The 57,671-nt window shown below is 67.7% G+C and carries 38 protein-coding genes and 1 pseudogene (2 of these 39 only partly in view); 27 read left to right on the top strand and 12 right to left on the bottom strand.

The genetic code is table 11. The features are described from left to right. Nucleotides 1-1,198: the 3' portion of a TonB-dependent receptor gene (locus tag IEX50_RS14885; RefSeq protein WP_157177136.1), read on the top strand. 1,154 nt of this gene lie to the left of the window's left edge; only the last 1,198 of its 2,352 coding nucleotides appear in the window; its start codon lies beyond the left edge, outside the window; the stop codon is at nucleotides 1,196-1,198. A 44-nt stretch (nucleotides 1,199-1,242) separates the two neighbouring features. On the opposite strand, the gene glpK is transcribed toward IEX50_RS14885, so the two are convergent. Beyond that, complete coding sequence (glpK, locus tag IEX50_RS14880; RefSeq protein WP_157176972.1) at nucleotides 1,243-2,736, bottom strand: glycerol kinase GlpK; 1,494 nt, start codon at nucleotides 2,734-2,736, stop codon at nucleotides 1,243-1,245. A 123-nt stretch (nucleotides 2,737-2,859) separates the two neighbouring features. Here glpK and IEX50_RS14875 point away from each other — a divergent pair, with 123 nt between their 5' ends. Both IEX50_RS14875 and IEX50_RS14870 read left to right on the top strand, forming a co-directional pair. Next, on the top strand, nucleotides 2,860-4,377 hold the full coding sequence (locus IEX50_RS14875) for a glycerol-3-phosphate dehydrogenase (protein ID WP_157177137.1): 1,518 nt from the start codon (nucleotides 2,860-2,862) through the stop codon (nucleotides 4,375-4,377). Next, nucleotides 4,374-5,153, top strand: coding sequence for a DeoR/GlpR family DNA-binding transcription regulator (locus IEX50_RS14870; RefSeq protein ID WP_157176973.1), 780 nt, complete (start codon nucleotides 4,374-4,376; stop codon nucleotides 5,151-5,153). Before IEX50_RS14875 ends, IEX50_RS14870 begins: the two co-directional genes overlap by 4 nt. Before the next feature lie 222 nt (nucleotides 5,154-5,375). On the opposite strand, the gene IEX50_RS14865 is transcribed toward IEX50_RS14870, so the two are convergent. Both IEX50_RS14865 and IEX50_RS14860 read right to left on the bottom strand, forming a co-directional pair. Beyond that, nucleotides 5,376-7,865, bottom strand: a complete 2,490-nt coding sequence (locus tag IEX50_RS14865) for a glycoside hydrolase family 9 protein (RefSeq protein WP_229674086.1) — start codon at nucleotides 7,863-7,865, stop codon at nucleotides 5,376-5,378. A gap of 220 nt (nucleotides 7,866-8,085) precedes the next feature. Then, the gene (locus IEX50_RS14860) at nucleotides 8,086-9,339 is read right to left on the bottom strand and encodes an alkaline phosphatase (RefSeq protein ID WP_229674085.1); all 1,254 of its coding nucleotides are present in this window, start codon (nucleotides 9,337-9,339) and stop codon (nucleotides 8,086-8,088) included. Between the two features lie 105 nt (nucleotides 9,340-9,444). Between IEX50_RS14860 and IEX50_RS14855 the strand changes: the two genes are divergently transcribed. The 5 genes and pseudogenes from IEX50_RS14855 (at nucleotide 9,445) to IEX50_RS14840 (ending at nucleotide 13,605) form a co-directional block, all read left to right on the top strand. Beyond that, nucleotides 9,445-10,785: a carboxylesterase/lipase family protein gene (locus IEX50_RS14855; RefSeq protein ID WP_229674084.1), complete on the top strand. Its 1,341-nt coding sequence runs from the start codon at nucleotides 9,445-9,447 to the stop codon at nucleotides 10,783-10,785. Further along, complete coding sequence (locus tag IEX50_RS17550; protein ID WP_229674096.1) at nucleotides 10,703-10,972, top strand: carboxylesterase family protein; 270 nt, start codon at nucleotides 10,703-10,705, stop codon at nucleotides 10,970-10,972. Before IEX50_RS14855 ends, IEX50_RS17550 begins: the two co-directional genes overlap by 83 nt. Before the next feature lie 203 nt (nucleotides 10,973-11,175). Then, nucleotides 11,176-12,156, top strand: coding sequence for an aldo/keto reductase (locus IEX50_RS14850; protein ID WP_157177139.1), 981 nt, complete (start codon nucleotides 11,176-11,178; stop codon nucleotides 12,154-12,156). Continuing rightward, nucleotides 12,153-12,779 (top strand): class I SAM-dependent methyltransferase, encoded by a 627-nt coding sequence (locus IEX50_RS14845; protein WP_157176975.1) that lies wholly within the window; start codon nucleotides 12,153-12,155, stop codon nucleotides 12,777-12,779. Before IEX50_RS14850 ends, IEX50_RS14845 begins: the two co-directional genes overlap by 4 nt. Then, nucleotides 12,776-13,605 (top strand): annotated as a pseudogene (locus IEX50_RS14840) (aldo/keto reductase). The gene IEX50_RS14845 and the pseudogene IEX50_RS14840 overlap by 4 nt, the downstream one beginning before the upstream one ends. A gap of 4 nt (nucleotides 13,606-13,609) precedes the next feature. Here the strand turns inward: IEX50_RS14840 and IEX50_RS14835 are convergent. Then, the gene (locus tag IEX50_RS14835; RefSeq protein ID WP_157176976.1) at nucleotides 13,610-15,214 is read right to left on the bottom strand and encodes a M28 family peptidase; all 1,605 of its coding nucleotides are present in this window, start codon (nucleotides 15,212-15,214) and stop codon (nucleotides 13,610-13,612) included. A 145-nt stretch (nucleotides 15,215-15,359) separates the two neighbouring features. On the opposite strand from IEX50_RS14835, the gene IEX50_RS14830 reads away from it, so the two are divergent. The 5 genes from IEX50_RS14830 (at nucleotide 15,360) to IEX50_RS14810 (ending at nucleotide 22,673) form a co-directional block, all read left to right on the top strand. Then, a complete protein-coding gene (locus IEX50_RS14830) occupies nucleotides 15,360-17,165 on the top strand; it encodes a DUF885 domain-containing protein (RefSeq protein WP_157176977.1) in 1,806 nt (601 codons plus the stop codon). An 8-nt stretch (nucleotides 17,166-17,173) separates the two neighbouring features. Further along, entirely contained in the window at nucleotides 17,174-17,842 is a 669-nt protein-coding gene (locus tag IEX50_RS14825) for a pentapeptide repeat-containing protein (protein WP_157176978.1), read from the top strand. 11 nt (nucleotides 17,843-17,853) lie between these two features. Beyond that, nucleotides 17,854-19,032, top strand: a complete 1,179-nt coding sequence (locus IEX50_RS14820) for a TetR family transcriptional regulator (protein WP_157176979.1) — start codon at nucleotides 17,854-17,856, stop codon at nucleotides 19,030-19,032. A 108-nt stretch (nucleotides 19,033-19,140) separates the two neighbouring features. Beyond that, the gene (locus tag IEX50_RS14815; RefSeq protein WP_229674095.1) at nucleotides 19,141-21,438 is read left to right on the top strand and encodes a TonB-dependent receptor; all 2,298 of its coding nucleotides are present in this window, start codon (nucleotides 19,141-19,143) and stop codon (nucleotides 21,436-21,438) included. Nucleotides 21,439-21,461: 23 nt separating this feature from the next. After that, on the top strand, nucleotides 21,462-22,673 hold the full coding sequence (locus tag IEX50_RS14810; protein WP_157176981.1) for a Ca2+-dependent phosphoinositide-specific phospholipase C: 1,212 nt from the start codon (nucleotides 21,462-21,464) through the stop codon (nucleotides 22,671-22,673). A 43-nt stretch (nucleotides 22,674-22,716) separates the two neighbouring features. Here IEX50_RS14810 and IEX50_RS14805 read toward each other — a convergent pair whose 3' ends face one another. Beyond that, nucleotides 22,717-24,801 (bottom strand): TonB-dependent siderophore receptor, encoded by a 2,085-nt coding sequence (locus IEX50_RS14805; RefSeq protein ID WP_229674082.1) that lies wholly within the window; start codon nucleotides 24,799-24,801, stop codon nucleotides 22,717-22,719. 57 nt (nucleotides 24,802-24,858) lie between these two features. Between IEX50_RS14805 and IEX50_RS14800 the strand changes: the two genes are divergently transcribed. The 6 genes from IEX50_RS14800 (at nucleotide 24,859) to IEX50_RS14775 (ending at nucleotide 34,033) form a co-directional block, all read left to right on the top strand. After that, the gene (locus IEX50_RS14800) at nucleotides 24,859-26,043 is read left to right on the top strand and encodes an acetyltransferase domain-containing protein (RefSeq protein WP_229674080.1); all 1,185 of its coding nucleotides are present in this window, start codon (nucleotides 24,859-24,861) and stop codon (nucleotides 26,041-26,043) included. A 128-nt stretch (nucleotides 26,044-26,171) separates the two neighbouring features. Beyond that, a complete protein-coding gene (locus IEX50_RS14795) occupies nucleotides 26,172-28,763 on the top strand; it encodes a TonB-dependent receptor (protein ID WP_157176982.1) in 2,592 nt (863 codons plus the stop codon). Then, the gene (locus IEX50_RS14790; RefSeq protein ID WP_157176983.1) at nucleotides 28,763-29,548 is read left to right on the top strand and encodes a hypothetical protein; all 786 of its coding nucleotides are present in this window, start codon (nucleotides 28,763-28,765) and stop codon (nucleotides 29,546-29,548) included. Before IEX50_RS14795 ends, IEX50_RS14790 begins: the two co-directional genes overlap by 1 nt. 191 nt (nucleotides 29,549-29,739) lie before the next feature. Then, nucleotides 29,740-32,223, top strand: coding sequence for a TonB-dependent receptor (locus tag IEX50_RS14785; protein ID WP_198350678.1), 2,484 nt, complete (start codon nucleotides 29,740-29,742; stop codon nucleotides 32,221-32,223). 14 nt (nucleotides 32,224-32,237) lie between these two features. Next, complete coding sequence (locus IEX50_RS14780) at nucleotides 32,238-33,302, top strand: phosphatidylinositol-specific phospholipase C1-like protein (RefSeq protein ID WP_198350679.1); 1,065 nt, start codon at nucleotides 32,238-32,240, stop codon at nucleotides 33,300-33,302. Beyond that, nucleotides 33,302-34,033, top strand: a complete 732-nt coding sequence (locus IEX50_RS14775) for an acid phosphatase (protein ID WP_157176986.1) — start codon at nucleotides 33,302-33,304, stop codon at nucleotides 34,031-34,033. Before IEX50_RS14780 ends, IEX50_RS14775 begins: the two co-directional genes overlap by 1 nt. Nucleotides 34,034-34,108: 75 nt before the next feature. On the opposite strand, the gene IEX50_RS14770 is transcribed toward IEX50_RS14775, so the two are convergent. Continuing rightward, on the bottom strand, nucleotides 34,109-34,753 hold the full coding sequence (locus IEX50_RS14770; protein WP_157176987.1) for a TetR/AcrR family transcriptional regulator: 645 nt from the start codon (nucleotides 34,751-34,753) through the stop codon (nucleotides 34,109-34,111). Between the two features lie 128 nt (nucleotides 34,754-34,881). Here IEX50_RS14770 and IEX50_RS14765 point away from each other — a divergent pair, with 128 nt between their 5' ends. From IEX50_RS14765 to IEX50_RS14740, 7 genes are all read left to right on the top strand, one after another. After that, complete coding sequence (locus IEX50_RS14765) at nucleotides 34,882-35,799, top strand: shikimate dehydrogenase (RefSeq protein ID WP_157176988.1); 918 nt, start codon at nucleotides 34,882-34,884, stop codon at nucleotides 35,797-35,799. Then, complete coding sequence (locus IEX50_RS14760; RefSeq protein WP_157176989.1) at nucleotides 35,796-37,091, top strand: MFS transporter; 1,296 nt, start codon at nucleotides 35,796-35,798, stop codon at nucleotides 37,089-37,091. Before IEX50_RS14765 ends, IEX50_RS14760 begins: the two co-directional genes overlap by 4 nt. Nucleotides 37,092-37,149: 58 nt before the next feature. Next, nucleotides 37,150-40,143, top strand: coding sequence for a TonB-dependent receptor plug domain-containing protein (locus IEX50_RS14755; RefSeq protein ID WP_157176990.1), 2,994 nt, complete (start codon nucleotides 37,150-37,152; stop codon nucleotides 40,141-40,143). 189 nt (nucleotides 40,144-40,332) lie between these two features. Beyond that, entirely contained in the window at nucleotides 40,333-42,696 is a 2,364-nt protein-coding gene (locus tag IEX50_RS14750) for an FdhF/YdeP family oxidoreductase (protein WP_157176991.1), read from the top strand. A gap of 4 nt (nucleotides 42,697-42,700) precedes the next feature. After that, on the top strand, nucleotides 42,701-43,480 hold the full coding sequence (locus tag IEX50_RS14745; RefSeq protein ID WP_157176992.1) for a formate/nitrite transporter family protein: 780 nt from the start codon (nucleotides 42,701-42,703) through the stop codon (nucleotides 43,478-43,480). Nucleotides 43,481-43,545: 65 nt separating this feature from the next. Beyond that, nucleotides 43,546-43,668 (top strand): hypothetical protein, encoded by a 123-nt coding sequence (locus tag IEX50_RS17695; RefSeq protein ID WP_268237805.1) that lies wholly within the window; start codon nucleotides 43,546-43,548, stop codon nucleotides 43,666-43,668. Further along, nucleotides 43,668-44,834 carry an MFS transporter gene (locus IEX50_RS14740; protein ID WP_229674078.1) on the top strand — a complete coding sequence of 389 codons (1,167 nt, stop codon included), beginning with the start codon at nucleotides 43,668-43,670 and terminating at the stop codon, nucleotides 44,832-44,834. Before IEX50_RS17695 ends, IEX50_RS14740 begins: the two co-directional genes overlap by 1 nt. Nucleotides 44,835-44,965: 131 nt before the next feature. Here the strand turns inward: IEX50_RS14740 and IEX50_RS14735 are convergent, their stop codons facing one another. The 6 genes from IEX50_RS14735 to IEX50_RS14710 form a co-directional block, all read right to left on the bottom strand. Then, nucleotides 44,966-45,457: a DUF4126 domain-containing protein gene (locus IEX50_RS14735; RefSeq protein ID WP_157176993.1), complete on the bottom strand. Its 492-nt coding sequence runs from the start codon at nucleotides 45,455-45,457 to the stop codon at nucleotides 44,966-44,968. Between the two features lie 162 nt (nucleotides 45,458-45,619). After that, nucleotides 45,620-47,143 carry a family 8 glycosyl hydrolase gene (locus IEX50_RS14730; protein WP_221237647.1) on the bottom strand — a complete coding sequence of 508 codons (1,524 nt, stop codon included), beginning with the start codon at nucleotides 47,141-47,143 and terminating at the stop codon, nucleotides 45,620-45,622. Nucleotides 47,144-47,251: 108 nt separating this feature from the next. Beyond that, nucleotides 47,252-50,296, bottom strand: coding sequence for a discoidin domain-containing protein (locus IEX50_RS14725; protein WP_229674076.1), 3,045 nt, complete (start codon nucleotides 50,294-50,296; stop codon nucleotides 47,252-47,254). Further along, nucleotides 50,293-51,687: a glucoamylase family protein gene (locus IEX50_RS14720; RefSeq protein ID WP_157176994.1), complete on the bottom strand. Its 1,395-nt coding sequence runs from the start codon at nucleotides 51,685-51,687 to the stop codon at nucleotides 50,293-50,295. The genes IEX50_RS14725 and IEX50_RS14720 overlap by 4 nt, the downstream gene beginning before the upstream one ends. Nucleotides 51,688-51,740: 53 nt before the next feature. Then, complete coding sequence (locus IEX50_RS14715; RefSeq protein ID WP_157176995.1) at nucleotides 51,741-54,716, bottom strand: TonB-dependent receptor; 2,976 nt, start codon at nucleotides 54,714-54,716, stop codon at nucleotides 51,741-51,743. After that, entirely contained in the window at nucleotides 54,713-55,747 is a 1,035-nt protein-coding gene (locus IEX50_RS14710; RefSeq protein ID WP_157176996.1) for a LacI family DNA-binding transcriptional regulator, read from the bottom strand. The genes IEX50_RS14715 and IEX50_RS14710 overlap by 4 nt, the downstream gene beginning before the upstream one ends. Nucleotides 55,748-55,890: 143 nt before the next feature. Here IEX50_RS14710 and IEX50_RS14705 point away from each other — a divergent pair, with 143 nt between their 5' ends. After that, nucleotides 55,891-57,671, top strand: partial view of a glycoside hydrolase family 3 N-terminal domain-containing protein gene (locus tag IEX50_RS14705; protein WP_157176997.1) — the 5' portion only. Its footprint extends 508 nt past the window's final position; the window shows 1,781 of its 2,289 coding nt (coding positions 1-1,781); the start codon lies at nucleotides 55,891-55,893; the stop codon falls past the right edge of the window.

Genomic DNA, 57,671 nt, shown 5'->3' with positions numbered 1-57,671 from the left:
TTTCCAGCGCGTGCCGTTCTCGACCGAGGAGGGCACGTATCTGGCCTGTTCGGTAAACCCACTTTTCGCCGGCGTGCGCAACATCCTGAACGCGGCGGGTATTCCGACCGGCACTGGTTGTGTGACCGCGGCGGGGACGATCCCTGCGACGCGGGCGACGTCGGTCCTGACCGGCGGGGCGCTGACCACCGCCCCTTACTCCTCGACGTTCCAGAACAGCGGGCGGAACGACACCTATTCCGCGTTCGGCGACGTGACCTATATTCCGACGCCCGCGCTGGAGCTGACCGCCGGTGCGCGCGTGCTGATCGAGAAGCGCCGCAGCGGTTATTCTAGCGTGGCGCCGAACTCGACGATCGCGCGGGCCAGTCTGCTGGGGACGAGCAACACGAACGGCGTGACGTACCGCGCGGAGGATTCGTTCGCGGCGGTGCTGCCGCGGTTCAACATCCTCTACCGCCTGACCGACAGCGTGAACGCCTATGCCACGGTCGCCAAGGGGCGCCGTTCGCCGGTGGTGCAGCTCGATGCGGTCACGGTCGGGACGACTGTGAGCCCACGGCTTCAGCCGGTCGGGGAGGAGACGGTCTGGAATTACGAAGCCGGCGTGAAGGGGTCGGTCGGCCCGGTCACGGCATCGGCAGCGGTGTACCTGCAAAAGTATGACGACTTCCAGGTTTCGGTGACGAACGCCGGCGTCACGACGACGCAGAGCGCGGGCACCGCGCAGAATCTGGGGTTCGAGGCCGACGCGACGGTGCGGCTGGCGTCGTTCCTGACCGTGTTCGGGAACTTCGGCTATATCGATGGCGGGATCGACAAGGATACGCGGTTCGGCGCGTTCTCGGGCGACCGGTTCCGGCTGCAGCCGAAATATGAGGCGGCCGGTGGCGTGACGATGCGCGTGCCTGCGGGGTCGCTGACGCTGTTCGCGACGCCGTCGGTGACTTACCAGAGCAAGGTGTTCTTCGAACTGCCGAATAACGAGGCGATTTCGACGGACCAGTATACGCTGGTGAACGTGCGGGCGGGTATCGAGGGGCCGGGCGCACGCTGGACGCTCAGCGGGTTCGCGCGGAACCTGACCGACAAGAAGTATCTGATCGATGCGGGCAATACGGGCGGTGGCCTCGGCGTGCCGACCTATATTGCGGGCGAACCGCGCTTCTACGGCATGGAAGTCGGCGTGAAGTTCTAGTCGTTCCACCCCTCCCGCCGCCGATCGGGGTGGCGGGGAGGGGGTCAGAGGGGCGTGCTGAGCGTGCGTTTTACGGCGTCGTGCCACCCCGCAGCGAGCGGAGCGCGGACCGTATCGGACATCGACGGTTCGAAACAACGGTCCTGCGACCAGAGTTGCGACAGCTGGTCGAGCCCCGACCAGACGCCGGTCGCGAGGCCCGCATGGAAGGCCGCGCCGCGTGCCGTGGTCTCCAGATCGGCCGGTCGTTCCACGGGCGTGTCGATCATGTCCGCCAGGAAGCGACAGAGCCAGTCGTTGGCCGCCATCCCGCCGTCGACGCGCAGCATGGCCGGGCGGCCGCCGCCGTCCGCGGCCATAGCATCGATCAGGTCCATCGTCTGGAACGCGACCGCCTCCAGCGCGGCGCGGGCGAGGTGGCCGGCCCCGGCGCCGAGCGTCAGGCCGTAGATCGCGCCGCGCGCGTCGGCGTCCCAATGCGGCGCGCCGAGGCCGGCGAAGGCCGGGACCATGTAGACGCCGTGATTGTCCGGCACGCGGGTGGCGAGATCGTCCGTCTGGCTGGCGTGGGTGATGACGCCGATCCCGTCACGCAGCCATTTGACCGCCGCGCCGGCGACGAAGATCGACCCTTCCAGCGCGTAGACGATCCGGCCGTCGATCCGGTAGGCCGGGGTGGTGAGCAGCCGGTGTTCGGACGCTACGGCCTTCTCCCCCGTGTTGAGCAGCATGAAGCAGCCGGTGCCGTAGGTCGATTTGGCGGTACCGGGCGCGAAGCAGGCCTGGCCGAACAGCGCCGCCTGCTGATCGCCCGCAATGCCCGCGACCGGGATCGCGGCGCCGAACAGGTCGGGCGTGGTCGTGCCGTAGAGATGCGCGTTGTCGTGGACCGCGGGCAGCATCGACGCCGGCACGCGGAGCAGGCGGCACAGTTCGGCGTCCCAGGCCTGCTCATGGATATCGTAGAGCATCGTGCGCGAGGCGTTGGTGACGTCGGTCGCGTGGACTTGGCCGCCGGTCAGCCGCCAGAGCAGGAAGCTGTCGATCGTCCCAAACGCCAGTTCGCCGCGCTCGGCCCGCGCGCGGGCACCGGCGACATTGTCGAGGATCCAGGCGATCTTGGTTGCGGAAAAATAGGGGTCGATGACGAGGCCGGTGCGGGCGCGGACGAGGTCCTCCGCGCCGTCCGCGCGCAGTTCCTGGCAACGCGCGGCACCGCGGCGGTCCTGCCAGACGATCGCGCGGTGGATCGGCACGCCGGTCGCGCGGTCCCACACCACCGCGGTTTCACGCTGGTTGGTGATGCCGATCGCCGCGACGTCGGCCGCGGCGATCCCGCTGCGCGCGAGCGCGTCGCGCGCAGTGGCGACCGCATCGCGCCAGATGTCCTCCGGGTCATGTTCGACCCAGCCGGGTTCGGGATAATGCTGCTGAAATTCGGCCTGCGCGATCGCGATGCGGCGGGCGGCACCGTCGAACACGATGCTGCGCGTCGATGTGGTGCCCTGATCGATGACCAGGATGTGCGTCTTGGCCATGGGTTCCTCTCCGCCTTCTGCTTTCGGACGAAGGTTCGACCGGTTTCGAATGAACGTCAACTGTTTCGTTCGCTGCGCGTTGGTGCTACGAGCCGAGGCAATTAAATGACAGGACTGAGCGCGATGGACCAGTGGCCGAGCGGACCCGTGGACCTGCTGATCGTCGGCGGGGGTATCAACGGCACGGGAATCGCGCGCGATGCGGCGGGGCGCGGGTTGTCGGTGCTGCTGGTCGAGCAGGACGATCTGGCGAGCCATACGTCGTCGGCATCGACCAAGCTGATCCATGGCGGGCTGCGCTACCTGGAATATTACGAGTTCCGGCTGGTGCGCGAGGCGCTGATCGAACGCGAGCGATTGTGGGGCATGGCGCCGCATATCATCTGGCCGCTGCGGTTTGTCCTGCCGCAGAACCAGTCGCCGCGGCCGGCGTGGATCGTGCGGCTCGGGCTGTTCCTGTACGATCATCTGGGCGGGCGGGAGAAGTTGCCGGGGACCGAGACGGTGAAGCTGGCAAGCTCGCCGTTCGGGGCGGGGCTGTCGCCGCGTGGCGGCAAGGCGTTCGTCTATTCGGATTGCTGGGTGGAGGACAGTCGGCTGGTCGCGCTCAACGCGCTGGATGCGGCGGAGCGGGGCGCGACGATCCGGACGCGGGCGCGGCTGACGGGGGCGCAAAGGTCGGCGACCGGCTGGACCGCGGACGTCACCGATGCGGACGGGCTGACGCGGCAGATCGAAGCGCGCGTGCTGGTGAATGCGGCGGGGCCATGGGTGGCCGACGTGCTCGGCCGGACGAGCGGCTGCCGCAACGACCGCGGCGTGCGGTTGGTGAAGGGAAGCCATATCGTGGTGCCGCAGCTTTACGACGGCGACCATGCGTTCATGCTTCAGAACGACGACCGGCGGATCGTGTTCGCGATCCCGTATGAGGGGAAGTTCACGCTGGTCGGCACGACGGACGAGGCGTGGGGCGAGGCGCCCGGCAAGGCAGAGATCGGTGCGGGCGAGACGAAGTATCTGCTCGATACGATTGCGCGTTATTTCGCGCGGCCGGTGACGGAGGCGGACATCGCGTGGAGCTATTCCGGGATCCGGCCGCTTTACGACGACAAGTCGGCGAACGCGTCGGCGGTGACGCGCGACTATGTGCTGGACGTCGATGCGGGCGAGGATCGCGCGCCGATGCTGAGCATCTTCGGCGGCAAGATCACGACGTACCGCAAGTTGGCCGAGCATGCAATGCGGGAGCTGGCGCCGTTCCTGCAGAATGCCGGGCAGGCCTGGACCGCGGGGGCGGCATTGCCTGGCGGGGACATGCCGGATGCGGATTTCGAGCGGTTCCTGGGCGGGGTGGAGGTGCGGTATCCGGCCATCCCGTTGGCCCTGCTGCGGCGGCTGGCGCGGGCGTACGGAACGCGGGTGAGTGCGATCCTGGGGGAGGCACGCAGCGTCGCGGACCTCGGCGACGATCTGGGCGGTGGGCTGCACGTGGCGGAGGTCGACTACCTCGTCGCGAACGAATGGGCGCGGACGGTGGAGGATATTCTCTGGCGGCGGAGCAAGCTGGGACTGCATGTGCCGACCGGGACGGCGGAGCGGCTGGACGCGTATTTGGGCCAGCGGTCCGCCGTCGCGGCATGATCGAGACGGGGGCCGTGGAGGTCGTGGCGCGTCACGCGCGGATCGTCGCGATCACGGAAGGGGCGGGCAGCGTTTCGGTGGAGGCGCTCGCCACGACTTTGGGTGTCACGCCGCAGACGATCCGCAAGGACCTGACGCAGCTCGAGCGGCGTGCGCTGATCACCCGCGTCCATGGCGGTGCGATGGCGATGTCGGGCACGAACACGCTGGCCTATGCTGAGCGGCGCGAGATCGCGGCGGCCGCGAAGTCGGCGATCGGGGCGGCCGCCGCCGCGCTGGTCGGGGACGGGGGGAGCCTGTTCATCAACATCGGGACGACGACGGAGGCGATCGCGCGGCACCTCGTCGATCGACGCCGGCTGATGGTGATCACCAACAACCTGAACGTCGTGGACATCCTAGCGGATCGGCCGGGGATCGAGGTGATCGCCGCAGGCGGGCGCGTGCGGCCAAGCGACCGGGCGGTGGTGGGGGCGATCGCGATGGATTTCATCCGCGGGTTCAAGGTCGACATCGCACTGATCGGTGCGTCGGCGATCGCGGCGGACGGCGACTTTCTCGATTTCGACGTAGACGAGGTGCATGTGTCGCGCACGATCATACAGAATGCGCGCAAGGTGATCCTGGCGGTGGACTCGTCGAAGTTCGACCGGCCGGCGCCGGTGCGGATCGGCAGCCTTGAGGAGATCGACTGGCTGGTGACGGACCGGTTGCCGGATGCGTTGCGCGGGGTGTGTCGCGAGGCGGGCGTTCAGGTAGTCGAGACTGGGGGATGATCATTAAGCGTTAGGGGTGAGGGGCTGTTGGCTTCTCGGCTGCGCTCGAAGGGTTTCCGACTGCGGTCGGGACGGGCGGTTTGGGGGGCGGGGGCTCGTATCGAAGGGCGCGCCTTTTGCTTTGATACGAGCCCTCGATACGCGCCGAGGGCACTACTCGGCCTCTACTCAGCACGAACGAGGGAGGGTGGATCCGGTTTCGGTTCCACCCTCCCCGCCGCCTTACGGCGTCTCCGCCGTGACGGCCATCGCGGCGCGGGCGGCGAGGATGTAGGCGGAGGTGGTGCTGACCGTGTATTCGTTTTCGAACCACAGGAACGGCCAGTCGGTCTTCAGTTCGGGGAAGTCCGGTTTGACGATCAGCACGCCGGGCACCATGCCGCCCGGAATGAAGCTGTAGTCCGCGCGGTTGTGGCCGTAGCCGATCAGTTTCGACTGGGTGCCGACCGTAGACACGAGCGACAGGTTGTTGGCGGGGTGGCGCCCGAGGACATAGTCGATCGCGTTGAGCGTATGGTCCGTGCCGACGATCACCGGGAACGCCTTGTGCAGTAGGTACATCGTCGTGCCGAAGCTGGCGACCTGGTTCGATCCCGCCCATGCGCCGTCGCTGATCGGAACGCCGAACGGGTTCTTCGTCATGTCCTGATCGACCTTGGCTATCATCGCGCGGACCAGCGGTTCGAGCTGCGCGCGGTAGCCTGCATCCATGAAAGGGATCGCGCGGACCGCGGGACCGCCGAGCCACTGGAAGTTTTGCTGGATCACCGGCATCAGCTGGCGGAGGCGATCGGCGTAGAGCTTGTCGCCCTTGGTGGTGATCAACAGTTCGATCGTGGCCGACACGTTGGCCGCGTCGGGCGAGCGGCGCGAGGAGGAGTCGTCGCGACCGTCGCCGGCCTGCGCGGTGCCGCGCTGCTGCTTGGTCCAGAGCGCCTTGGCGGCGGCGAGTGCCTCGGCCGCCATCGTCGGGTCGCTTGCCTGGAGCGCACGGCTGGACCCCGCGAGCGCGCCCGCGACGATCAGGTTGTTGGCCGGCAGGTCGGTGGTGAATGCCCAGCGATCGTCCTGCGCGCCGGACGTGGCGAGCTTCTTCTCGGTTGCTTTCAGGCGTGGGTCGTACGTGAGGTTGTCGGTCTGCGACCCGCCGTCGCCGAGATGGGCATATTGGCGGAGTGCCGGATCGACGATGCCGACGATGGCGTGGCCGAACACCTTGTATTGCGCGAGCAGCTGAAGCGTGCCGTGGCGGATCTGCTGGACGGCATCCTCGACGCCGTCTGGTTTGCGGATCTCGACCGCGCGGGCGGCTTCGTCGACGCTGGTTTCGTCCCAGTCGAGTCCGAACAATTCGCGCGCCCAGACGAGATCGCGCACGACCGAGGCGTTTTCCGGGGTCTGGATGTCGTAGTCGCCCGCGTCCTGGAACCCGCCGACCGCGAGGCCGGGGATGTGCTGGCCCGCCTTGAACGGGGAGTCGAGACTAGCGCCCATCTTGTAGCCGTCGAAGTGGGTGATGTTCGGCGGGGCCTGACGCGCGTCGTCGAGGTGGGAGGGGGCGGACCAGACGCGATGTTGTTCGCGGATGCCGACATGGTCCATCTGCCCGGCAATGAACGTGTCGAGTGAGGTCTGCCAGATGCGGCCATAGGCGTCGGGCGAAATGCGGAACGGGTTGGTCGTCGCACCCGCGTAGGAGATGGCGTAGACGCCGGGTTCACGCACGGACGAGAAGTCGAACGCGGCATAGTCGTAGCGCGTCCAGCGGCCGCGTGACTGGGTCTTGGCGCGGAACACGGGCTGCTTCCGGCCGTCGGCGGTCAGCTTGACCAGTTCCGCTTCGCCCGGACCCTTGAAGTTCGGGTCGAGTTCGATCAGCGCGATCTTGCGGCGGCCGGGGGTATAGCCGGCCTGGTTGAACGAGACGACCGGCGGGCGGACCCAGTTCTTCACGACATTCGGGCGAACATGCCAGACGATCGCGTTCTCCTTCGCACCCGCCGGGATCAGCGAGCGGACGACGAACCAGCCATTCTGCGCGCGGTTGCGCGCGTCGTAGAGCGACAGCGGCGCGTTGTCGGAGGTGATCGTGACGCGGGTGACGGGGTCCTCGGGCGCGAGCGTCAGCGATTTGCCGTTCGACGCGAGCGGCAGCGGATCGCCGGACCCGTCCTTGGCCATCGGGCCGGTGGGGTGGCGCGGGAACAGGCCGGGGGCCGTGTCCATCAGATAGCTCTTGCCGAAATAAGCGGTCGGCAGGAAATCGAGGTTGAAGCCCGCCTTGCCGGCGAGGGCGGCGGGCAGCGGCTGGTCGAGATCGACCGCGATGCGGAAGCCTTCACCCTCCGCGGTCACCTTGACGACATAGTTGAGATTGACGTCCTTGTAGGCGGAACGGACGACGATCTGGTTGGGCTCGGTCCCGCGCGTGCGGCTGACGAAGGCGGGGACGGGGGCCCATTGTTCCGGGGTCCGGTCGAGCCGGACCGCACCGTCGGTGGCGATCCGATCGCCGTGCAGGACGATCTGGATGCCGGCGTTCTTTTCATCGAAGAAGATCGGGCTGAACGGGTTCTGGTCGAGGATGACGGTGAGGCCCTGCGTCTCGAGCGTTTCGGCCGGGGTGACGGTCAGCGGACCGGCGTGGACGATGCCGGTGCCGGCCATCAGGCCGACGGACGCGAGCAAACCACTCAAGAGCCTCTTCGACACACGCATCTCCCCTGTTCACGACGCCGATATGGTTCCGGCGTTTGTCGATGCCGACCCGCCGTCGAGCCGGTCCGGAGCGCGCCCGGAGGGTGCGTGTTAGATCGGCTGACGCGTGGTAGCGGTCGCAAATCTGTACCAACCTCCGTGGGTTGGCAACCGGTAACCGCCTGCACATGATCAAGTTCATCCGGGAGCGCTAACGCCCGCCCGGCGTTTCGGGTCAGGCGTCCGGCTTGAAGCCGAGCGCGGTCATCATGATGCCGAACAGGCGGGTGTTGGGCATGAAGCCGTGGACCGCCTCGGCGCCGGGACCTGAGGCGGCGACGATCACCTCCTCGCCGGTGTGGCCGTCCTGTACGCTGATGACCTTGTTGGTCGCGTCGGTGACGCCGGGCCTGGCGGCCTCGGCGGCATATTGCGCGGCGAGTGGCTTGCCGCGTTCGCCGCCGCCCATGCGCAGGGCAAAGCTGTGGTCCGCGGTGAACAGGATCAGCGTATCGTCGCCGGCGACCGCTTTGATCCGGCGGATCATGTCGTCCATTTCGATGACGTGGCGCAGGCCGGCCTTCGAATCGTCGGTGTGCATGTCCCATTCCACCATCAGGAAATAGCCCTTGGGGTTGCGGGCCAGCTGCTTCACCGTCGCCTCGACCGCGGGGAGCGGCGCGAAGTCCGTGTCGCGCAGGATGGCGGCGCGGCCGGGCTCCGCCAGGAGCGCGGGGTCGTCGCCGAACCGGTAGCCGGCCTTGGCGAACGCCTGTGGCGCGGTCGTGCCGCGGGCGGCGAAAGATGCGGTGGCGTCGGCCATCCCCTTGCCGACCAGGATATCGACGCCGTCGCCGAACCGCGGGGCGAGCATCTGGCGGAAGATCTCGTCCTTGTCCTTGCGCGCGCCGACATGGGCGTAACAGGCCGCGGGGGTGGCATCCCAGATCTTCATGTTGGTGACGACGCCGGTCGAGCGGCCCTGCTGCTCGGCATATTCGAGGAGCGTCTTGACGGGGGTGACGCCGTCGCCGGACGCCGCGGGGATGGCGGAGACCATCGCGCTGTTCGTCTTGTGACCGGTCATGATCGCGGTCATCCCTGCGCCGGAGTCCGTCACCCAGCGGTTGAGCGACGAGGTGTCGGAGAGTGCGACGTGCGGCATCGACTGAATGAACAGCGACTGTGGGCGGTCGTTGGCGAGGATGCCGGCCGCGCTGATCGTCGATACGCCGCCCGCGTCGCCGAGGAACAGGATAACGTTGCGCGCCTTGGCCGGCGCAGCGGGACGGACCTGCGCGGGTGCGAGGGTGGGAAGCGCGGCGGCCAGTAGGCAGGCGAGTGATAGGCCGGTCCGGACACGCCGGGATTTGCCGCGGCCTCGCAGCTGGTTTGTCGTGATTGTGCCCACCTGATCATTCCCCGTCACCCGGTCGTCGATGTGACCGAGCGCCTGCGGTACGAACGGTGTGCGACACGAATATGTCACTTTCCGACGGTTCGGCGGATGGGGGGCCGAAGCCTCGTCCCGAATTGTGTTGGCGGCGCGGAGGGTCGATACCGTTGTCCTAAACCCACTCAAATGCCGGGACGCATGATGAAGATGATCCGCTACGCCGCGTTGCTTGCCTGCGCCGCCGTTCCCGTGATGGTGGCCGCGCAAACGGCGCCGACCGAGGTGACGATCGAGTCCGGGCGAATCCGCGGCGCGGTGGAGGGTGATGTGCTCGCGTGGAAGGGCATTCCGTTCGCCAAGCCGCCGATCGGCGAGAATCGCTGGCGGGCGCCGCAGCCGATCCGCTGGTCCGGCGTGAAGCTGACGACCGACTACGGCCATGACTGCATGCAGAAACCGTTTCCAAGCGACGCCGCGCCGCTGGGCACCGAGCCGTCCGAGGACTGCCTGGTGATGAACGTGTGGCGGCCGGTCGGTGCGCCTGCGAATGCGAAGCTGCCCGTGATGGTGTGGATCTATGGCGGGGGGTTCGTGAACGGCGGATCGTCGCCCGCGGTCTATAGCGGGGCGAAGTTCGCCGAGCAGGGCATCATGTTCGTCAGTTTCAACTACCGGCTGGGGCGGTTCGGCTTCTTCGCGCACCCCGCGCTGACCGCGGCGCGCGAGGGGATGCTGGGCAACTATGCGTATATGGACCAGGTCGCCGCGTTGCAGTGGGTGAAGCGCAATGCCGCCAGCTTCGGCGGCGATGCGGGCAATGTGACGGTGATCGGCGAGAGTGCGGGCGGCGGATCGGCGATCAACGTGCTGACGTCGCCCGTGACGCGCGGGTTGTTCAACCGGGTGGTGGTGATGTCGGGCGGCGGGCGCGCGCCGTTGCTGCCCGCGCGCAAGATCAGCGTCGATCAGCCGCAGGTGCCGTCGGCGGAGACGATCGGGCTGAATTTCGCGAAGTCGGTTGGGGTCGACGGGACCGGGCCGGACGCGCTGCGCAAGCTGCGCGCGCTGTCGGCGGACCAGGTGTTGCAGGGCTTGAGCATGATGCAGCTGTTCGTGCCGCCGGGCGGTCTGCAGACCTATGTCGGCGGGCCGATCGAGGACGGCACGATCGTGACCGGCACGCCGCAGTCGCTGCTGGAGGCGGGTCGGCAGGCGCCCGTGCCGGTGATGATCGGGACGACGAGCGCGGACATCGGGTTCGGCGGGGCGCCGACAAAGGACGCGCTGTTCGCGACATTCGGCGCGGCGGCGGCGGCGGACCGCGGCATGACGGAGCCGGCGCGCTATGTCGCGGGCATGGTCGCGCGGGCCGGGCAGCCGGCTTATTATTACCGCTTCTCCTATGTCGCGGACAGCGTGCGCGACGCAGCCGGGCGGTGCGACGCATGCCAGCGACATCCCGTTCTTCTTCGACACGGTACAGGCGAAATATGGCGCGGCGCTGACGCCCAGGGATGCGGCGATGGCGCGGACGATTAACCGCTATGTCGGCAATTTCGCGAAAGCGGGCGATCCGAACGGCGGCACGCCAGCGCGCTGGACGCCCTACACGCCGGCCAACGATTTCCTGATGGATTTCGCGGCGGACGGCAGCCCGCGCGGCGAGCCCGATCCGTGGAAGGCGAAACTGGATCTCGTCGCGGCGTCCAGCAGTCCGGTTCAGTAGCGGCCGCGGGTGGGGACCGTCTGCGACCCGCGGTCGGGCGGGACATCCGTGCTGAAATAATCAAACTCGCCGGCGCGGAAGGTGGCGGTTGCGCGGGCGAGACCGCGATCGTTTTGCCGGCACGTGGCGGTCCGTTCGATCGGGTCGGATCATGACGGCGTCGCGGGCCGTTACCCCAGGCACGTGCGATGACGGAGACTGACATGGACTATGTGAAACTTGGCGCGACCGGGCTCGACGTGTCGCGGCTGTGCCTCGGCTGCATGACGTTCGGGGTGCCGGCGCGCGGCAACCATGCGTGGACACTGGACGAGGCGGCGAGCCGGCCGATCCTGAAGCGTGCGGTGGAGGCGGGGATCAACTTCTTCGACACCGCCAATGTGTATTCGGACGGGACGTCGGAGGAGATCGTCGGGCGCGCGCTGAAGGAGTATACGCGCCGCGACGAGGTGGTAATCGCGACCAAGGTGCATGGCCGGATGCGGCCGGGGCCGAACGGCGCGGGGCTGAGCCGCAAGGCGATCATGGCGGCAATCGACGCCAGCCTGACGCGGCTCGGGACCGACCATGTCGACCTGTACCAGATTCACCGGTTCGACCCGGAAGTGCCGATCGAGGAGACGCTGGAGGCGCTGCACGACGTCGTGAAGGCGGGCAAGGCGCTGCATATCGGCGCGTCGTCGATGTTCGCATGGCAGTTCGCGACGATGTTGCACACCGCGGACGCCAATGGCTGGACGCGGTTTTCGACGATGCAGGATTATCTGAATCTGCTGTACCGCGAGGAGGAGCGCGAAATGCTGCCGCTGTGCGCGGCGGAGGGGATCGGCGTGATCCCGTGGAGTCCGCTGGCGCGCGGGCGGCTGACGCGCGACTGGGATGCGGAGACGAGCCGGTCCGAGACCGACGAGTTCGGCCAGACGCTGTACCAGCAGACCGCCGATGCGGATCGCCGCGTGGTGGAGCGGGTGGCGGAGATCGCGGGCGAGCGGGGCGTGCCGCGTGCGCAGATCGCGCTGGCGTGGGTGCTGGCTAAGCCGGAGGTGTCGGCGCCGATCGTGGGGGCATCGAAGATCTCGCATCTGGACGACGCGCTGGCGGCGCTGGAGATCGGCCTGACCGAGAGTGAGATCGCGCGGCTCGAGGAGCCTTATGTGCCGCATGCGGTGGTCGGTTTCTCGTGAGCGACCTGGCGGGCGATCTGCCGGCGGGGGCGTTCGAGAAGCAGGATAGAGGCGACGACCTGGCTTTCTATGCGCCGCCGCGGTTGGTGACGCATATCGACGAGCAGGCCGTCGCGGCGTTGTTTGCTTATTATGGCGCCACGCTGCCGTCGGGCGGGGTGGTCCTGGATCTGATGTCGAGCTGGGTCAGCCATTTGCCGGATGATTTGCCGATCGAGGAGGTGATCGGGCACGGCATGAACGCGGTGGAGCTGGCGGCGAACCCGCGGCTCGACCGGTGGTTCGTGGCGGACCTGAACGCTGCGCCGGTGTTGCCGCTGGAAGATGCGAGCGTGGATGGGGCGCTGTGCTGCGTTGGGGTGCAGTATCTGCAGCAGCCGGTGGCGGTGTTCAGCGAGGTGCGACGCGTGTTGCGGCCGGGCGGGCGGTTCGTGGTCAGTTTTTCGAACCGCTGTTTCCCGACGAAGGCGGTGCGGATCTGGCAGGCGCTCGACATGGGCGGGCAGGCGGAGCTGATCGCGCTGTACATGGCGCGCGGGGGATTCTCGGCGTCCGAGCAGGTCGTGTTGGCGGACGGGCGGGCGGGTGATCCGCTGGTCGTGGTGACGGGGACGGTCGCATGAAGACGGTGGCTTTGCCGGACGGCACGCGGGTCCCTGCACTGGGGCAGGGAACGTGGATGATGGCGGAGGATGCGCGCCGCCGGCCGCAGGAGATCGCGGCGTTGCGGGCCGGGATCGACTGCGGACTCACGCTGATCGATACCGCCGAAATGTACGCGGACGGGGCGTCGGAGACGCTGGTCGGCGAGGCGATTGCGGGGATGCGCGAAGGGTTGTTCGTGGTCGGCAAGGCGTATCCGCAGAACGCGTCGCGCGGGCGGTTGCGCGCAGCCTGCGAGGCGAGTTTGAAGCGGCTCGGGACCGACCGGTTCGACCTGTACCTGTTGCACTGGCGGGGCTCCGTCCCGTTGGCCGAGACGGTGGAGGCGATGGAGCGGTTGCGGGAGACGGGGCTGATCGCGCGGTGGGGGGTGAGCAACCTCGATACCGACGACATGGTCGAGCTGGTCGAAGCCGGCGGGGAGGGGTGTGCGACCGACCAGATTCTCTACAATCTGACGCGGCGCGGACCGGAGCATGACCTGTTGCCGTGGCTGGCGGCGCGCGGGATGGCGACGATGGCGTATAGCCGGTCGAGCAGGGGCGGCTGGCGCGGAACGCGGCGCTGGGCGAGATCGCGCGCGATCTGGATGCGACGCCGGCGCAGGTCGCGCTGGCGTAGACGCTACTGCGCGATGACGTGATCTCGATCCCGAAGGCCGGCACGGTGGCGCATGTCGCGGAGAACCGGGCCGCGCTGGATCTGGTGCTGGACCGCGAGACGATCGGCCGCTTGGATCAGGCGTTTCCGCAGCCGGCCGGGCCGGTTCCGCTCGGGATGTACTGACGCCTCACTTGCGCTCGGCGTCGGTTTCGGCGCGGATCGCGGCGTAGCTGTTGCCGGGTTTCCAGCCGGGCCAGTCGGTGGTGTTGGCGATGCGCTGGCCAAGCGTGAGCGCGACCGACGCCTCCTGCGCGGTTCCGGCGAAGGTCCAGGCCGGGTCGAACGCGTCGTTGGGCTGATGATAGCGGAGCTGGTTGTAGGGGCCGACGATTGCGTTGCCGGCCGGGACCCCGCCTTGCACGAGATCGCGCCCCGCGCGGAACGAGAGTGCGGGTACGCCGCGGCGTGCGAAGGCGAAATGGTCGGAGCGGAAATACCAGCCGGCCTCCGGGTTGGGCTCGTCGTCGACGCGCAGGCCCTGGTCCTTGGCGACCGCCGTGAAGCTGTTTTCGAGCGTGGTGCGGCCGCTGCCGACCAGTTCGATGTTGCGCGCGGCAGGCGGCGCGACGTGCGGGTCGAGGTTGATGACGGCGGCGGTCCTGGCCAGCGGGTGGAGCGGGTGGGCGGCGTAATATTCCGCGCCCAGCAGGCCTTTCTCCTCCGCGGTCCAGGCGGCGAAGATGACGGTGCGAGCCGGGCGGTTGCCCTTGGCGAAGGCGCGGGCGACCTCGAGCAGTTCGGCGGTGCCGGTGGCGTTGTCGATCGCGCCGTTGCGGATTCCGTCGCCGGTCGCGTCGGGGCCGTTGGTGCCGTTCGCATCCCAGTGCGCGCCGTAGAGTACGGCTTCGTCCGGGCGGGTCGCGCCGGGCAGGCGGGCGACGACATTGTGGCTGGTGACGGGTGTCGTGCGGACGCTGCCGTCGGCGGAGAAGCGCGTGTCACCAAGTGCAAAAGCGCGGAAGGCGGGGTTGCGGGCGCGCTGTTTCAGCCTGGCAAGATCGAGGCGTTGCGCGGCGAGCAGCCGGGCGGCGACGTCGCCGCGCAGCCAGCCGCTAAGTTTGAGCGGGGAGGGGGACATCGGCGCGGGGGCGAAGGCGGGGAGCGCGTCGCCGCTCGCGACCTGGAGGAAGGGGTAGCTGGCGGCGGCATCTTCGTGGATCACCAAGACGCCGGTGGCCCCGGCCTTTGCCGCGGCCTCGAACTTCATGCCGACGCGGCCGGCATAGGCCATGCGGCGCCCTTCGAAACCAAGGTCGCGGCCGGCCTCGAAATCCGGATCGTTGGCGAGGACGAGCGCGATCTTGCCGCGCATGTCGACGCCGGCATAGGCATCCCATCCCAGGGCCGCATCGACGATGCCGTAGCCCGCGAAGACGACGGGCACGTCGACGAGCGCGGTGTGGCCTGTGTTGCGGAGCGAGAGCGTGGCGTCGCGGCCGGGGAACAGTGGGGTGGTGCCGCCGGCGGTCTTTAGCGTCATCGTCGCGCCGGGCAGGCGGTCGATCCGGACGAGCGGGACATCCTGGTGCCAGCTGCCGTTCGGGCCGGCGGGCTTGAGGCCCATGGCGGCGAAGGCCTCGGCGAGGAATGCGATGGTGCGCGCCTCGCCGATCTCGCCCGGGCCGCGGCCGGCGAAGGCGTCGGACGAGAGCGTGCGGACGTCGGCGCGGATCCGGTCGGCGGAGATCGGGGTGGCGGGCGCGGCCGCGGCGAGGAGCAGGGTCAAGAGCATGGCGCGAGCATCGGGCAAAAGACCGCATCCGCGCAAGCAATTGCAAACATGGGCGGACGCGGTTCATGGACAAAGCGGGTCGTACGGGTCATCGTCCTGCGAAGCCCATGCCGGGTGACCTGTCATCGACCCTCCGGGAGTGTGCATGCGACGCCGCCAATTCATTGCCTCCGCCAGTGCCGTTGCGGCCACCGTCGCGCTGCCGCGGGTCGCCTCGGCCGCGGTGGGGAGCCGCGACGCCGACCTGAAGGCGATGCTCGACCGGTTCTTCTATGCGCGGTTGCAGGACAGTCCGGAGCAGGCGACGTCGCTCGGGCTCGATACCGGCGCGCGGGCCGGGCTCAAGTCGAAGCTGGGCGATGCGTCGCGTGCGGGCGAGGCGCGGCAGTTCGCGCGGGCGCGGTCCGAACTGAAGGCGCTGCGCACGATCCCGCGGACGGCGCTGGGCGACGAGGCGAAGCTCGATTACGACGTGGTCGCATACAGCCTCGATCGGGTGATTGCGGGCGAACGCTATGATTTCGGGGCGAGTGCGGGGCGCTATGCGCCTTATGTGCTGACGCAGCTGACCGGTGCGTATCGCGACGTGCCGGATTTCCTGGCCAACCAGCATCAGGTGAAGAGCGCGGCGGATGCCGACGCCTATGTCGCGCGGGTCGCGGCGTTCGGCGGGGCGATCGATGCCGAGACCGAGCGGCAGCGGCAGGACGCGGCAAAGGGCGTGTTCGCGCCGGACTATATCCTCGACACCACGCTGAAGCAGCTGGGCGCGGTGCGCGACAAGGCGGCGGAAGCGAGCGGGCCGGTGATGGACCTGACGGCGAAGCTGAAGGCGGCGAACCTGCCCGGTGACCGGGCGGAAGCGGTGCGCCGGTTGATGACGGAGCAGGTGTTCCCCGCGCTCGACCGGCAGCGCGCGCTGGTGGCGGACCTGCGCAAGCGGGCGGCGCATGATGCGGGCGTGTGGCGGCTGCCCGACGGAGCGGCTTATTATGCCGCCGCGGTGAGCGCGGCGACGACGACCGAGATCACGGGGGACGAGATCCACCGACTGGGCCTGGCGCAGGTGGCCGAGATCGGCGCGCGGATCGACGGCATTCTGAAGGCGCAGGGGATGAGCCAGGGGAGCGTCGGCGATCGGCTGGTCGCGTTGAACAAGCGGCCGGACCAGCTGTTTCCCAACACCGATCCGGGGCGCGAGGCGTTGCTGGAACAGTTGCGCGGCGTGGTGACGGCGATGACCAAGCGGTTGCCCGAGCAGTTCGCGGTGCTGCCGCGTGCGCCGGTCGAGGTGCGGCGCGTGCCGGAGGCGATCCAGGCGGGTGCGCCGGGTGGCTATTACCAGTCCGCGTCGCTCGATGGGACGCGGCCGGCGATCTACTTCATCAACCTGCGCGATACGTTCGATCGGCCGAAGTTCGGGCTGGCGACGTTGAGCTATCACGAGGCGGTGCCGGGGCATCATCTGCAGGTGATGTCGGCGCTGGAGAGCGAGGACATTCCGCTGATCCGGCGGCGCGGGTTCTACTCAGGCTATTCGGAAGGGTGGGCGCTGTATTCGGAGCAGCTGGCCGACGAGATGGGCGTGTATGACGGCGATCCGCTGGGGCAGGTCGGGTACCTCCAGTCGCTGCTGTTCCGCGCGACGCGGCTGGTGGTCGATTCCGGCATGCATGCCAAACGGTGGAGCCGCGAGAAGGCGACCGATTACCTGATCGCCACGACCGGGATCGCGCGCGGGCGGAGCCAGGGCGAGATCGATCGCTACACCGTCTGGCCAGGGCAGGCGTGCAGTTACAAGATCGGCCATACGGTCTGGGTCAAGCTGCGCGACGAGGCGAAGCGCAAGGCGGGCGCGAAGTGGGATCCGAAGGCGTTCCACCGCATCCTGACGATGGGTGCGATGCCGCTGACGGTGCTGGAAAAGGTCGCGCGCGAGCGGATGGCTTAAGGCTCGTGATGTTCGAGGGGGGGCAGCCGTCGCGCGACGAGATTGCCGAGGCGATCGGGCGGGGCGCGCCACTGGCGTTCGTCGGGTGCGATCTGGACGGGATCGATCTGGAGGGGTTCGACCTGCGCAGGGCGCGGTTCGAGCGTTGTACGCTGCATGAGGCGGTGCTGAAGCATGCGTTGCTGGAGCGGACGGCGTGGACCGGGTGCCGCGGGCGGATGGTGGCGTTCACCGGCGCGGACCTGAGCGATGCGGCGATCGCGACGTGCGATTTCAACAATGCGGATTTCCGCGGGGCGGTGCTGACGTCGGCGCGGATCCGCGGGAGCAAGCTGACGGGGGCGGACCTGACCAAGGCGGCGACGATCGACCTGGAGATCGACGAGACGCTGCTGATCGATGCGAAGCTGCCGGGGATGGCGTTCAAGGGGCATCGCCTGGCGCGGGTCGACATGACGCGGGCGGACATCCGGAAGTGCGATTTCCGGTCGACGGTCTTCGACGAATGCAGCCTGCGCGATGCAAACCTGGACGGGGCGCGGTTTGCGGGGGCGGACCTGCGCGGGGCGGACCTGGGCGGGCTGCGGGTGCAGGATGCGGCGGCGTATCGCGGGGCGACGATCTCGCAGGAGCAGGCCGGGCAACTGATGCAGGAACTCGGGCTGCGGCTGGGGTGAGCGGGATTGCGATGACCGATCCGGTGAAACCCGACCGGGCGACGGCCGGCAACATCGCCATCCTGGACGCGGCGCGGGCCGTGATCGCGGAGCAGGGGCTGGCGGGGATGAGCCTGCGCACGGTCGCGCAGCAGGCGGGACTGTCGGTGGGGGCGATCAGTTACCGGTTCGGGGACCGGGCGGCGCTGGTGGCGGCGATCTTGGAGCGCGAAATTGCGGTCAAGACTGCGGAGCGGGTGGACTGGACGGCAAGGGTGCGTGGGGTGGACCCGGTCGCGGCCGAAATCCTGCCCGATCTGGTGATCGCCTGGCTGGAGGCGGGGGCGGGGGCGCGGCGGACGTCGGCGATCGTGACGTGCGAGCTGGCGTTGCTGGCGAGCCGCGATCCGGCGGCGTTGCCCGGGATGGCAACGCTGTTCGCGGCGGTCGATGCAGTGTGGAGTGACCTGTTACCGGACGATGCGGGACTGGCGCGGCGGATCGCAAGCTATTGCCGGGACGAGCAGCCTTTTTCGATTCTGTTGTCCGGAGACACTGATTACCGGTTGCTGCGGCAATCGACGGTGCGCGGGTTGCTGCGCGATCCGGGGGCGGCGGTGCGGCCCGCATGGGGCGAGTGGCATATGGGGCTGGTCGAGCGGCTGGCGGTGCCGGCGGCTGTCGCGCTGGGCCAGACGACGGTGCCGGAGGGGGCCAAGGCGGTCATCGCCGGGCATGCGGCGGACGTGATCGTGGCGCAGGGCGTCGCCGCGCTGTCGCACCGTGTGGTGGCGCAGGCGTCCGGCATCGCGGTGTCGAGCATCGCGCATCATTATCCGAGCCACCGCGACGTCCTGTTCGCCGGGGTCGAGGCAATCTACCGCCGGATGCGGGCAGGGATCGTGGCGGGGGGCAGGACGCCGCCGAGCAGCAGCGACATCATCCGGCTGACGCACGAATGCGCGCTGCATGCGCTGTCCAACCCAGCGTTCTTGCCGTTCGCGATCGATATGCGGCGGCGGCGGGCGGAGAATGTCCATCCGCAGATCGCAGAATGGCTCGACATTCCGATGGGATCGGACCGGGCGCGGGTGCAGGCGGTGGTCATGGGGTTGATCGGGGAGGGGCTGCTGAATCTTGCAACCGGACATCCTGCGCCCGTCCTTGCGGAGGCCATGAGCTGGATGAGCGGTACGGTACGATCGTTTTGAAAAGCCGATACTCGAAGGAATATAAACCAGTACGATCGTATTAAAAGAGTCACTGAACGTCGCTAGCGACCGCCTCGAGACATTCGGGGACGGAGCAAGATGGTGACCATGTTCATGAGGCGGCGGCAGATTTGGTTGGCATCGTCGGCGCTGCTTGGGGCGACCGTGCCCGTCGCGACACAGGCGCAGGCGCAGGCGCAGACTCAGGAGGCGACCCCGTCGCGCGTCGATGCGGACGCGTTGTCCGACATCGTGGTGACGGCCGAGCGGCGTTCGGCGAGCAGCCAGAAGGTGCCACTGGCGATCCAGTCGGTGAGCGGGGCGGCGCTGGCCGCGACCGGCTATACGTCGCTGACCGACCTGCAATATATCACGCCGGGCGTACAGTACGACCCGACGCAGGGCGCGGCGTTCCAGATCCGCGGCGTCGGCAGCACCTCGTTCGATTTCTCCAACGCCAAGTCGGTCAGCGTCGTGGTCGACGATGTCGTGATGGATGCGCCGCGGGCGAACGGCCTGACCGGGCTGGTCGATATCGATCGGGTCGACGTGCTGCTCGGGCCGCAGGGGACGCTGTTCGGCAAGAACGCGACGTCGGGCGTGATCGCGGTGACCACCGGCATGCCTAAGCTGAGCGAGACGACGGTGCGGGCCAGCGCCAGCCTGGGCGAGCATGACGAGCGCATCCTGAACGGCACGGTCAACGTGCCGCTGGGCAGCATGGCGGCGCTGCGCGTGTCCGGGTTCGACCAAGCGTTTGACGGGTTCGGACGCAACGTGACGCTGGATAAGAAGGTCGGGTCGCAGCACGAATATGGCGGTCGCGCGCGACTGTATATCGAGCCGTCGTCGAGTCTGAACTTCACGCTGTCGGGCGATTACGCGCATCACTGGGACAGCAGCGTGCGGACGCCGGTGTCGGGCCAGCCGGCCAACGTGACCGCGATCCTGAACGAACTCGGCGTGTTCCCGGGGCCGAAGAGCGCGGATACGGCGGACTCGTCTTACGGCAATATCGAGACGGAGGAGGCGGGCCTCTCGTTCCGCGTCGTGGCCGACCTAGGTGGGCTGACCCTGACGTCGATCAGCGCGTACCGTTACAGCCGTTACGATAATTCGACGCCGGCCAGCCTCACGCCGTACGACCGCTATGCCTATATCCCGTTCAACATCGGCAATCTCGATACCGACAAGGTGAGCGAGGAGATTCATCTGGCATCGCCGACCGGCGGTTTCGTCGAGTGGCTGGTCGGCGGGTTCTACAACAAGCTGAAATCGCGCCAGACGCAGTTGCAGTGGAGCACCGGCGGGGAGCCACTCTACGATGCCAACGGCACGCCGAAAGCGACGCTGATCGCGCTGACCGGCGCGCTGGGCGTCGATGCCAATGCGTCGCTATTCAACGCGACCAACGAGACGATGGCCGGGTTCGGGCAGTTGAAGTTCAACCTGACCCCGACGCTGAGCGTCTCGGTCGGCGGACGTTACACGCGTGATGTCAACTCGCAGGGGCTGGACTTTGTCACGATCGATCCGGAGCCGATCACGGGTTATAACCCAACCTTCGTCGGATCGAGCGCGGCGCCGGCGCTGAGTTATGGCAAGGTGAAGGGCGACAATTTCTCGTACCGGATCGCGCCGCAGTATCAGGTGGCGCCGAACGTCATGCTCTACGCAAGCTATTCCACCGGGTACAAGCCAGCGGGGATCGCGTTCGTCGGCAACAAATATGCGCCGTACCGCGACGAGACGGTGAAGGCGTGGGAGGGCGGCATCAAGTCCGAGTGGCTGGGCCACCGGCTGCGCGTGAACCTCGACGTGTTCCGGTCCGACTTCAAGGATTTCCAGGCGACGATCCTGACGCAGATCCCGGACGGATCGGGCGGGCTGATCAACGCGACGGTGATCGGCAATGCCGGCGGGCTGCGGACGCAGGGTGTGGAAGGCAGCATCACGGCGCAGCCGCTGCCGGGGCTGACGCTGTCAGGTTCGGGGAGCTACACCGATGCGAAGTTCACCGACTATGTCTACAACGCGACGACCAACTATACCGGTACGAGGCTGACCAACGCGCCGAAATGGGCGGGGACCGCGGCGATCGACTATGCGCATGAGCTGCCGTCCGGCGCGGGACTGAAGGCGCATGTCGACTATGCGTATCGCGGGGAAGTTTGGACGGTGGTCGGCCAGCCGGCCTATTCCAACGTCCCGGCCTACAGCCTGGTGAACAGCCGGCTGTCCTATTCGCTGCCGGGCAAGCGGGTCGAGGTCGGCGTCTATGGGCGCAACCTGTTCGACCAGTATTTTTCGACCGGGTGGCAGCAGTACGGCGTGCTGGGGCTGCTGCACTACACCTCGCCCAATGCGCGGCGGACGCTTGGCGGTTTCGTCAACGTCAGCTTCTGATGCGGTTCGGGGATATGACGAGCATGAAGACGATCCTTACGGGTGGCCTGCTGGCCGCCGCGTCGCTGGCCGGTGTCGCGGTGGCGAAGGGCGACGCCAGCGCGGCGCTCGACCGGTTGCCGATCAACGCGATCCAGGTGGTGGGCACGCACAACAGCTATGCGTTGCCGGCGGACCCGCGCGTGATGGCGATGATGGCGCCGCGGTTGTCCGCGCTGATGGCATCGATGACGAAGACCATGACGCCGGAACGGCGCGCGGCGATGGAGGACGAGCATCCTGGCAAGTCGAACGACATGGCGAAGACGCTCGATTATGTGCAGATGCCGCTCCAGGCGCAGTTGCGCAGCGGCGTGCGCAGTGTCGAGATCGACCTGCAGCCCGATCCGAAGGGCGGCGCCTATGCCGATCCGCTGCCCTATCGCGAGTTGCGCGCGCAGGGGGCGACCGAGCTTGCGCCGACCTATCGCGACGAAATGCTGAAGCCCGGCATGAAGGTGTTCCACGTCGCCGACCTGGATTTCCGCAGCCAGTGCCCGACGTTCCGGTCCTGCCTGACGCTGCTGCGGCAATGGTCGGATGCCACGCCGGGTCACAGCCCGGTGTTCGTGCTGCTGGAACCCAAGCTGTCCGGGTTGGACAAGGTGATCCCCGGCGCCGCGGTGGTGCCGAAGTTCGACCGGGCGGCGTTCGAGGAGGTGGATGCAAGCATCCGGAGCGTGCTGGGTCGCGACAAGGTGTTCACGCCGGACGACCTGCGCGGCGACATGACGACGCTGGAGGCGGCGGCGCTGGCGAAACGCTGGCCCACAGTCGCGCAGGCGCGTGGCAAGTTCGTGTTCCTGTTCCTGGTGCCGGGGATGAATTTCCCGGCGTTCGCGCCGTATCTGGACGCGCGGCCGTCGTTGCAGGGGCGGATGGCGTTCGTGCAGGGGAGGCCGGGGATGGCGCATACCGCGTTCATGCTCTTCGACAACGCGCTGACGCGCGGGGGGGATATCCACGATGCGGTGCGCAAGGGCTACCTCGTCCGTACACGGGCGGACATCGATACGGCCGACGCGCGGACGGGCGAGACGCGCCGCCGCGATGCAGCGCTGGCGAGCGGGGCGCAGATCATCTCGACCGATTATCTGACCGCGCCGAACATCTACGCGAACGACTATCATGTCGCGCCGTTCGCGAACGGGTTTCGGTGTGATCCGGTGGTGGCGTCCTGCCCGGCGGTTCGGTGAAGCGGGATGCGGCGGCGTTCCAAGACGACGCCGCGGACGCGCCTTATGCCGCAACACGGACCGACAGGCGGACGGTTCTGGGCTGGCCGGGGTAGATCCAGACGCGGCTGTAGGAGCTTTGCGCGTAATGGGCGTCGAACAGGTTGTCGGCTTCGAGGCGGAGCGTGAGGCGCGGGGAGAATGTGTATTCGACCGCGGCCTCCGCCTTCAGATAGTCGGGCAGCAGGACGACATCGGTTTCGAGCGAGCCGGCGCGGTCGCCGACATAGCTCACGCCGCCACTGACCGACAGGCCGCGGCCGGCGGCGTCGAGGAAGTGGCCGAGCGCGAACAGCGTCGCGGCTTGTTCGGGGACGTTCAGGACCTCGTCGGTCGGGAAGCTGCGATCGTCGACGCGGGCGTGGGTCCAGGCGTAGTTCGCGACGAGCTGCCAATGGCGGCCGAGTTTCAGCACGGCATCGGCCTCGATCCCGCGGCTTTTCAGGTCGCCGACGGGGGCGAGGAAGTTGCTGTCGACCGGATCGTTGGTCAGGATGCCGCGCTTGCGGATGTCGAACCAGGTGACGGCGAGGTCGAGCCCGGGCCAGCGGCCGGCGATGCCCGCCTCGTAACCCTTGCCCGTTTCGGGTGCGAAGCCCGCGCCGAGCCGGTCGGTGCCCGAGTTCAGGACGAAATTCTCGCCCCAGTTGCCATGGAGCGAGATGGCCTGAGTCGCCTGGTATTTGGCGCCGAGGCGGAAGTTCAGCGGGTGATCGGCCGTCTGGCCGACGACACCGGTGTTGTTGTTGCGGATGCGCTGACGATACGCGTCGAAGCGCGCACCGCCCGACAGGGTCAGCCGGTCGGTGACGTCCCACATGTCCTGCACGTAGAGGGTGCCGGACCGGCGTTTCTCGCGGTTGTTGGTGAACGGGAGCAGCGTCGGCGGGGCTTGGCCATAGACCGGGTCGTAGACGTCGATCGCATAGGGGGCGCCGGCGGTCGGGTTGCGGCGCATCCAGCGTTCGGCATAGTCGAGGACATAGCCCTTCAGCCCGATGCTGGTGCGGTGGTTGCCGATCGTGCCGGCGAGTTCGATGCGCGCCGACAGATCGTCCACCTTGAAGTCGCGCGAGCGGCGCTGGCGCCAGAGGGTACGGTCGTCAACCAGCCGCGACTGATCGGAGGAAAAGCCCTTCAGCGTGCCCGTCCGCCAGGCGACGCCGCCGTTGAGCGACCAGCCGTTGCCCAGTTCGGCGAGCGCGGTCAGTTGGTGGCGTAAATTGCGGAAGCGGGTCGGGCCGTCGTTCGGTTCGCCGTAGTAGCGCGAGCGGGGCAGCGCGTTGGCATCGCCCGCGATGGCGGGGATGCCCCGATCGAACAGCGTGTCGAACCGCGTGATCTCCCCGACATAGGTCAGCCGGACGGTGTCGCTCGGCCGCCAGGTGAGCGACGGGGCTACGACCGAGCGGTCGAGGCCAACATGATCGCGCCAGCCGTCCGAACTTTCGGTCGCGACCACGAGCCGCGCGGCCAGCGTCTGGGTCAGCGGCAGGTTCGCGTCCAGTTCGACGCGGCGCGTGTCGAACGAGCCGTAGCTGTAGGTCGCGACGACGGCGGGGTCGAAGCCGGGCGACTTGCTGACGATGTTGACGCGGCCGGCGGGATCGATGTCGCCGAACAGCGCGCTGGCCGGGCCCTTCAGGACCTCGATCCGCTCGGTCGTGGCGGGATCGCGCGGGGGGCCCATGCCGCGATTGGCGAGGAAGCCGTCGACATAATATTCGGCGCCGCCGTCGGGCGTACCGAGAAAGCCGCGGATCGCGAAATTGTCCATCACGCCGCCACGGTTGTTCTGGTTGCTGATCCCGCTGACCAGTTCGAGCGCGTCGGACAGGCGGTAGGTGCCGGCGGCGGACAGCAGGTCGCGTTCGATCGACCGGCTGGATTGCGACATCGTTTCGGTCGCGAGATCGGACGAGAGGGTTGCGTCCGCGCGGGTGCGGCGGGTACCGAGCACGACGATCTCCTCCTCGCGGACGCGCTCCTCCGCTGCCGTCGCAGGTGCCGCGTCGGGCACTTCGGCGAAGGCGGGCAGGGCGCAGCAGAGCAGCGGCAACAGGCTTGCCGCGGACGATCGTTTCGACAAGGGAGGTTGCCTTCCTGGTGATGATGTATCATCGCAATTGGTGGAAGGGAGTATCTGGTGTCAACCGTATCGAACAACTTTCAGGACGGAGCCGGCGTCCCGGCGCCGGCGGTCCGGGTGCCGCGGATCGCGGCGATCGACGCGTTGCGCGGGTTCGTCATCCTGCTGATGCTGGTCGATCATACGCGCGAATTCTTCTTCCTGCATGCGCAGGTCAGCGACCCGATGGACCTGGGCAGGACCGCCCCGGCCCTGGTGTTCACGCGGCTGGCGGCGCATTTGTGCGCGCCGGTGTTCGTGGCGCTGACCGGGCTTGCCGCGTGGTTATACGGTGCCCCGCGCGGTGGGGCGCGGGCGGCGTCAGGGTTCCTGTTCAAGCGCGGGCTGTTCCTGATCGCGCTGGAATGGACGGTGGTGAACTTCGCCTGGACGTTCGATGTGACGCCGGCGACGGTCTATCTTCAGGTGATCTGGGCGATCGGGGTGTCGATGGTGGCGCTGGCCGCGCTCGTCCATCTGCCCCGGCCGGCGATCGCGGCGGTCGGGTTCGCGATCGTGCTGGGGCATAACTTGCTCGATCCAATCGCGGTCGGGCCGGGTGATGCGGGGCATGCGCTGTGGGCGGTGCTGCACGACCGCGGCTTCATCGACCTGCCGTGGGGCGGGCAGGCGCGGACATCCTATCCGGTGCTGCCGTGGATCGGCGTGATCGCGCTGGGTTATGCCATGGGGCCGTGGTTCGCGAGGGGTGCGTCGCCGGAGTGGCGGCGGCGGGCGTTGGCGGTTGTCGGGTCGGTTGCGCTCGCGGCGTTCGGCGTGCTGCGCGTACTGAACGGTTATGGGGAGCCGGTGCCGTGGACGGCTGGTTCGGGCGGGCTGGAAACGGTTCTGAGCTTCCTCAACCTCACCAAATATCCGCCGTCGGCCGATTTCCTGCTGCTGACGCTCGGGATCGGGGCGTGGCTGCTGCTGCTGTTCGAGCGGTTGCCGACGCGGATGGCGGGGATGCTGGTGGTGTTCGGATCGGTGCCGTTGTTCTTCTACATCCTGCACCTCTACCTGCTGCACGGATTGAACCGCGTCGTGGGGGCGGTCGGCGGCGCAGAGGGGCTGGTGAGCGTGCCGACGGTCGGCGGAATCTGGGCGGTGGCGGCATGCGTCGCGGTGCCGTGCTGGTTCGCCTGCCGCCGCTTCGCCGTGGTCAAGCGCGCGAGCAATGCGTGGTGGATGCGGTATCTCTGACCTCGGTTCCGGGCAGGAGTCTCCGGCATGGTCATGCATACCACTTTGACACCAAACGGTCACCTGTCCGTCATCGAACCATAGTCTGTTCCGCCTACCCCGCCGATCGTACCGGGGATGGGAAGACCATGAAGACGATCTTGATTGCGACCAGTGCGCTCGGCGTGCTGGCATTTTCCGATGCCGCGGCGGCGCAGACCGTGGCGACGGGTGCCGCCGACGACACGATCGTCGTGACCGGCCAGCGGGCGCAGCAGGAGCGTTCGATCCAGGTGAAGCGCGACGCGATCGGCGTGGTCGATGTGGCCGCCGCCGACGAGATCGGCCGGCTTCCTGATCGCAACGTGGCGGAGGTGATCGAGCATCTGCCCGGGGTCGGCGTGAGCTACGATCAGGGCGAGGGCCGCTATGTCGCGATCCGCGGTGTGCCGTCCAACCTCAACAACTATACGCTGAACGGGCTGGAGATCGGCAACCCGGACGGCACGACGCGCGCGCTGCCGCTCGACATCATTTCGGGGCAGCTGCTCAACCGCGTCGAGGTCGTCAAGGTCAAGACGGCGGACATGGACGGGCAAGGGATCGGCGGGACGATCAACCTGGTCACGCAGACCGCATTCGATTTCAAGGCGCGCAGCAACCTGGCGATCAGTGCCAAGGCCGGATACCAGACGCTGAACGAGAAGGTGCCGTATCAGGCCGATGCCAGCGTCGGCACGCGGTTCGGATCCGACGAGCAGTTCGGCATCGTGCTGGGCGGCAGTTATTCGTTCCGCGATTTCGACAGCGAGGGTTTCTATCCTGACAACTGGAAACCGCTGGCCACCGCGGCGCGCGGCGGGGTGCCAGACAACATCAAATATACGCAATATTCGCTGAAGCGCGAACGGATCAGCGGGACCGGATCGTTCGACTGGCACCCCAGCGACACGCAGACATTCTATGTCCGCGGCGTCTACAGCAAGTTCACCGAGGACGAGGTGCGGCCGCGGTACCGGCTGGATTTCACCACGACGCCGTTCACGCTGAACCCGGACGGGCTGGCCGGGCAGACGGTGGGCGTGCCGAGTTCGGCGACGGGCGCGGCGGGTTCGGGCCCGGAGCGGCGCGAGGACCTGCGGCTCGACTATAAATCCAAATATCTCGCGACGGGCAGCGTCGGCGGATCGACCGAGCTCGACCGGCTGACGCTGAACTACGACGCGGCGTACAGCCGCAACCGAACGATCGACCGCTATCCGCTCTGGCAGTTCCGCTGCAACCCCGGCACGGTCAATTTCGACTTCACCGAGAAGGTGTACGAGGCGGCGCCGGTGACGGAATGCACGGGCAACCAGTTGCAGTTCCGCCAGTATCAGGAGTTCGACCAGGTCAATGTCGAGAAGATCTGGCAGGGCAAGATCGACGCGACCTACACGCTGGACGGCATCGGCGACGGGGGCAGCTTCCTGAAGTTCGGCGGCAAGTATCGCGATACGGATCGCACGTTCGATCAGGACAACCCGACCTGGGTCCGGGCATCCGCGACGGGCAACCGCTGGACGCTCGGTCAGTACGGGCTCGACGCGCCCGGCGAGTGCGTGAACCCGGACAGCGCGCACCCCAAGCAATGCTATTTCAACGCGCCGGTGTTCGATATCGCAGCATTACAGGCGTTTACAGAGCAGAATCGCGGTGGCGCGCTGATGCCGCTCGATGCGGCGACGACGCTGACCAACAACACGATCTCGGACTTTGCGCTGAAGGAGAAGGTGGCGGCGGGCTATGCGATGGCCAATCTGGCGTTCGGCGCGGTGACGCTGACGCCGGGGTTACGCTACGAACATACCACGTTGGATATCAATGGGTTCCGCCTGGCGGCTGGCGCAGTGTCGGCGGTCGCGGTGGGCAACAGCTATGACGACTGGCTGCCGTCGCTGATCATGCGGATCAAGCCGAGCGACGATACGGTCTTTCGCTTCGCTTATTCCAAGAGCCTGGGCCGGCCGGAATATTCGACGCTGAGCCCCGGCGGATCGATCGACAGCGCGAACAATGCCGTGTCGCTCGGCAATGCGGAGCTGAAACCGTATCGTGCGGACAATCTGGATGCGACGGCGGAATGGTATTTCGCGCGCGGCGGGATCCTGAGCGTCGGGGCGTTCGCCAAGTTCATCCGCAACCCGATCTTCAGCCAGGTCACCGTCCTGCGCAACACGGTGTTCGACGGCGTCACTTATCCGGTGCTGAACGTCACGCAGCCGTTGAACGCCGACAAGGGCGACATCGTCGGGATCGAGGCGCAGTATCAGCAGCAGTTCAGTTTCCTGCCGGGCCTGCTGTCGGGCTTCGGCATCACGTTGAACGGGACGCTGACGGACTCCAGCCTGCGCCTGCCGGACGGGCGGCTGTCGAGCTTTCCGAGCCAGTCCAAATATCTCTACGGGGCGGAGCTGTTCTACCAGAAGGGTCGGCTGGAGGCGTCGGTCGCCTATCACAACACCGGTTACTCGCTGCTCGCGATCGGCAGCCCGGCGTATAACGACCAGTATAACGACGATCTGCGCCGGCTGGACGCCAAGGCGAGCTTTGCCTTGCTGGAGAATGTCCGGCTGTTCGCGGAGGCGCAGAACCTGACGGATGAGCCGACGCGGCAATATCAGGCGGGGAACAAAAACTGGCTGATCCAGAATGAACGCTATGGCCGGACGTTCTATGCGGGCATATCCGCCAAGTTCTGATGCTGGTCCTCGCATTCCTCCTGGCGGTCGTCGCGCCTGCCGGCCAGCCGGCCGTGACCGAGATCGAGCGGTTCCGTGCGCCCGAGGCGCGGCAGGGCGTGGTTGCCGATCGGCGGCACGTCTATGCGATCTCCAACGCGCAGATCGGCAAATATGATCGCCGCACGAAGCAGCGCATCGGCCGCTGGCAGGGTGATCCGAAGCTGTTCCGCCATATGAACAGCTGCATCCTCGAAGGTCATCAACTGGTCTGTGCAGCGTCCAACTATCCGGACGTGCCGATGACCAGTTCGATCGAGTGGTTCGACACGGTGAAGATGACGCATGTCCGGACGCGCAGCCTGGGTCCGGGGCGGGGTTCCCTGACATGGCTGGACTGGCATGACGGCAGCTGGTGGGCGTGTTTCGCGCATTACGACAACAAGGGTGGTGAGCCGGGGCGCGATCACCGCTTGACGACGCTCGTCCGCTATTCTCCGCAGTTCGCGGAACAGGGGGCGTGGCTGTTCCCGGCGGACGTGCTGGCGCGCTTCGCACCCTACAGCTCGTCCGGCGGGGTCTGGGGGAAGGACGGGTTGCTGTATGTGACGGGGCATGACCGGCCTGAACTCTATGCGCTGCGCCTGCCGGAGGCGGGATCGGCGCTGGAGCATGTCACGACAATCGGCCTGACGACGGGCGGGCAGGCGGTCGCCTGGGAGCATGGCGCGCAGCGTGTGCTGTGGTCGATCGAGCGGTCGTCGTCCGAAGCCGTGGCCGTGACGGTGCCGGTTCTGGCCAACTGAGGCGGACCGGGCGACCGGATGAACCGTCGGCCGCATGTATCAGGTTCGTAACGTTCACGTCTCCGTTCAGTCATGGCGGGTGCGCATAGCCGCGGCGCAAGCGAGCCGGGCAACGGCCGCGATCACCGGGGGGTAAGACATTGCGGACCATCAATCGACTGCGGGCGACCGCGGCATGCATCGGCGTGACCATGATCGGCAGCGCCGCCGGCGCGCAGGACGTTGCGACGGCACCCGCCGTCGCGGAGGACACCGCGCCACGTGACACGGCGCGGACGAACTCGGCCGGCAATGGCGAGGACATCGTGGTCACCGGGCGGCTGGGCACCGTGAACCAGCGCAAGGTCGAGGCGAGCTATTCGATTACGACGATCAGCGACCAGGAACTGCGCCAGCGCGCGATCGGCAACCTGGCCGAGGCGTTGCAGCAGATCCCCGGCGTATGGGCGGATTCGTCCGCCGGTGTCGGCGCGAACAACACGCGGGTTCGCGGCATTCCGCGCGGCGGCTATGAATCGCTGGCGGTGTATGAGGACGGCCTGCCGATCCAGCACGATCCGGGCATTAACTGGATCAACGTCGACCAGTTTCTGCGCATCGACGAAAGCTATAGCAGCATCGAGGCGGTGCGCGGCGGCCCGTCGTCGATCTTCGCCGCCAACGCGCCGGGGGGGCTGATCAACTTCATCCCGCGGCGCGGGACGCCCGAACTGAGCGGTCTGCTGAAGCTGACCACCGCGGACTACGGCCAGGCGCGGGCGGACGTTTGGATCGGCGGGCCGATCGCGGACGACTGGCGCTTTTCGATCGGCGGATATTACAACAAGGATCAGGGCGTGCGCGACCCCGGCCCGACCGCGAACGAAGGCGGGCAGGGGCGGGTCATCGTGTCGAAGGCATTCGCGCGCGGCAACCTGTCGTTCGGCGTGAAGTATCTGGAGGACAACAACTTCTTTTTCGACGCGATCCCGCTGGTGCGGACCGCGTCGGGCAATATCCGGCCGCTGACGCCGTTCAACGGCAATGACGACACGCTGACCGGCCCCGAGGACGGCAATGTCGTGATCAAGACGCCGGCGGGCATCCGCGATGCCGCGTTCAACCTGTTCAACCAGACGAGCGACCTGCAGTTTACCGCCAAGGGCGACATGCGGTTCGACGACGGGACGACGATCAACGCGGGGTTCCGGTATCGCGACAGCAAGACCAACCGCAACGCGCGCGGGCTGAACAACCTGTCGACGCAGGCGGCGTACCTGACGACGAACCGCGCCAACGCACTGCGCGCGTTTGCGGCACAGGGGGCAACCGACGTGCGGTTCGTCTATTCCGGCGACGGCAGCGCGTATCCGGCGGATGCGAACGGCAACGGGCTGGTCGGCGTCAACACCTTCCAGTCGATCCAGAACCCGATCAAGGAGATGATCGGGCTGGTCGAGCTGGGCCATGTGTTCGAAACCGGGATCGGACGGCACGACGTGAAGCTCGGCTTTTACGGCACGACCGCGGACTGGGCGCATGACCGCAACGACGGCGTGGGCATCACCGAAGTGCGCGACAATGCGCGGCTGCTCGACGTGGTCGCGGTGAACGCCGCGGGGCAGGTGGTCGGGCGCGTGACCGACGGGGGCATCGCGCGGTACGAGTCGCGGTTCGCCCACTCGTTCGGCGGATACGAGGATGCCGCGGTCTACCTGTCCGACGAATGGCAGGTGACGCCGAAGCTGCGTATCGACGGCGGGTTCCGGTACGAGAAGATCTGGATCCGTGGGTTCAGCGAGGGGGTGCGCAGTTTCAACCTGGGCGATGCGACCACGCTGGCGGACGACAATGTCCTCTACGGATCGGGCGTGCTGACGCGGTTCGACCCGGCGTTCGACGACAAGAGCTATACGATCGGTGCTAACTGGCAGTTCTTGCCGAATGCCGGCGTGTTCGCGCGGTACACCAGCAGCTATCGCCTGCCGCAGATCGGGCAGTATCGCGACAATGTGCTGCCCACCGACGTGCGCAGCCAGTCGATCGACCAGGCCGAGGCTGGCGTGAAGTTCCAGCAGCCCTGGGGCAGCCTGTTCGCGACGGTGTTCTACAATTCGTTCCAGGACGTGCAGTTCACCAACACGTTCATCGACCCGACGTCGCTGCTGATCGTGCAGGAGATCAACTATGGCGACGTCCGCACGATCGGCGTCGAGCTGGAGGGGAGCCTGCGCCCGACCGACTGGTTCGACGTGGCGGCGACGGCGACCTATCAGGACCCGAAGTTCAAGAACTACAGCTACAACACCATCGCGAGCGGGGTCACGACGACGACATCGTTCGACGATAACCGCCCGTCGAGCATGCCGAAGGTGATGGCGAGCGTCCGCCCGCGGCTGACGCTGGCGAACGGTCGCCTGCGCGTGCTGGGCGAATGGCGGTACGAGGGCAACAAGTTCAACGACGACGCCAACATCGTCAGGTTGCCTGCATTTTCGGTGTTCAACGCCAGCGCGGAACTGGACGTGACCGACCAGGTGACGGTGCAGGTGAAGGGAACGAACCTGTCGAACAGCCTGGGCCTGGGCCAGGGCGGCGGGGCGCAGGCGGTGCCGGGGGTGGCAGCCGGCGCGATCATCCTCGCGCGTCCGATCTTCGGGCGGACGGTGTCCGGGTCGTTGCTGTTTAAATTTTGATGGGAGAAAGCGCGATGTCGATCATTCGGACGATGGCGGCGGCGGGGCTGGCGTTCGCGGCGGCGGGCGCGGGTGCGGCGCCACCGCTCAGGATGAACGACATCGCGGTGATCGGGACACACAACAGCTACAAGCTGCCGATGCCCGCCGCGACGATGGCGCGGGTGCGGGCGGTGTCGCCGGCCATGGCCGATGCGCTGGATTACGGGCATCGGCCGTTGACCGAACAGCTGGACGCCGGGGCGCGGCAGCTGGAACTGGACGTGAACTACGATCCTGTCGGGGGGCATTATGCGGCGGGGTCGTCCGATCCGGCGCTGCGCCGGCCGGGGTTCAAGGTGCTGCATATCCCGGGGATCGACAACGGATCGTCCTGCGTCCTGCTGGTCGAGTGCCTGCGCACGATCCGACGCTGGTCCGATGCGCATCCGCGGCACGTGCCGATCCTGCTGATGTTCAACGCCAAGGACGAACAGAATGCGGCGCGCGGCGGGATCGACGCGCTGCCGTTCAACAGCAAGGCCTATGACGCGTTGGACGCCGAGATCCGGTCCGTCATGGACACGGCGCACCTGATCGTTCCGGACCACGTGCAGGGGCGGTACCCCACGCTGCGCGAGGCGGTGCTGGCGAATGCGTGGCCGACGCTGGACGCGGCGCGCGGCAAGTTCCTGTTCGCGCTGGACGAAACGCCGGCGAAGGTTGCCGTCTATCGCGGCGCGCGGCGGTCGCTGGAGGGGCGGGTGTTCTTCATCAACACCGACGAGGCGTCGCCGGCCGCTGCGTACCTGACGCTGAACGATCCGGTGCGCGATGCGGACCGGATCCGCCGGGCGGTGGCAGCGGGCTTCATCGTGCGGACGCGCGCCGATGCCAACACGCGGGAGGCCCGTGCGAACGACACCAAGCCGCGCGATGCGGCGCTGGCCGGCGGAGCGCAATATGTGTCGACGGACTATCTCTGGCCGGATGCGCGCCTGTCGGGCGGCTATCATGTCGCGTTGCCCGGCGGTATCGTGGCGCGGTGCAATCCCGTGCGGCGCCCGGCCTGTGGCGACCTGGAGGGGAAGGGAAAGTGATGGTTCCGATCGTCTCGCTGGTCGTGCTTGCCGCTGCCGCGCCGGTCGCGCAGCCGGCCTATCTGGCGGGTGCCCGGGTGCCGGATCTGGTTCGCATCCTGCCCGCCCCGCCGGCCAAGGGATCGCCGCAGGCGGTGGACGATGCCGCGACGTTCCGCGCGACGCGGCCATTGCTCGGCACGGAGCGCGGGCGGATCGCGACGAGCGACGTGACCGCCAACCGGCTGGTGGTGTTTAGCTGCGCCGCCGGGTTGCGGCTGGACGACCCCGGCCTGCCGGCGCTGGCGCGGGTCATGGCGCGGGACGGCGACCAGAACATGGTCGGGCGTGCGAAGGACACGCTGGCGGTGCGACGGCCCTATCTGGATAACGACGCGCCGATCGGCGAGCCGAAGACGGCGCATCTGGCGGCGAACGGTGACTACCCCTCGGGCCATACGACCGCCAGCTGGTCGACCGCGCTGATCCTGGCGGAGTTGATGCCGGACCGGGCGACGGCGATCCTGCGGCGCGGGCGGCAATATGGCGAAAGCCGCTACATCTGCGGATCGCACAACCGCAGCGCGGTCGAAGCGGGCTATCTGGCGGGAGCGGTGCAGGTCGCGGCGCTCCATTCGGTCGCGGCGTTCCGGAACGACATGGATGCCGCGCGTCGGCAAATCGAGGCGCGGCGGAAGAGCACCTCCGCACCCGATCCGGGGAGGTGCCAGCTGGAAGCGGGGATGCAATAGGGCGGGCCGGGAGCCGGGCCGGTCGGGCGGTGACGGGGTGTCCGTGGTAGCGCGCCGCGGTTTAAGCCCCGCGCGTCAGGCCTGGCAGGCCCGCAGAACGGTATCGACGACGATCGCGCGGCGTTGTGCGTTGGCCTCGTCCGACGTCATGTCGAAGGCGAAGATGCGTTCGAACGTGTAACGGTTGGACACGTTGTAGAAGGCAAGCGCGCTGATCGTCATGTGGAGCTGGATCGGATCGAGGCCGGTCCGGAACACGCCATCCGCGACGCCGCGATCGAGCAGCGTGCCGATCATGTGGAGCACGGAATCGTTGCGGGTGCGCGTACTGTCGAGTGCGCCGATCGCGGTGCCCCGCTGGATGTTCTCGTTCATCACCAGCCGGACGAATTCGGGATGCTGGAGGTGATAGTCGAACGTGATCTCGACCAGCCGCGCGAGCGCCGCGGTGGGGGCCAGCGACGTGAGTTCGGCGACCGCCTCCGTCGTGCGGATCGACGCATAGGCATGTTCGAGGACCGCCTGGTACAGGCCCTCCTTGCTGCCGAAATAATAATAGATCATCCGCTTGGACGCATCGGTGCGGTCGGCGATCTCGTCGATCCGGGCGCCGGCGAAACCCTTGTCGGCAAATTCGTTCAACGCGATTTCGACGATGTCGGCACGCGTCCGCTCGGCGGAACGGCGCTGGTCGACCGGGGGAGGAGGGGGCTTGGCCATCGATGCTCTATCGGCTGGGGCACCCTCGTTAGGCAAGTACCGCGAAGGGCAGTTGACATGAACGTACTAGTTCGTACACAAAGATTGCAGACCGGCGGAAAAGCTGGCGCAAGAAGGGACGGGAACTGATGGGCGACATACGTCTTGCTCGCGACGAGCCGGCTTCGGCCGTGCCACGGAAGCCATCGCCGCGCACTGGGTGGCTGATCGGGCTGATCGGTGAGGGGATCGGCGGGTCGCTGTCGCCCGCCATGCACATGGCCGAAGGCGATGCGCAGGGTTGCCGCTATATCTACCGCATCATCGACCTCGTCGCGCTCGGCCGGTCGGTCGACGATCTGCCCGCGTTGCTGAACGGGGCGATCATGCTGGGCTTCGACGGGCTGAACATCACCCATCCGTGCAAGCAGGCGATCCTGCCGTTGCTGGACGAGGTCGACGACGATGCGCTGGCGATCGGCGCGGTCAATACGGTGCGGATCGTTGGCGGCCGGACGCGCGGCTACAACACCGACGTCTCCGGTTTCCGGGTCGGGATCGAGCGCGACATCGGCGCCATCCGCGGACACCGCGTCGCGCAGCTGGGCGCGGGCGGGGCTGGCGCGGCGACGGCGGCCGCGGTGCTGTCGATGGGTGCCACGCATGTCGCGGTCGTCGATACTGACGTGGGTCGGGCGGAACGGCTGGCCGCAACCTTGTGCGCGCGCTTCGGCGCCGACGCGGCCACCGCATCGACCGACATCGCCGCGGCGCTGGCCGATGCGCAGGGGCTGGTCCACGCCACGCCGACGGGCATGGCGGCGCATCCGGGCCTGCCGCTTGACGCAGCGCTGCTGCGGCCCGACCTGTGGGTGGCGGAGATCGTCTATTTCCCGCTGGAGACCGCGTTGCTGAAGGCCGCGCGGGCGACCGGGTGCCGGACGTCGCACGGCGGCAACATGGCGGTGTTTCAGGCGGTGGGCGCGTTCGAGATCTTCACCGGGCGCAAGGCGGACGGCGACCGGATGATGCGCCATTTCGCCGCGCTGACCGGAGCGGGCGCATGACCGCGGTGGCGGCGTCGGGCGATCGGCGGTCGCGCGTCCGGTTCAGCATGCTGGCGCTGATCGCGACCGGTACGCTGATCAACTATCTGGACCGCACGATCCTGGGCATCGCCGCGCCGGCGCTGACCAAGGAATTGTCGATCAGCCCCGCGCTGATGGGCGTCGTGTTCTCCGCATTTTCCTGGACCTACGCCGCGTCGCAGATCCCGGGCGGGGCGTTTCTCGACCGGTTCGGGACTCGGCTGACCTATTGCCTGTCGGTCGGGTTCTGGTCGCTGTTCACGCTGTTCCATGCGCTGGTCGGCGGGATCGCCTCGCTGCTCGGGCTGCGGCTGTTGCTCGGGATCGCGGAATCGCCCTGCTTCCCGGCGAACGGGCGGGTGGTGGCAACATGGTTTCCGCGACAGGAACGCGCGCTGGCGACCGGGGTCTATACGGTCGGCGAGTATATCGGGCTGGCGTTTCTCAGTCCGCTGCTGTTCGCGATGCTGGCGCACTGGGGCTGGCGGTCATTGTTCGTGGGGGCGGGCGGCGTCGGACTGGTCTTCGCGCTGATCTGGTGGCGCGGCTACCGCGAGCCGGCGGACAGCAATGCCAACCCGGCGGAGATCGCGCATATTGTCGCCGGCGGCGGGCTGGCGGCGCACGCCGCCGCGCCAAAACTCGACTGGTCGAAGGCGTCGCTGCTGCTGCGCGAACGCAAGATGTGGGGGATCTGCCTCGGTCAGTTCGCGGGCAATTCGACGCTCGTCTTCTTCCTGACGTGGTTCCCGACCTACCTAGCGGTCGAGCGTCACATGGACTGGCTGAAGATCGGCTTCTTCGCGATCCTGCCGTTCATCGCCGCGTCGGTTGGCGTGCTGTTCGGCGGCTGGTGGTCGGACACGATGCTGCGTCGCGGTGTGTCGGCCACGGTCGCGCGCAAATTGCCGATCATTCTCGGCCTGTTGCTCGCATCGACGATCGTCGCGGCGAACTTCGTCACTGACGACCGGGTGGTGATCGCGATCCTGTCGCTGGCGTTCTTCGCGCAGGGCATGGCGGCGCTGGGCTGGACGCTGGTGTCCGACATCGCGCCGGAAGGGATGCTCGGCGTGACGGGCGGCATCTTCAACCTGGCCGCGAACCTGGCGGGCATCATCACGCCGCTGGTCATCGGCGGGATCGTCGCGGTCACCGGCAGCTTCGCCTACGCGCTGGGGTTCATCGGGGTCGTCGCCCTGCTCGGGGCGCTTTCGTACATCGTCATCCTGACCGACGTCAGCCGGATCGAGCTGCCCCAGGTCACCTAGAAATCGCTGCGGATCAGCAGTGTGTCGATACCAAAAAACAAATCAGGGAGGATCAGTCATGAAGAGGTACAGGATCGGTGTGTCCGCGGTAGCCTTGCTTTGGGCGTCGGCGGGCGTCGCGCAGACGACCACCCCCGCGCCGGCCGCGAGTTCGCTGCCGCCGGCCGCGGACCAGACGTCGCCCGCGCTGCTGCCCAGCCAGGGTGCCGCGACCCCGGCCGAGGTTCAGGCCGCGCCCGCGGAGACCGGCGACGGCGAGATCGTCGTGACCGGATCGCGCATCACGCGCAGCGACTATACCTCCGCCAGCCCGATCGTGACGACCAGCCAGGAAGCGCTGAAGGCCACCGGCGCGGTCAACGTCGAACAGTCGCTGAACCAGTTGCCGCAGTTCATTCCAGGGTCGGGATCGCAGGGCGGCGGCGCATCGGCGGCGGCTAGCGCGGGGCGCGCGACGCTCAACCTGCGCGGCCTGGGCGACCGGCGCAACCTGGTGCTGCTCGACGGGCGGCGGTTGCCGCCGTCGACCGTCTTCAACGTCACCGACGTCAACATCATCCCGCAATCACTGATCGAAAGCGTGGAGACGATCACCGGCGGTGCGTCGGCGGTCTATGGGTCGGACGCGATTTCCGGCGTCGTCAATTTCCGCACGCGCCGCAACATCAACGGGATCGAGATCGACGGGCAGATCGGCAACACGTTCCGCGCGGACCGGCTGGCGACCGACCTGTCGGCCGTCGGTGGCTGGACGTCCGGCGACGACCGGTTCAGCATCGTGGGGGCAGCGGGCTATACCAAGCGCGACGAGCTGAAGGGATCCGAGCGGTCGTTCTTCGACCTAGGCATCCTGTCGTCGTTCATCGGGCAGGGGACGTTCGTGCCGTCCGCCACCAACCTGCCGACGCAGGCCGCGGTGAATGCGGCGTTCGGCAACCGTGCGCCTGGTACGGTAGCGCGGACCAACTCGCTGGGGTTCAACGACGACGGGTCGTTGTTCAGCCAGGTCGGTGCGACCAACTATGCCGGACCGACGACCGGCGACTATGTCACGTTCGGCAATGTCGTGCGCCAGCCGGTGGCGCGCCAGCAGTCGATCGAGCGGCCGCTGGAGCGGTTCAACGCGTTTGGCAAGGCCGAGTATGAGGTGTCGGACGCGCTGACGCTGTACGCGCAGGGGCTGTTCACCCGTTCCGAAGCGCAGACCAATGTCGGCAATTCGCTGACCCAGTTCATCAACGTCAACGTGTCCGCCGCCAACCCGTTCATCCCGGCCAGCCTGCGCGCGGTCCTGGCATCGCGGCCCGACCCCAATGCGCCGTTCGCGATCAACCGGCGGTTCACCGAACTGCCGTCGCGGGTGTTCGACACCACGTTCGAAACCAGCCAGTTCATCGTCGGCGCACGCGGCAAGCTGGGCTTTGGCGACTGGACCTACGACATCTACGGATCGCGCGACCGCAACGTCATTCATGACGACATCGCGCCGGGCGTACTCGGCAGCCAGCTGAACCGCCTGCTGGGGGCGAGCGACGGCGGGCAGTCGCTGTGCGCGGGCGGATATAATCCGTTCGGGCTCGCCAATGCCGGGACAATCTCGCCCGCCTGCGCCGCGTTCATCACGCGCCGGGTGAGCCGTGACGAGGATATCCGCCAGAATACGGTCGAAGGGGCCGTGCAGGGCACGCTACTGACGCTGCCTGCCGGCGACCTGAAGCTGTCGGTGGTGGGCACGTACCGCGAGAACAAATACAGTTTCGAGCCCGGCGCGGAGCTGGTCGCGGGCGACGTGTTCGCGACGAACCAGACCAACCCGACCAGCGGCAGGACCAACGTGAAGGAAATCGCCGGCGAACTGTTCGTGCCGATCCTGCGCGAAACGCCGTTCTTCCAGACGCTGAACCTCAGCCTGGGTGCGCGCTATTCGGACTATAACGTCACGGGCGGGGCCACGACGTACAAGGCGGAAGTCGAATGGTCGCCGGTCAAGATGGTGCTATTGCGCGGCGGGTATCAGCGCGCGATCCGCGCCCCGAACATCGGCGAACTGTTCAGTTCGGCGACGGGTGCGCAGGTCCAGATCGGCAATCCGCCGGCATCGGGCGACCCCTGCGACGTGCGCAGCGTGTCGCGGACGGGCAGCGGAGCGGCGCAGTTGCGGACGCTGTGCATCGCCACCGGCGTGCCGACCGCGCTGGTCGATAACTACAACTTCACGACGGTGGCGATCCCGGTCACCAACTCGGGCAACCTCGCGCTTAGCCCGGAAAAGGCGACCACCAAGACGGCCGGCATCGTGCTGCGCCCGCGTTTCCAGTCGCCGCTGCTGCGCGGCCTGTCGCTGTCGGTGGATCATTACGACATCTCGATCACGGACGTCATTTCGACCGTGGCGGGGAACACCGCGCTCGCCAAATGCTACAACCAGGACGGCAGCAACCCGACCTATGATGCGGCCAACACATTCTGCGGGCTGATCACGCGCGACCAGACGGGCGGGATCACCAACGTGGCGCTGCCCTACCTCAACCTAGGTGGGTTGAAGACGAAGGGGATCGACGTCCAGCTCGACTGGAGCGTGGATATCGCGTCGCTGGCGAACGGCGGGGACGTGCGCTTCTCGCTCAATACGCTGGTGAGCTATCTCGACAGCTATCAGGTCAAGAACTTCCCGACCGATGCGTTCCAGGAGTTTGCAGGCACGATCGACGCAACCAACTCGCTGCCGTTGCCGCGCTGGCGGTACACGACCACGGGTAACCTGACGCTGGGCAAGGCCGACATCGGCGTGCGCTGGCGCCACCTGAACGCGATGCGCGACGTGACGAGCGTCATCCGCCCGGCCAGCCCGGCGGCGGGGGTGCCGTCCTACGACCTGTTCGACCTGACCGGTCGGATCGCGGTGAACGAACGGTTCCAGTTGCGCGCCGGCGTGACCAACCTGTTCGACAAGGCGCCGCTGGTGATCGCGGGCACGCCGGGCAACACGCTGCCCGGAACCTACGACGTGCTGGGCCGGTCCTTCTACATGGGGTTCAAGGCGCGGTTCTGAAGCCTCGGCGACCTGCCGCCGGGCAGGTCGTCATTCTTGCGGGAGGGGTGGAAGGGACGCATCCGGCACGGCCGGACCACGGAATATCGACGCAAGCTGCGAAGAAACTTGCGTTTTCCTCGCGAGAGGCTCTTGGAACGACGAGTGACCGGCCATCCGTAAGCGGCCTGGTCGCCTGGAGATTCGAGTATGCGTGACAAGCGTCCCGACGGGATCAAGGATTATACCGGCCCGGCCGGCGGCTGGGGGGCGCTGAAGGCCGTCGCCCTGAGCCTCAAGGCGCAGCAGATTGTCCAGCGCGGCGCGCAGACATTGCTGAAGTCGAACCAGCCGGACGGTTTCGACTGCCCAAGCTGCGCCTGGCCGGACCCAAAGCACAGCTCCTCGTTCGAATTCTGCGAGAATGGCGCGAAGGCCGTAGCGTGGGAGTCGACCGCCAAGAAGATCGGTGCGGAATTCTTCGCCCAGCATTCGGTGGCGGACCTGTGGGCGAAGACCGACCATTGGCTGGAAGGCGAGGGCCGCGTGACGGAACCGCTGCGCTACAACAAGGCGACCGACCATTATGAGGTCGTCGGCTGGGACGAGGCGCTGGCCGAGATCGGCGCGGGTCTGGCCAAGCTGGACGATCCGAACCAGGCGGAATTCTACACGTCCGGGCGGTGTTCGAACGAGGCGGCGTTCCTGTTGCAGCTGTTCGTGCGGCTGTACGGGACCAACAACTTCCCTGATTGTTCGAACATGTGCCACGAGGCGACCTCGGTCGGGCTACCCAAGTCGATTGGCATCGGCAAGGGTACCGTCAGCCTGGAGGATTTCGACCACGCCGACCTGATCCTGTCGATCGGTCACAACCCGGGCACCAACCATCCGCGCATGATGGCGACGCTGCGTGAGGTGTCGCGTCGCGGTGGCAAGATCATCGCGTTCAACCCGCTGAAGGAGCGCTCGCTCGAGCGGTTCGAATCGCCGCAGTCGGTGGTCGAGATGGCGACGTTCTCCGCGACGCCGATCGCAAGCAGCTACCTGCAGGTAAAGGTCGGTGGCGACGCCGCGGCGCTGAAGGGGATTTCCAAGGCGCTGGTCGCGCTGGACAAGGCCGCGACCGCCGCGGGCGAGTCGCCGGTGCTGGACCATGCGTTCATCGCCGAACATACGACTGGCATCGATGCGCTGATCGCCGACCTGGAAGCGTCGGAGTGGGACGATATCGTCGCGGCCAGCGGGCTGGGGCGGAGTGATCTGGAAGAGGTCGCGCGGCTGTATTCGCAGTCGAAGGCGACCATCGCCTGCTACGGCATGGGGATCACGCAGCACCGGACCGGCACGAGCAACGTGCAGCAGATTGCGAACCTGCTGCTGCTGCGCGGCAATATCGGCCGGCCGGGGGCGGGCATCTGTCCGCTGCGCGGGCACAGCAACGTGCAGGGCGACCGGACGGTCGGCATCACCGAGCGGCCGATGCCGATGCTGCTCGACAAGATGAAGGAGGTGTTCGGGTTCGAACCGCCGCGCGAGCACGGCCATTCGGTGGTCGAAAGCATCGCCGCGATGCGCGACGGGAAAGCCAAGGCGATCATGTGCCTGGGCGGGAACCTGGCGATCGCATCGTCGGATCCGCAGGCGTGTGCCGCGGGGTTCCGCAACATGGACCTGGCCGTCCACATCACGACCAAGCTGAACCGCACGCAGTTGCTGATGGCGAAGGGCGCGACCTACATCCTGCCATGCCTTGGCCGGACGGAGCGCGATACGCAGGCGGGCGGGCCGCAGTCGGTGACCGTCGAGGATTCGATGTCGATGGTGCATGCTTCGCGCGGGTTCCTGATGCCGCCGGGCGAGAATGTCCGGTCCGAACCGTGGATCGTCGCGGGGATCGCCAAGGCGACGCTGGGCGCCAAGGGCGGGATCGACTGGGACGGCTATGTCGCGAATTACGATACGATCCGCGACAGCATCGAGGCGGTGTTCCCGGCGTTCAAGGACTACAACACGCGCATCCGCGAACCGGGCGGGTTTCACCTGCCCAACGCGGCGGCGGAGCGGGTGTGGCTGACCGAATCGAAGAAGGCGAACTTCATGGTGTCGCCGGGTGTCGAGGAGAACGAGACGATCGGCGACCCGAGCGTCATGCGGCTGACGACGCTGCGCTCGCACGACCAGTACAACACGACGATCTACGCGCTCGACGATCGGTATCGCGGTGTCTTCGGGCGGCGCGACATCCTGTTCATGAACGCCAAGGAGATCGCGCGGCTGGGCTTTGCGGAGGGCGACGTGATCGACGTGACCACCGCGTTGCAGTTCAAGCGGGCCGACCGGATCGTGCAGGGGCTGACGCTGGTCGAGCATGACCTGCCCGATGGCTGCTGCGCGTCCTATTATCCGGAGACGCAACCGCTGATCGCGCTGGAGGACCATGACAAGCAGAGCTTCACGCCGTCCTACAAGTCGGTCCCGGTCCAGATTCATGCCGCGGGCGCCGACGACGGCGCCGAACTGATCGTCGAACGCGCCGGCGTTGCCGGCCGTCCCGTCATTGCGAAAGTCTGAGCCGATGTATGCACCCACCATCACCGGCTTTGCCGGCCGTGCGGCCGCGGAAGCGGTTGCGATCCGGCGGTCGCCCATGGGATTCTTCGTCGGTGCGATGCTGGCCGGGGCCTATATCGGCATCGCGATGATCCTGGCGATCAGCGCCGCTGCAGGCCTGCCGGCGGGCGTGCGGCCGCTGGTGATGGGCGCGACCTTCGGGCTTGGCCTCCTGCTGTCGGTGTTCGCGGGCGGCGAGTTGTTCACCGGTTACGTCATGTATCTGGGGTTCGGGCTGATGCGCCGGACGGTGCGGCCGGCCGACGCCGCGATGCTGATGGTCGTGGTCTGGGTCGGCAACCTGATCGGTGCGCTGATCCTGTCGGGCATCTTCATCGCAGGCGGCGGCGGGCAGGTGTTCGCGAACGCCAGCACGATGTTCGACGCCTATGCCGCGCACAAAGTGGAGGCCGATGCCATGACGCTGCTGGCCCGTTCGGTTCTGTGCAACTGGCTGGTTTGCCTGGCGATCTGGACGTCGGCGCGGGTGATCGGCGATGCGGCGAAGTGCATCGTCATGGCGTGGATATTGCTGGCGTTCGTCGCGGCCGGGTTCGAGCATTCGGTGGCGAACATGACCGCGCTGACGCTCGGGCTGTTCGCGCCGGGGGAGACGATCACGCTGGCGGGTGCGGTCCACAATCTGGTCTGGGTGACGCTGGGCAACATCGTCGGCGGGCTGGTGTTCGTCGTGGGTGCCTACGGCATCGCGGCGAAGACCGACGCCGAGCCCGCGAAGGCCTGACCCTACGCCGGGTAGTTTCGAACGAAAGCCTAGGGTGCGTCTTGCGGCGTGCCTATGTGCGGCGCATGACCAGGGTTCCTGCCGACGAAGCCGATGCGATCCGTTGCTGGAACTGCGCCATCCGATCGGGTGACAGGCGTGCCGTCGTGCCCGAGGGGTTGGTAGCGCCGACCGGCGACGCGTCTTGATGCCCGAACCGCATGCGCTGGGCACGATCGGCTACAGGCGATTGACGCTGGCGATGCTGTTCGCCGGGTTCGCAACGTTTTCGACGCTTTATTCCGTGCAGCCGTTGCTGCCGCTGCTGGCCGAGCGCTTCGCGTTGCGGGCGGAGGGGGCGTCGCTGGCGGTGTCGATGGCGACGGGGCCGCTGGCAGTCGGGATTCTGGTCGCAGGTGCGATGTCGGATCGGGTCGGGCGGCGGCCGCTGATGGTCGCGGCGATGCTGGCGGCGGGCGTCCTGACCATCGCGGCGGCACTTGCGCCGGGTTGGCATGCGCTGTTGGCGCTGCGGCTGCTCGCGGGGCTTGCGCTGGCCGGCGTTCCGGCCGTCGCCATGGCGTATGTCGCCGAGGAGGTGGACGCCGGCGCGGTCGGATCGGCGATGGGGCTGTATATCGCCGGCAGCGCGCTGGGCGGGATGGGCGGGCGGTTGATCGCTGGGCTGGTCGCGGATGTCGCGGGTTGGCGCTGGGCATTGGTCGCGGTGGGTGTTGCGGGGCTTGCTATGGCGGAGGCGTTCCGACGGCTTGCGCCGCCGTCCCGGCGGTTCACGCCCAGCGGGGGAGGGTGGCTGGACACGGTGCGAGATGCCGGACCGCTGTTCCGCGATCCCGGGCTGCGCCTGCTCTATGCGGAGGCGTTCCTGTTGATGGGGGTGTTCGTCTCGATCTACAACTATGCCGGGTTCCACCTGATGGCCACGCCTTATGGATTGGGTCAGGCGGCGGTCGGCGCGGTGTTCCTGCTGTATATTCTTGGCTCGGCGAGTTCCGCGTGGTTCGGCGGTCTGGCGGGCCGCCTCGGCCGGCGGCGGGTCTTCTGGGTGCCGACCGTCATCCTGATCGCGGGTGTCGCGATGTCCGGGGCGGCGCCGCTCTGGCTGGTGATCGCGGGGATCGGTGTGGTGACGATCGGGTTCTTCGGGGCGCATCGATCGCCAGCGCCTGGGTGGGACGGCGTGGCGGGGCACGGCGCGGGCAGGCCGCGGCCTGGTATCTGTTCTGCTACTATCTCGGGTCGAGTGTGCTCGGATCGGCGGGGGGGCTTGCGTGGACGTGGGGGGACTGGCCCGGCGTGCTGTGGTTCTGCGCTGCGCTTGGCGGCATGGCGCTGCTCGGCGGGTTGCTGTTGATCCGGGTCGCGCCGCTGGCCGAGCGAACGCTGTAGCCGCTCCAATCGATGCCAGGCCTGCCCCGTCGCTGTTCCAGACCGGGCCCTGATTAGGCCTCGGACGGGATGACGACCGGCGTCATCCCGTCCCGATTACCGAAGCGAGCTTGAACTCGTAACCGAACCGCGGCCGCGCGCCGGCATGGCGTTTGCGATGGCGTTTGCCGCGGCGAGAACCAGCGTATCCTCCGCGAACCCTGTTGCGGTCTGGCCCCAGCGGCTCATGGATTGCTTGCGCAGGGCCAGCCCGACATAGGACGACGCGATTGCCGCGCCCACGCCCAAAGCTGCGCCCGCCAGTTCCCGTTTCGGTGGCGCGAGCGTTGCGCCCGCAAAGCCGGCGGTGATGGTCCGGGCGAGCAGACCGAGGAACACGGTGCGGTCGGGTGCGGTCTTCGTCTTGTCGCCGACCATTTCGGCGACGGCCATGACGACACCGCCTGTGGCAAACAGCGGATGCGCCATCAGCCGCGCCGTGGCATTGTCGTACGGCAGCGTGCCGCGGCGGGCCGCGCCGGCCAAAGCTGACAGCGGCGTCATCGCGCGCTGTCCGGCGACGAGGCCCATGAGGATCGATCGAAACATGGCAGCTCCTTGGGTGTTGTCCCGAGGGTGGGGTCGTGAAAGCAACGATCCGCGCCGCCGATCCGATCCGGCCATTTCCGCTTCGTCGGCACCCCGCCCGGCCGGGACGGTGAACCGATCCGGACCGGCCGCCGCGGCGACACTGTTTCTATCGCGACGCGCTCAGCGCGTGGGTTGCGGCGCGGTGGCCGGCGCGATGATCCGGAATTCGCCGCTGAGGTGCATCATGCTCATCAGGTAAAGCATCCCGTCGAAATAGCGTTGCTCCCCGGTCGGGAGCGGCATGTCCCAGACGGTTTGCAGGAACGCCTTGGACACCGGGCCGGGCGTGGCCGCGAACCCGCCGACCGCGGTGGCGGCGACCATGCCGGACGAGTGCCGATCGGACAGCGGCTTGCCGTCGAGCGTGTAGCGGTCCGCGAACTTGTCGATCCCCTGCCCGAACAGGAAGGCCTGGTTGCGATCGCTCAGCGTCCGCTGGCGCGGATCCTTGCCGAACCATGACCAGTCGACCGACCAGTTGCTGACCGTCCGCCAGCTGTCGTAGCCGAATTCGACGGGCTTGCCGTCGCGCCCGATCAGGCGCGATCCGTCGAAGTTGCTGCGTTCGGGCGATAGCGCGGTCTTCGGTCCGACGACCTTCACGATCAGGTCGCGACTGACGTCCGCCGCCTTGCTCCAGAAAGCACGGTCCGCCTCCGGCCCCCAGCGCGACCACAGTTCGTAGAAGTGCGGCAGGTGATAGGACGCGTCGGTGGTATTGTTGCTGGTTTCCGGCACGAACCGGATCATGGCGTGGCTTTCCTCGACCATCGGCCCGACCGTCACCGGCCGGTTCGGTCGCGTCGTCCCGAACATCGCAGGCGGCCAGGGCTCGCCCTTCTTCGCGGCCTCGGCGGCGGCGGTGCGGTTGTTGGGGCTGGGCCAGGGCGTGCTCGGCTGGACGAAGGGCGGTCCGTCCGGGTGGATCCGGAACGGGCCGGTGCCGGTCATGACGGCGCGGTGGCGCATGTTCGACAGGATCTTGTCCGCCTCCGCCTTGTAGTCGTAAATGCCCGTGCCGTTCCCCCAGCGGTTCGCGGCGAAGTAGAGCGCCATGACATAATATTCCTCGCCGTCCGGCGCGGCGCCGACGGATCGCGGCGAGCCGTCGGTGCTCATCGACCAGGCGAAATAGCCGAAGGACGGGTTTTGCGGGTCGGTCACCTGCATGTGGGTCTTGGACCAGTTCCAGAGTGCGTCGAACTCACGCTTCTTGTCGAGCTGGACGGCGATCATCATGCCGTAGCTCATGCCCTCCGACCGCGCATCGTTGTTCGCCCAGTCGGTGACGTAGGCGAGCGTGCCGTTGGCGTTGGCCCCGGTCTCGAAATAGACCGTCTCCTCCTGCCCGTCGCCGTGGAAGAAGCGCTGGAACGCCTGCTCGATCCGGGCATGCGTTTCCTGTGGCGTCTTGCCGAGCTGTTCGGCGAACAGATTGCGGTAGCGGCCTGTGGCGAAGGCGCCTGACCCGTCTCCCGGGAACCGCTTGATCCGGCCGAGCGGCGCGTTGGTGTGAACCTGCTCGCCCCATCCGTTGGTCGCGGGGGCGGGCTTGGCTGCCGGCTGCGCGACTGGCTGTGCATTGGCGGAACCGGCCAGCAGCATGATCGCTGCGATCGCGAAATGTCTTGTTCGTCCTGCCACGTCCGTCCCCCGTCACGACGGCGTCTTCGGCCGGCTTCCATGCATGTGTGGCATGGCGGCGCAGGAAGCGAAAGGCGTTTAGCGGCAGGGGGATAGCGTCGCGATGGTCTAGCGGAGGGGCCTCCATTCGATTTGAAGCGGGGTTGATTTCATCACGTGAAGTTTCCCGTCACGAGGCTGGACGACTTTGCCGTTGATCCGGGCCGGGCCGGGTTTGCCGGACAATGGCCAGGGGATCACGAACCCACCGGGTGCGGCGATGTCGCCGGCGATGGTCATCAGCAGCGTGCCGCCTGCTTCGCGGGCGGAGAGATCGAGCGTGCCGTAAGGCGTGCGCAGTCCCTTGATCGACGATCCGGTGCCCAAGAGCCATTTATGGTCGAGACCGGCCGCAACGACCACCGCACCCTCGTCGGTGCGAACATAGGCGAAGAGATCGAGCGCGGCGCGGATGAAGTCGGACGCGACCCAGGCGTGCGGCATGTCGCCGATGAAGCGGATTTCGCGCGGGTCGCGCCCGACCACCTCGGCCCAGCCGTTCCACGCCGCCGGGCGGCGATCGGCCATGTAGGCGGCGAGCAGGTCGTTGGCGCGGTTGCGCTGCCGCAGCCGGACGAGGGCCGAGACGTTGCGCAGTTCGTAGGGCGTGTAGTCGGCCCAGGTCGCGTCCGGGCGGGTGCGGGCCATGACGCGGGCATATTGGCGGTCGAACGTATTGGCGAGCAGGCGGGGGTCGAGCCGTGCTTCCTCGCCCGCCGGGTCGAGCGCCATCGTGGTGGAGGTTGCGTCGAAATCGCCTAGGCTGGTGGCGCCGGGGATGAAATCGATGCCGAACCGGCGCGTCGAAGCGGTGATGGCGGCGCGGATGTCTTGAGCGAACTGGTCGCGCTGGACGGCGATGGTGGCGGCCTCGGGACGGCCGAGGACGGTGGCGGCGAAGGTGGCGTCCTTGTAGCCGGTGAGCGCCCAGAAATTGTCCCACAGGCTGTATTGCGCTTCGGCCGAATAACCTTCGTGGCTGATCGACGGGGGCATGAGGCCGTACAGGTGGCGGCGGTCGGGGGTCAGGTTGGCGGGCGTCTGTTCGGATTGACGCTGGCCCTCCATGTAGCGGCGGGCGGCGTCGAGTTTCGGCCAGTCGCGGGCGAGCGCGGGGCGGTCGCCGGTGTAGCGGTAGAGCTGTGTCACGAGGTGGATATATTCGCCCTGGCTGTCGTTTTCGGGCACCGGATCGGGACCGCGCGCATCGACGCAGCAGGGGACCTTGCCATTGCCGAACAGCTTCGTCCCGTACCAGTCGGCGAAGGCGCGAACCGGGGCGGGGTGGCCGAGGCGGAGCAGCGTGTCGCCCATCATCGCGCCGTCGCGGATCCAGCTGCGGTCGTAGGAGCGCGTGCCGGGTTTGAGCGCGGGGCCGTCGCGGCTCATCAGAATGTGGGCGAGCGCAGTGCGGACGGTGTCGGCGACGGCTTGCTTGGATGGGGGGACGGTGATCGCGACCGTGCCGAGCGTGCGCTTCCAATAGGCGGCGGTGGCGGTTTCGGCGGCATCGAAAGCTGCGGTGGTGGGAGTGGTGTCGCCGCCGATCACGAGGGGAATGTCGAGCGTTTCGCCGGGGGCTAGTGTGCGTTCCCAGTCTAGGGTGGCGGAGGCGAGACGGTCGGGGTCTTCGACTGTCGTTGCGTGGCAGACGGTCGTGTCGTCCGCGAGGGCGCCTTGGGTGAAGGGGCGGAGCGCGACCGAGTTGGGTTTGGTAAGCGGGTAGAGCGTACGGACGGGGACGGGATCGCCGGCGATCGCGGCGGGGGTGGTGACGGCGAGGTGGCCGGCGGTCCAGGCGATGCGCGAGATCGGGCTGACGCCGCCCTGCTGGCTGAGGAATTGCGCGGGCGGGTTCACTTGGAACGGGCGGACGGCGATGCGCAGGCGGAGCGTGCGGGGGCGGTTGCCGGTATTGGTCAGGCGCCAGCGGGCGAGGAGCCGTGCGGTGGCGTGGTCGGCGACGAGCGTCGTGGTGAGCGACCAGCCGTCGGCGCGCCAGTCGACCGCGGGCATCGGGAGCGAGCCGTCGCGCAGGCGGTGCGTCGCGGTGACGTCGGCCCAGCCGAAGCGCTTGCCGTCGGCGATAACGGAGGGTTCGAGCGAGAAGCCCCCGCGCGCGACCTCGATCGTACCGTCCTCGCCGATCAGGCCGGACCCGCCGCCGCCGTCGGTCGCGACAAGCGTCCAGTAGGATTGTTCGGTGAAGCCGCGCGGGTAGGTGCCGCGCGGGGCCGTCTTGGCGAGTGCGGCGATCATCGCGTTGGGGGGGGTGCCCCAGGCGGGGGGCATGACGTCCAGTTCGGCAAGGTCGGGCGCGCCGGGGGCGGTGATGCGCAGCCAGCGTGTTTCGGTGTCAGGGAGCCGGACGGGGTCGGTGCCGCCGTCGCCGTTCGTGACGGTGCGCAGGGCGTGCCAGCGGCGGCCGTCGTCGGAGGCGTCGATCCGGTAGCTGGTGGCGGGCTTGCGGCCCCAGTGGAGGGTGAGGCCGCCGAGTTCCTTGCGGCCGCCGAAGTCGATCGTCAGCGGGCGGCGCAAGGGGGCGAGCGTGTCGCGGTGGCCGTCGAGCGCGCGCGGGTCGCTGGCGCGCGGTGGGGGGAGCGGGACGGGGGGCGGGAGCGGTTCGAAGGTGAGTTCGTCGATGGTGATGCGGCCGGCTCCGCCGTCGCGGCCGCGGACGACGACGATCTCCAGCGACACGGTCTTGCGCAGCGTCTTGTCGGTAGTGGGGCCCCAGGCGAATTCCAGGTCGCGCGGGCGGATGGTGATGGTCTGGCCGTCCGGGGTGGGGCGGAAATTGCGGCGCTGGACCCACCAGACGTTCGTGCCGGCGGCGTCGCTGAACTTGATCTGGAGATCGTTGACGCCGCCGGTGCCGCGGATGCGGAGGCGCAGCGCGTAGTTGGCCGGCCAGTCGAGCGGCAGCGCGCGGCGCGCGACCGCGTAGCCGGAGACCTTTGCGAAGTCGTAGTCGAGGTCGAGCGCGCCGCCGGTGATGGCGACCTGCGACGAGACGCCGTCCGAGGCGGCGGAGGTCCAGGCGGCACCGCCCCGGATCAGGTCGCGCGGGGCGGGCTGGGCAGCGAGCGCGGCGAGCAGGAGGGGGAGCATCATGCGAGCCAGCCGCCGGTGAAGCCCGCGCGGGTGAGGCCGCGGCGGATGGCGGGGCTGCGGCGCATCGTCTGCCAGACGAGGCCGGAGCGGTGGTTTTCGATCATGCCGACGATCGGCCCCTGATCGATGCCGAGATAGTCACCGTCGACCCAGCCGATGCCGGGCACGATGCGGCCATGGTAGAGCGGCGCGGTGGTGTCGGTCAGCGTCGGGTTGAACGAGTCGAGGAAGCCGTAGCGCCCGTAAATGCCGCGGCCGTAACGCGCGTGCATCGCGGTGACGGTGGGCAGCACGATCTCCGGCGCGAATGCGATCGAGCCGAGCGCGGCGGTGGGGGCGATGGTGCCGTCGTCGCGGTCCGCGGGGCCGCGGGCGGAGTAGGAGAAATAGGCACGCTGGCGGTCGCCGGTCGTGATCAGGAAGTCGCCGGGTCCGTCGCAGGCGGTGAGACCCCAGCAGTCCGGGCCGTACCCGGTCCAGCGGCCGGTGTTCCTGATGGCGTAGGTCTGTTGCCCGTAGGTCGCGCGGCGGCTGTTCTCGAAATAGTCGATGCCCTTGCCGGCGATATAGCCGTCGCGGATCCCGCGGAAATCGATCCAGAGATGGCTGTACTGGTGGCCGAACAACGGCGGGAAATGGAGGTGCGGGTTGTCCGATCCGGTCGTCCAGCTGGGTTCGAAGCGCGCGGACCAGCCCTGCCACGTGCCGTCGGGCAGCGGGTGCGTGGGCGAGCCCATCGCAAGCACGTAGAGGAGCATGCCCTCGTTGTAGATGTCCCAGTCGCTCTTGATGAACCCAGTTTCAGGGTGCCAGCCCATCGAGAGGAAGGGCGCGTTGCGGACCGCCCAGGCCCAGTCGACCGCGCCGTAGAGCTGGTCGGCGAGCGTGCGGATCGCGACCTCGTCCGGATGGTCGCCGTCGTACCAGCCGGCGGCGAACAGCACGCCGCCCATCAACAGCGCGGTGTCGACGGTGGACAGTTCGGTGCGGCCGAAGCGGAGGCCGGTCTGGCTGTCGAGGAAGTGGTAGAAGAAGCCCTTGTAGCCGGCATTGGTGTGCGGGTCGGGACCTTGCGGAGCGGCGGCGAAGAAGCGGAGCGTGGCGAGCGTACGCTTGCGCGCGGCGGCGCGGCTGATCCAGCCGCGGGCGACGCCGATCGGGTAGGCGGTCAGCGCGAAGCCGACCGCCGCGATCGACGCGAAGGAGGGTGTCGGCCAGCGATCTGGCGCGAGGCCGGTGCGTAAATCGGTGGTGTCCCAGAAGAAGCGAAAGGTGCGATGCTGGATATCGTCGACGAGCCGTTCGGGCGTGAGCGTAGCGGCTTGGGCAGGAAGCGCGAGGCCCGCGGCCGCGAGGCCAGCGGACCCGATGAACTGACGGCGATCGATCAAGATGAGGTTCCCGGACTATGCCGGGGCGACACCGCCGCCCCGGCCCAAGCGGATCAGAAGCGGTAGCCCATCCGGAACTGGATGCGCCGCGGCAGGGTGAGCGCGCTGGACCCTGTGCGCGCGTTCGCCGCGTCGAGCGGATCGGTGTTGCTGAAGAAGCCGTCGAAGCCGCTTGGGTTCTTGGTGTTGAACGCGTTCAGCACGTCGACCGCGAGTTCGACCTGGTCCTTCGACCCGAACAGGTTGAATTTGTTCGCCAGCGTCACGTTGACTTCGCAGAAGGCGAACACGCCGCCGATGCAGTTCTTTTCCGGGTAGGCCGCGGTGTACACCAGTTGCCCGGTGTCCGATCCGTTGCGCGCATCGGTGACCTGATAGGCTTGTCCGCTGCCCAGCGTGGTGAGCGTCGACAGCTGGAAATTGTAGGGCAGATCGACGATGCCGGACAGGACGAGCCGGTGACGTTCGTCGCCCGAGCGGCGCCGCCAACCGTAGGCGTCGGGCGTCACCGCATCGAGGCTGAACAGATCGCCGCCATTCTGTTCGGATTCGGACAGCGTGTAGGCGATGTTGAAGCCCCAGCCGGACGATTTCGAATAGTTCTTGTCGAGCGTGAAGTAGACCGCCTTGTACCGCGTATCGAGCCCGTCGAGGCCGATGATGACGTTCGAATACCCGTTGGCGACCGCGACAGCGGTGTCGCAGCAATTGCCGAGGCCGTTATTCTGACGCGTCGCGTAGATATTTGTGTAGCCGTGGCGGCCGCGCTGGTAGGAGCCGGTGACCGACGCCTGGAAGATGCCGATCTTCTGACGCACGCCAAAGCTGGCCTGGTCGTTGACGGGCGGGCGGGTGTCGTTCTTAACCGCGTAGAGTTCGGGCAGGCCCTGCGTCGAGCTGGCGGCGAGCGCGAGCAGGCCTTCGCGGGTCAGGTAGGATGCGTCCCACTTGATGGTCGGCAGGCCGGATCGTGGTGCGCCGTCCGACGAGAAGCGGAAGACGCCGACGGGGTTGATCGTGCGCGACTGTTCATCGACCGTGTTGTTGAAGTTGTTGCGATCATAATAACGCCCGAACCCGCCGAAGATGACGGTCGACTGGTTGTCGTTCACGTCCCAAGAGAAGCCAACGCGTGGGGCGATTGCCCTCTCGAACGGATCGCGGTTCTTGCCGGTCGAGATATAGTCTTCCGCGTTGAAGTAATAGGTTTGCGGCAAAGCGCGCAGCGTAGCGGCGGCGGCCTCGGATGTAATGTATTGGTTGTTGTTGCCGTTGGTTTCGTAATCCCAGCGTACGCCGAGGTTGAGCTGGAGTCGGCCGGTGACGTCCCAGTCGTCCTGCAGATAGACGCCGTACTGGGTGTTCGATCCGTAGATGCGGCCGTTGCCGAGGCCAAGCCGCGCCTCCGCCGGGAAGGCGAAGCTGGTGTCGTCGGCGGTGTTGTCCGGCGTGCCCGCCTGATCGATGCGGTAGGTGTAGCGCGGCTGGACGTACGCGTTATTGTTGAATTCGATGTCGGTCACCTCGGCACGCAGGCCGAATTTGATCGCGTGGTTGTCGATCCCTGTATAGGTGAAGTCGTCACGGATCGTGTAGCCCTGCTGCACCTCGCGCCGGGTGGAGTCCTTGCCGCCGAAGACCAGGACGGATTCATAATCGAAAGTCGCCAGATCCGGATTTATCGACGTCGGGCGGAACGAGTAGTTCAGATAGTTGAGGTTGACCTCGTTGACGAAATTATCGCCAGAATAAGTCCATTTCAGCAGGTAGGTGTCGACCTTGTTGCGCTTGTTCTCGGCATTTTCATACGAGACGTTGCCGCCGAAGCCCTGGATGTCGGTTTCGGTGCGGCGGCTGAACGAAAAATCGAAAACCTGGCGATCGTCCGGCGTCATGGTCAGCTTGCCGAAGTAGAAGTCGCCGCGGAACGGACTGACATAGGCGCCTTCGAAGTCCGCGAGGCGGCGGCCGGAGAATTGTTCGAACTGCGCCACCGCGGCGGCCGAACCGGTCGAGTTGACGTTGAACGCGCGGTTCTGGTCATTGCCTTCGTAGGTGAGGAAGAAGAACAGCTTGTCCTTGATGATCGGGCCGCCGAGCGAGACGCCGTATTGCTTGCGTTCGAATGCGGGCTTCGCGTTGCCGTCGCGCTTGTCGAGGAAGCTGGTCGAGCTGAGGCTGCGGTCGGTGTACTGACCGAAAGCTTCGCCGTGGAATTCGTTGGTGCCCGATTTGGTGACGGCGGTGATGATCGCGGCGCCGGCCTGTTCATATTCGGCCTTGTAGTTCTGCGTCAGGACGCGGAATTCCTGGACGGCGAGCTGACCGAACGGGTTGCCGCGGCTGTTCTGCTGCCCCGCGACGCCGCCTTCGCGGATCTTGTTCTTCAGGCTGACGCCGTCGATGAAGACGTTGACCTGGCTGGCGGTGGACGCGCCGGACGTAAAGCTCTTGTCCGTCTCGCTGTCGTTGTAGCGGACGCCGGGCGCGAGTGCGGCGAACGACAGGAAGTTGCGATCGGTTTGCGGCAGCGTGCGGATCTGTTCCTGCGTGATGTTCGTCGCGATCTCGCTGGTGCGGGTTTCGCTCAGGCGGGTGCCGGTGACGACGATCTCCGCCCCGTCGCCGGATGCGGGGGCGGCGGCACCGGGGGCGTCCGGGGTGCCGGGTGCGGCGGCCGCGGCGGGGGCGGCGAGTGTGGCGTCGAGCGACGCGGACTGGCCGATCGCGACGACGATCAGCCGTTCGAACGTGGCGGCGCCCTGGCCCGTGATCGTGATGCGGTATTCGCCGGGGCGTAGGCCGTTCAGGATGTAGCGGCCGGACGGATCGCTGACCGCGCGATAGGTCTGGTTGGTCGCGGTGCTGACCGCCGCGACGGTGGCGCCGACGACGGGCGTGCCGCCGTTGCCGCTGACCTGACCGCGGATCGACGCGGTCGACGTCTGCGCGGCGGCCGGCACGAATGCGATGCCGCCGCTGGCCAGCATGGTGGCCCCGGCGAGTGCCAGTCTGAAGTTCCTGCTCATGGTCTGCGCTCCCCTTTTGAATGCCCCGTTTCGAGGCTTGGTTGATCTGTGCTGTCCCGGACGACGAGCGTCGGGAGGATGGGCTGGATGCCGTCGGACCCGTCCGAGTCGCCGTCGATCAGCGCGGCGAGGCCGGCGACGGCGCGGGCGCCCATGCCGGCGATGTCGATGCGGACCGTGCTGAGCGCCGGCGTGAGCAGCCGGGCGAGCGGGATGTCGTCGAACCCGGCCACCGCGACACGGTCCGGCACCGCAACGCCGGCGCGTTTCATCGTCATGAGCGCGCCGACCGCCATCATGTCGTTGGCGGCGAAGATCGCGTCGACCTGATCGAGGTCGGCGAGCAATGCGTTCGCAGCGGCGATGCCGGCCTCCTGATGGAAGTCGCCGGGCAGGACGCGGACGGACAGGCCGGCGCGCGCGGTGGCCTGCTCGACCCCGCGGCGACGCTCGACCGCGTCGAGGTTGGTCGCGGGGCCGGCGATGTGGACGATGCGGCGGCGGCCGGTAGCGATCAGGTGATCGGTCATCGCGGCGGCACCGGCGACATTGTCGACATGGAGCGTGAGGTGCGGGCTGCCCTCGACCGTGCAGTTGATCAGGACGGCGGGCACCCCGGCGGGCAGGTTGGCGGCCAGTTCGTCCGCGGGAATGTGCGGCGCCATCACGCAGAGCCCGTCGACACGCCCGCGCATCGTCTGGAGCGCGGTGACGTGGCGGCCGGGCCTGTCGTGCATCACGGTGAGCAGGAGTTGCAGGTCGCGCGACGAGGCTTCGCGGTCCATCCCGCGCAGCAGTTCGGAATAATATTCGCCGTGCAGGTCCGGCAGGACGATGCCGATCGCCCCGGCGCGGGCGAGGCTGAGATTGCGCGCGCCGGCGTGGGGGACGTAGCCGAGCAGTGCGGTCGCCTGTTCCACGCGCAGCCGGACGGCGGGGCGGACATTGGTGTGACCGTTGAGGACACGCGACACCGACGCGACCGATACATCGGCTTCGCGGGCGACATCACGGATCGTGGCATGCGGCATCAGTTTCGTTCGCTCCCCTTGCCCGCGATCTTTGTCGCCGAAACCGGTCGATGCCGGATCATAAGGCTTGCTGTAACCGGTTACAGAAACTTAGAGAGGGATTCAATACTTTCCACCGATACGGTGGTCGGGAGGGGGATCCGATGAGCGAGCGGCAGGTTTCACGGCGCGGATTGATGATCGGCGCGGCGGCGACGGCGGCCTGGGCGGCGTCCCCGGTGCGCGCGATGCTGTCAGAGGCCGGGGGGCGTGCGCTGCCCGCGAAGGTCGAGGCGTTGGTCGCGCAGATGACGGTGGCGGAGAAGGCGGGGCAGCTGACGCTGATGGCCGCGACCTGGGCGGGCGGTGCGGCGACGGCGCTGAACCCCGCGGCGGGCACGTCGACGTTCGAGACGCAGCTGGGCGAGGTGCGCGCCGGCAGTCTGGGTGGGGTGTTCAACGGCAATGGCGCCGCGATGGCGCGGCGGATGCAGAGCGTCGCGATGCGCGAGGCGCGGGTGAAGATCCCGTTGCTGTTCGCGGCCGACATCATCCACGGGTTCCGCACGGTGTTCCCGGTGCCGCTGGCTGAGGCGGGCAGTTTCGATCCGGAGCTGGCGCGCCGGACCGCGCGGGCGGCGGGGGCGGAGGCGGCCGCATCGGGCATCGACTGGACGTTCGCCCCGATGGTGGACATCGCGCGCGACCAGCGCTGGGGTCGCGGGGTCGAAGGCGCGGGCGAGGACGTCCTGCTCGGGCGGATGATGGCGGACGCGCGGGTCCGCGGGTTCCAGGGGGAACGCGGGCTGGCCGCGCCGGACGCGGTGGCATCCTGTGCCAAGCATTTCGCGGCCTATGGCGCGGGCGAGGCGGGGCTGGACTACAACAGCGTCGATATCTCCGAACGGACGCTGCGCGACGTGTATTTCCCGCCGTTCCAGGCGGCGCTGGCGGCCGGTGCGCCGACCGTGATGGCGTCGTTCAACGAGATTTCGGGGGTGCCGGCGACCGCCAATCCCTGGCTGCTGACACAGGTGCTGCGCCGGGAATGGGGGTTCGGTGGGCTCGTCGTGTCGGACTATACCGGCGACGAGGAGCTGATCGCGCATGGGTTCGCAGTGGACGCGCGCGAGGCGACGAAGCTGGCGTTCATGGCGGGCGTCGACATGAGTATGCAGTCGGCGTTCTACCGGCTGCATTTGCCCGACCTCGTCGCGAAGGGCGAGGTGCCGATGGCGCGGCTGGACGAGGCGGTGCGGCGCGTGCTGGCGCTGAAGGTCGCGCTCGGGCTGTTCGACGATCCGTTCCGGCGGATCGACCCGCGGCGCGAGAAGACGCGCGTGCGGACCAAGGCGACGCTGGCGCTGGCGCGCGAGGCGGGGGCGAAGTCGATCGTGATGTTGCGCAACGAGGGCGAGATCCTGCCGTTGCCGCGTGCGGGCAAGCGGATCGCGCTGATCGGGCCGTTCGCGCAGGGGAAGCATGACCTGATCGGGCCGTGGAACGTGTACGGGACGGATGCCGAGGCGGTCGATCTGGCGACCGGCGTGCGCGAGGCGGTGGCCGATGCCGGTAGCGTGACCGTGGCGGACGGCAGCGGGATCGACGCGCCGATCGCGGGCGGGATCGATGCCGCGGTGGCGGCGGCGCGCGCGGCGGACTTCGTCGTGCTGGCGATCGGTGAGAGCCAGGCGATGTCGGGCGAGGCGCAGAGCCGGACCGACATCGTGGTGCCGGCAGCGCAAATGGCGCTGGCCGAGGCGGTGATCGCGGTGGGCAAGCCGGTTGTTGTGCTGCTGTCCACCGGGCGCGGGCTGGCGTTGTCGGGCGGGGTGCTGACTGCGCCGGCGGTGCTGGTGACGTGGTTCCTGGGGTCGGAGGCGGGGCGGTCGATCGCGGACGTGCTGTTCGGAATCGTCGGGCCGTCGGCGCGGCTGCCGGTCAG

Source organism: Sphingomonas prati (genome assembly GCF_014643515.1).
Lineage (GTDB): Bacteria > Pseudomonadota > Alphaproteobacteria > Sphingomonadales > Sphingomonadaceae > Sphingomonas_R > Sphingomonas_R prati.
This window is presented reverse-complemented; position numbering and strand designations above follow the sequence as displayed.

Bases quoted from the DNA above. Each gene is read 5' to 3' on its own strand.
- IEX50_RS14780 (WP_198350679.1), top strand. From the start codon at position 32,238: ATGTCGATCATTCGGACGATGGCGGCGGCGGGGCTGGCGTTCGCGGCG.
- IEX50_RS14820 (WP_157176979.1), top strand. From the start codon at position 17,854: ATGACCGATCCGGTGAAACCCGACCGGGCGACGGCCGGCAACATCGCC.
- IEX50_RS14725 (WP_229674076.1), bottom strand. From the start codon at position 50,296: ATGATGCTCCCCCTCCTGCTCGCCGCGCTCGCTGCCCAGCCCGCCCCG.
- IEX50_RS14850 (WP_157177139.1), top strand. From the start codon at position 11,176: ATGGACTATGTGAAACTTGGCGCGACCGGGCTCGACGTGTCGCGGCTG.
- IEX50_RS14815 (WP_229674095.1), top strand. From the start codon at position 19,141: ATGTTCATGAGGCGGCGGCAGATTTGGTTGGCATCGTCGGCGCTGCTT.
- IEX50_RS14790 (WP_157176983.1), top strand. From the start codon at position 28,763: ATGCTGGTCCTCGCATTCCTCCTGGCGGTCGTCGCGCCTGCCGGCCAG.
- IEX50_RS14715 (WP_157176995.1), bottom strand. From the start codon at position 54,716: ATGAGCAGGAACTTCAGACTGGCACTCGCCGGGGCCACCATGCTGGCC.
- IEX50_RS14750 (WP_157176991.1), top strand. From the start codon at position 40,333: ATGCGTGACAAGCGTCCCGACGGGATCAAGGATTATACCGGCCCGGCC.
- IEX50_RS14785 (WP_198350678.1), top strand. From the start codon at position 29,740: ATGATCGGCAGCGCCGCCGGCGCGCAGGACGTTGCGACGGCACCCGCC.
- IEX50_RS14870 (WP_157176973.1), top strand. From the start codon at position 4,374: ATGATCGAGACGGGGGCCGTGGAGGTCGTGGCGCGTCACGCGCGGATC.
- IEX50_RS14825 (WP_157176978.1), top strand. From the start codon at position 17,174: ATGTTCGAGGGGGGGCAGCCGTCGCGCGACGAGATTGCCGAGGCGATC.
- IEX50_RS14710 (WP_157176996.1), bottom strand. From the start codon at position 55,747: ATGCCGCATGCCACGATCCGTGATGTCGCCCGCGAAGCCGATGTATCG.
- IEX50_RS14795 (WP_157176982.1), top strand. From the start codon at position 26,172: ATGAAGACGATCTTGATTGCGACCAGTGCGCTCGGCGTGCTGGCATTT.
- IEX50_RS14855 (WP_229674084.1), top strand. From the start codon at position 9,445: ATGATGAAGATGATCCGCTACGCCGCGTTGCTTGCCTGCGCCGCCGTT.
- IEX50_RS14835 (WP_157176976.1), bottom strand. From the start codon at position 15,214: ATGCTCTTGACCCTGCTCCTCGCCGCGGCCGCGCCCGCCACCCCGATC.
- IEX50_RS14830 (WP_157176977.1), top strand. From the start codon at position 15,360: ATGCGACGCCGCCAATTCATTGCCTCCGCCAGTGCCGTTGCGGCCACC.
- IEX50_RS14775 (WP_157176986.1), top strand. From the start codon at position 33,302: ATGGTTCCGATCGTCTCGCTGGTCGTGCTTGCCGCTGCCGCGCCGGTC.
- IEX50_RS14770 (WP_157176987.1), bottom strand. From the start codon at position 34,753: ATGGCCAAGCCCCCTCCTCCCCCGGTCGACCAGCGCCGTTCCGCCGAG.
- IEX50_RS14765 (WP_157176988.1), top strand. From the start codon at position 34,882: ATGGGCGACATACGTCTTGCTCGCGACGAGCCGGCTTCGGCCGTGCCA.
- IEX50_RS14740 (WP_229674078.1), top strand. From the start codon at position 43,668: ATGCCCGAACCGCATGCGCTGGGCACGATCGGCTACAGGCGATTGACG.
- IEX50_RS17695 (WP_268237805.1), top strand. From the start codon at position 43,546: ATGACCAGGGTTCCTGCCGACGAAGCCGATGCGATCCGTTGCTGGAAC.
- IEX50_RS14810 (WP_157176981.1), top strand. From the start codon at position 21,462: ATGAAGACGATCCTTACGGGTGGCCTGCTGGCCGCCGCGTCGCTGGCC.
- IEX50_RS14760 (WP_157176989.1), top strand. From the start codon at position 35,796: ATGACCGCGGTGGCGGCGTCGGGCGATCGGCGGTCGCGCGTCCGGTTC.
- IEX50_RS14755 (WP_157176990.1), top strand. From the start codon at position 37,150: ATGAAGAGGTACAGGATCGGTGTGTCCGCGGTAGCCTTGCTTTGGGCG.
- IEX50_RS14745 (WP_157176992.1), top strand. From the start codon at position 42,701: ATGTATGCACCCACCATCACCGGCTTTGCCGGCCGTGCGGCCGCGGAA.
- IEX50_RS14875 (WP_157177137.1), top strand. From the start codon at position 2,860: ATGGACCAGTGGCCGAGCGGACCCGTGGACCTGCTGATCGTCGGCGGG.
- glpK (WP_157176972.1), bottom strand. From the start codon at position 2,736: ATGGCCAAGACGCACATCCTGGTCATCGATCAGGGCACCACATCGACG.
- IEX50_RS14735 (WP_157176993.1), bottom strand. From the start codon at position 45,457: ATGTTTCGATCGATCCTCATGGGCCTCGTCGCCGGACAGCGCGCGATG.